Origin of the sequence: Veillonella sp. ICM51a, assembly GCF_000524355.1 — a bacterium.
GTDB classification, from domain to species: Bacteria; Bacillota; Negativicutes; order Veillonellales; family Veillonellaceae; genus Veillonella; species Veillonella atypica.
Window position 1 is genome coordinate 1 of the sequence record NZ_JAPX01000042.1, and the last position, 55,668, is coordinate 55,668.

Annotated in this window: 64 protein-coding genes and 4 tRNA genes; 56 read left to right on the forward strand and 12 right to left on the reverse strand. The window is 39.7% G+C overall.

Annotated features, from left to right (window positions below):
- Nucleotides 1–96: 96 nt before the first annotated feature.
- From HMPREF1504_RS07235 to HMPREF1504_RS07250, 4 genes are all read left to right on the forward strand, one after another.
- Entirely contained in the window at nt 97–1,083 is a 987-nt protein-coding gene (locus HMPREF1504_RS07235) for an IS30 family transposase (RefSeq protein ID WP_038122762.1), read from the forward strand.
- 161 nt (nt 1,084–1,244) lie between these two features.
- Nucleotides 1,245–1,466, forward strand: a complete 222-nt coding sequence (gene relB, locus HMPREF1504_RS07240) for a type II toxin-antitoxin system RelB family antitoxin (RefSeq protein WP_016475958.1) — start codon at nt 1,245–1,247, stop codon at nt 1,464–1,466.
- Nucleotides 1,456–1,722, forward strand: a complete 267-nt coding sequence (locus tag HMPREF1504_RS07245; protein WP_038124768.1) for a type II toxin-antitoxin system RelE/ParE family toxin — start codon at nt 1,456–1,458, stop codon at nt 1,720–1,722. The genes relB and HMPREF1504_RS07245 overlap by 11 nt, the downstream gene beginning before the upstream one ends.
- An 11-nt stretch (nt 1,723–1,733) precedes the next feature.
- Nucleotides 1,734–1,946, forward strand: a complete 213-nt coding sequence (locus HMPREF1504_RS07250; RefSeq protein ID WP_005380157.1) for a hypothetical protein — start codon at nt 1,734–1,736, stop codon at nt 1,944–1,946.
- A 42-nt stretch (nt 1,947–1,988) separates the two neighbouring features.
- On the opposite strand, the gene HMPREF1504_RS07255 is transcribed toward HMPREF1504_RS07250, so the two are convergent.
- A complete protein-coding gene (locus HMPREF1504_RS07255; protein WP_038124770.1) occupies nt 1,989–2,780 on the reverse strand; it encodes a carbon-nitrogen family hydrolase in 792 nt (263 codons plus the stop codon).
- Between the two features lie 176 nt (nt 2,781–2,956).
- On the opposite strand from HMPREF1504_RS07255, the gene HMPREF1504_RS07260 reads away from it, so the two are divergent.
- From HMPREF1504_RS07260 to HMPREF1504_RS07315, 12 genes are all read left to right on the forward strand, one after another.
- Nucleotides 2,957–3,763 (forward strand): polysaccharide deacetylase family protein, encoded by an 807-nt coding sequence (locus HMPREF1504_RS07260; RefSeq protein ID WP_038124772.1) that lies wholly within the window; start codon nt 2,957–2,959, stop codon nt 3,761–3,763.
- 11 nt (nt 3,764–3,774) lie between these two features.
- Nucleotides 3,775–4,713 carry a phosphodiester glycosidase family protein gene (locus HMPREF1504_RS07265; RefSeq protein WP_005377648.1) on the forward strand — a complete coding sequence of 313 codons (939 nt, stop codon included), beginning with the start codon at nt 3,775–3,777 and terminating at the stop codon, nt 4,711–4,713.
- 8 nt (nt 4,714–4,721) lie between these two features.
- The gene (locus HMPREF1504_RS07270; RefSeq protein WP_005377691.1) at nt 4,722–5,663 is read left to right on the forward strand and encodes a hypothetical protein; all 942 of its coding nucleotides are present in this window, start codon (nt 4,722–4,724) and stop codon (nt 5,661–5,663) included.
- 168 nt (nt 5,664–5,831) lie between these two features.
- A complete protein-coding gene (gene waaF / locus HMPREF1504_RS07275) occupies nt 5,832–6,911 on the forward strand; it encodes a lipopolysaccharide heptosyltransferase II (RefSeq protein ID WP_038124774.1) in 1,080 nt (359 codons plus the stop codon).
- An 82-nt stretch (nt 6,912–6,993) separates the two neighbouring features.
- A complete protein-coding gene (locus HMPREF1504_RS07280) occupies nt 6,994–7,311 on the forward strand; it encodes a hypothetical protein (protein WP_005382186.1) in 318 nt (105 codons plus the stop codon).
- A gap of 490 nt (nt 7,312–7,801) precedes the next feature.
- Nucleotides 7,802–9,154, forward strand: a complete 1,353-nt coding sequence (locus tag HMPREF1504_RS07285) for a pyruvate carboxylase subunit B (RefSeq protein WP_038124776.1) — start codon at nt 7,802–7,804, stop codon at nt 9,152–9,154.
- 138 nt (nt 9,155–9,292) lie between these two features.
- Complete coding sequence (locus HMPREF1504_RS07290; protein WP_005377717.1) at nt 9,293–10,636, forward strand: cell wall metabolism sensor histidine kinase WalK; 1,344 nt, start codon at nt 9,293–9,295, stop codon at nt 10,634–10,636.
- Nucleotides 10,629–11,318, forward strand: a complete 690-nt coding sequence (locus HMPREF1504_RS07295; protein WP_005377711.1) for a response regulator transcription factor — start codon at nt 10,629–10,631, stop codon at nt 11,316–11,318. Before HMPREF1504_RS07290 ends, HMPREF1504_RS07295 begins: the two co-directional genes overlap by 8 nt.
- A gap of 445 nt (nt 11,319–11,763) precedes the next feature.
- Nucleotides 11,764–12,861, forward strand: a complete 1,098-nt coding sequence (locus HMPREF1504_RS07300; protein ID WP_038124778.1) for a S1C family serine protease — start codon at nt 11,764–11,766, stop codon at nt 12,859–12,861.
- A gap of 229 nt (nt 12,862–13,090) precedes the next feature.
- A complete protein-coding gene (locus HMPREF1504_RS07305; RefSeq protein ID WP_038124780.1) occupies nt 13,091–13,420 on the forward strand; it encodes a PadR family transcriptional regulator in 330 nt (109 codons plus the stop codon).
- The gene (locus HMPREF1504_RS07310) at nt 13,407–13,982 is read left to right on the forward strand and encodes a DUF1700 domain-containing protein (protein WP_005382199.1); all 576 of its coding nucleotides are present in this window, start codon (nt 13,407–13,409) and stop codon (nt 13,980–13,982) included. Before HMPREF1504_RS07305 ends, HMPREF1504_RS07310 begins: the two co-directional genes overlap by 14 nt.
- A 9-nt stretch (nt 13,983–13,991) precedes the next feature.
- Nucleotides 13,992–14,360, forward strand: a complete 369-nt coding sequence (locus HMPREF1504_RS07315; RefSeq protein ID WP_005380198.1) for a hypothetical protein — start codon at nt 13,992–13,994, stop codon at nt 14,358–14,360.
- Between the two features lie 190 nt (nt 14,361–14,550).
- On the opposite strand, the gene pyrE is transcribed toward HMPREF1504_RS07315, so the two are convergent.
- Complete coding sequence (gene pyrE / locus HMPREF1504_RS07320) at nt 14,551–15,138, reverse strand: orotate phosphoribosyltransferase (protein WP_005375671.1); 588 nt, start codon at nt 15,136–15,138, stop codon at nt 14,551–14,553.
- Nucleotides 15,135–15,854 (reverse strand): orotidine-5'-phosphate decarboxylase, encoded by a 720-nt coding sequence (pyrF, locus tag HMPREF1504_RS07325; protein WP_038124783.1) that lies wholly within the window; start codon nt 15,852–15,854, stop codon nt 15,135–15,137. Before pyrF ends, pyrE begins: the two co-directional genes overlap by 4 nt.
- 231 nt (nt 15,855–16,085) lie before the next feature.
- Between pyrF and HMPREF1504_RS07330 the strand changes: the two genes are divergently transcribed.
- From HMPREF1504_RS07330 to HMPREF1504_RS07345, 4 genes are all read left to right on the forward strand, one after another.
- Nucleotides 16,086–16,715: a 3'-5' exonuclease gene (locus tag HMPREF1504_RS07330; protein WP_038124785.1), complete on the forward strand. Its 630-nt coding sequence runs from the start codon at nt 16,086–16,088 to the stop codon at nt 16,713–16,715.
- A 63-nt stretch (nt 16,716–16,778) separates the two neighbouring features.
- Complete coding sequence (gene deoC / locus HMPREF1504_RS07335) at nt 16,779–17,441, forward strand: deoxyribose-phosphate aldolase (RefSeq protein WP_038124787.1); 663 nt, start codon at nt 16,779–16,781, stop codon at nt 17,439–17,441.
- A 53-nt stretch (nt 17,442–17,494) separates the two neighbouring features.
- Nucleotides 17,495–18,796, forward strand: a complete 1,302-nt coding sequence (locus HMPREF1504_RS07340; RefSeq protein WP_038124789.1) for a pyrimidine-nucleoside phosphorylase — start codon at nt 17,495–17,497, stop codon at nt 18,794–18,796.
- Nucleotides 18,797–18,806: 10 nt separating this feature from the next.
- Complete coding sequence (locus HMPREF1504_RS07345) at nt 18,807–19,211, forward strand: cytidine deaminase (protein ID WP_038124791.1); 405 nt, start codon at nt 18,807–18,809, stop codon at nt 19,209–19,211.
- Here HMPREF1504_RS07345 and HMPREF1504_RS07350 read toward each other — a convergent pair.
- Both HMPREF1504_RS07350 and HMPREF1504_RS07355 read right to left on the reverse strand, forming a co-directional pair.
- Nucleotides 19,177–20,646, reverse strand: a complete 1,470-nt coding sequence (locus tag HMPREF1504_RS07350; RefSeq protein ID WP_038124793.1) for a glycosyltransferase family 39 protein — start codon at nt 20,644–20,646, stop codon at nt 19,177–19,179. The genes HMPREF1504_RS07345 and HMPREF1504_RS07350 overlap by 35 nt on opposite strands.
- 4 nt (nt 20,647–20,650) lie before the next feature.
- Entirely contained in the window at nt 20,651–21,286 is a 636-nt protein-coding gene (locus HMPREF1504_RS07355; protein ID WP_038124795.1) for a phosphatase PAP2 family protein, read from the reverse strand.
- Nucleotides 21,287–21,444: 158 nt separating this feature from the next.
- Between HMPREF1504_RS07355 and HMPREF1504_RS07360 the strand changes: the two genes are divergently transcribed.
- Together HMPREF1504_RS07360 and HMPREF1504_RS07365 are read left to right on the forward strand one after the other, a co-directional pair.
- Nucleotides 21,445–22,929 (forward strand): HAMP domain-containing sensor histidine kinase, encoded by a 1,485-nt coding sequence (locus HMPREF1504_RS07360; RefSeq protein WP_038124797.1) that lies wholly within the window; start codon nt 21,445–21,447, stop codon nt 22,927–22,929.
- A 3-nt stretch (nt 22,930–22,932) separates the two neighbouring features.
- Complete coding sequence (locus tag HMPREF1504_RS07365) at nt 22,933–23,655, forward strand: response regulator transcription factor (RefSeq protein ID WP_009660990.1); 723 nt, start codon at nt 22,933–22,935, stop codon at nt 23,653–23,655.
- A gap of 79 nt (nt 23,656–23,734) precedes the next feature.
- Here HMPREF1504_RS07365 and HMPREF1504_RS07370 read toward each other — a convergent pair whose 3' ends face one another.
- Together HMPREF1504_RS07370 and HMPREF1504_RS07375 are read right to left on the reverse strand one after the other, a co-directional pair.
- Nucleotides 23,735–24,556, reverse strand: coding sequence for a MetQ/NlpA family ABC transporter substrate-binding protein (locus HMPREF1504_RS07370; RefSeq protein ID WP_038124799.1), 822 nt, complete (start codon nt 24,554–24,556; stop codon nt 23,735–23,737).
- A gap of 235 nt (nt 24,557–24,791) precedes the next feature.
- Nucleotides 24,792–25,688 (reverse strand): prenyltransferase, encoded by an 897-nt coding sequence (locus HMPREF1504_RS07375; RefSeq protein ID WP_005382211.1) that lies wholly within the window; start codon nt 25,686–25,688, stop codon nt 24,792–24,794.
- Between the two features lie 202 nt (nt 25,689–25,890).
- On the opposite strand from HMPREF1504_RS07375, the gene HMPREF1504_RS07380 reads away from it, so the two are divergent.
- From HMPREF1504_RS07380 to HMPREF1504_RS07395, 4 genes are all read left to right on the forward strand, one after another.
- The gene (locus HMPREF1504_RS07380) at nt 25,891–26,835 is read left to right on the forward strand and encodes a hypothetical protein (RefSeq protein WP_038124802.1); all 945 of its coding nucleotides are present in this window, start codon (nt 25,891–25,893) and stop codon (nt 26,833–26,835) included.
- Complete coding sequence (locus tag HMPREF1504_RS07385; RefSeq protein WP_038124804.1) at nt 26,835–27,659, forward strand: hypothetical protein; 825 nt, start codon at nt 26,835–26,837, stop codon at nt 27,657–27,659. The genes HMPREF1504_RS07380 and HMPREF1504_RS07385 overlap by 1 nt, the downstream gene beginning before the upstream one ends.
- Before the next feature lie 75 nt (nt 27,660–27,734).
- Complete coding sequence (locus tag HMPREF1504_RS07390) at nt 27,735–28,106, forward strand: RidA family protein (protein ID WP_005375663.1); 372 nt, start codon at nt 27,735–27,737, stop codon at nt 28,104–28,106.
- Between the two features lies 1 nt (nt 28,107).
- Nucleotides 28,108–29,355 carry a serine dehydratase subunit alpha family protein gene (locus HMPREF1504_RS07395; RefSeq protein ID WP_038124806.1) on the forward strand — a complete coding sequence of 416 codons (1,248 nt, stop codon included), beginning with the start codon at nt 28,108–28,110 and terminating at the stop codon, nt 29,353–29,355.
- 86 nt (nt 29,356–29,441) lie between these two features.
- Here the strand turns inward: HMPREF1504_RS07395 and HMPREF1504_RS07400 are convergent, their stop codons facing one another.
- Nucleotides 29,442–30,629 (reverse strand): MFS transporter, encoded by a 1,188-nt coding sequence (locus tag HMPREF1504_RS07400; protein ID WP_038124808.1) that lies wholly within the window; start codon nt 30,627–30,629, stop codon nt 29,442–29,444.
- A 538-nt stretch (nt 30,630–31,167) separates the two neighbouring features.
- Between HMPREF1504_RS07400 and HMPREF1504_RS07405 the strand changes: the two genes are divergently transcribed.
- The 3 genes from HMPREF1504_RS07405 (at nt 31,168) to HMPREF1504_RS10415 (ending at nt 31,833) form a co-directional block, all read left to right on the forward strand.
- Nucleotides 31,168–31,398, forward strand: a complete 231-nt coding sequence (locus HMPREF1504_RS07405) for a hypothetical protein (RefSeq protein WP_038124810.1) — start codon at nt 31,168–31,170, stop codon at nt 31,396–31,398.
- 72 nt (nt 31,399–31,470) lie between these two features.
- Nucleotides 31,471–31,626, forward strand: a complete 156-nt coding sequence (locus tag HMPREF1504_RS10410; RefSeq protein ID WP_156919373.1) for a hypothetical protein — start codon at nt 31,471–31,473, stop codon at nt 31,624–31,626.
- Between the two features lie 42 nt (nt 31,627–31,668).
- On the forward strand, nt 31,669–31,833 hold the full coding sequence (locus HMPREF1504_RS10415) for a hypothetical protein (protein ID WP_156919374.1): 165 nt from the start codon (nt 31,669–31,671) through the stop codon (nt 31,831–31,833).
- 194 nt (nt 31,834–32,027) lie between these two features.
- On the opposite strand, the gene HMPREF1504_RS07410 is transcribed toward HMPREF1504_RS10415, so the two are convergent.
- Together HMPREF1504_RS07410 and tadA are read right to left on the reverse strand one after the other, a co-directional pair.
- Nucleotides 32,028–32,118 (reverse strand) — tRNA-Ser (locus HMPREF1504_RS07410).
- On the reverse strand, nt 32,072–32,581 hold the full coding sequence (gene tadA / locus HMPREF1504_RS10245; protein WP_084644755.1) for a tRNA adenosine(34) deaminase TadA: 510 nt from the start codon (nt 32,579–32,581) through the stop codon (nt 32,072–32,074). Before tadA ends, HMPREF1504_RS07410 begins: the two co-directional genes overlap by 47 nt.
- 144 nt (nt 32,582–32,725) lie before the next feature.
- On the opposite strand from tadA, the gene HMPREF1504_RS07415 reads away from it, so the two are divergent.
- The 27 genes from HMPREF1504_RS07415 (at nt 32,726) to HMPREF1504_RS07545 (ending at nt 54,706) form a co-directional block, all read left to right on the forward strand.
- Nucleotides 32,726–33,352: a trimeric intracellular cation channel family protein gene (locus tag HMPREF1504_RS07415; protein ID WP_009661032.1), complete on the forward strand. Its 627-nt coding sequence runs from the start codon at nt 32,726–32,728 to the stop codon at nt 33,350–33,352.
- A 139-nt stretch (nt 33,353–33,491) separates the two neighbouring features.
- Entirely contained in the window at nt 33,492–35,285 is a 1,794-nt protein-coding gene (locus HMPREF1504_RS07420; RefSeq protein WP_038124812.1) for a DUF4127 family protein, read from the forward strand.
- Nucleotides 35,286–35,291: 6 nt separating this feature from the next.
- Nucleotides 35,292–36,407, forward strand: a complete 1,116-nt coding sequence (locus HMPREF1504_RS07425) for an acyltransferase (RefSeq protein WP_038124813.1) — start codon at nt 35,292–35,294, stop codon at nt 36,405–36,407.
- A gap of 208 nt (nt 36,408–36,615) precedes the next feature.
- Nucleotides 36,616–37,473, forward strand: a complete 858-nt coding sequence (gene dat, locus HMPREF1504_RS07430; protein ID WP_005383167.1) for a D-amino-acid transaminase — start codon at nt 36,616–36,618, stop codon at nt 37,471–37,473.
- 74 nt (nt 37,474–37,547) lie between these two features.
- On the forward strand, nt 37,548–38,594 hold the full coding sequence (locus HMPREF1504_RS07435; RefSeq protein ID WP_016475934.1) for a methionine ABC transporter ATP-binding protein: 1,047 nt from the start codon (nt 37,548–37,550) through the stop codon (nt 38,592–38,594).
- Nucleotides 38,575–39,228, forward strand: a complete 654-nt coding sequence (locus tag HMPREF1504_RS07440) for a methionine ABC transporter permease (protein WP_005377242.1) — start codon at nt 38,575–38,577, stop codon at nt 39,226–39,228. Before HMPREF1504_RS07435 ends, HMPREF1504_RS07440 begins: the two co-directional genes overlap by 20 nt.
- Nucleotides 39,229–39,236: 8 nt before the next feature.
- Nucleotides 39,237–39,536, forward strand: a complete 300-nt coding sequence (locus HMPREF1504_RS07445; RefSeq protein WP_005380196.1) for a YerC/YecD family TrpR-related protein — start codon at nt 39,237–39,239, stop codon at nt 39,534–39,536.
- Nucleotides 39,537–39,671: 135 nt separating this feature from the next.
- Nucleotides 39,672–40,466 carry a TSUP family transporter gene (locus tag HMPREF1504_RS07450; RefSeq protein WP_038124815.1) on the forward strand — a complete coding sequence of 265 codons (795 nt, stop codon included), beginning with the start codon at nt 39,672–39,674 and terminating at the stop codon, nt 40,464–40,466.
- Between the two features lie 11 nt (nt 40,467–40,477).
- On the forward strand, nt 40,478–41,245 hold the full coding sequence (locus HMPREF1504_RS07455) for an SDR family NAD(P)-dependent oxidoreductase (protein ID WP_038124816.1): 768 nt from the start codon (nt 40,478–40,480) through the stop codon (nt 41,243–41,245).
- Between the two features lie 160 nt (nt 41,246–41,405).
- Nucleotides 41,406–42,269 carry a late embryogenesis abundant protein gene (locus HMPREF1504_RS07460; RefSeq protein ID WP_038124818.1) on the forward strand — a complete coding sequence of 288 codons (864 nt, stop codon included), beginning with the start codon at nt 41,406–41,408 and terminating at the stop codon, nt 42,267–42,269.
- A 14-nt stretch (nt 42,270–42,283) separates the two neighbouring features.
- Complete coding sequence (locus HMPREF1504_RS07465; RefSeq protein ID WP_005377221.1) at nt 42,284–42,622, forward strand: YkvA family protein; 339 nt, start codon at nt 42,284–42,286, stop codon at nt 42,620–42,622.
- A 117-nt stretch (nt 42,623–42,739) separates the two neighbouring features.
- Nucleotides 42,740–43,159: a thioesterase family protein gene (locus HMPREF1504_RS07470; protein ID WP_005377257.1), complete on the forward strand. Its 420-nt coding sequence runs from the start codon at nt 42,740–42,742 to the stop codon at nt 43,157–43,159.
- The gene (gene murI / locus HMPREF1504_RS07475) at nt 43,152–43,961 is read left to right on the forward strand and encodes a glutamate racemase (protein ID WP_038124820.1); all 810 of its coding nucleotides are present in this window, start codon (nt 43,152–43,154) and stop codon (nt 43,959–43,961) included. Before HMPREF1504_RS07470 ends, murI begins: the two co-directional genes overlap by 8 nt.
- A gap of 12 nt (nt 43,962–43,973) precedes the next feature.
- A complete protein-coding gene (locus tag HMPREF1504_RS07480) occupies nt 43,974–44,513 on the forward strand; it encodes a hypothetical protein (RefSeq protein WP_005377275.1) in 540 nt (179 codons plus the stop codon).
- A 12-nt stretch (nt 44,514–44,525) separates the two neighbouring features.
- The gene (locus tag HMPREF1504_RS07485; RefSeq protein WP_005377243.1) at nt 44,526–45,179 is read left to right on the forward strand and encodes a coenzyme F420-0:L-glutamate ligase; all 654 of its coding nucleotides are present in this window, start codon (nt 44,526–44,528) and stop codon (nt 45,177–45,179) included.
- A 94-nt stretch (nt 45,180–45,273) separates the two neighbouring features.
- Nucleotides 45,274–46,938 (forward strand): hydantoinase/oxoprolinase family protein, encoded by a 1,665-nt coding sequence (locus tag HMPREF1504_RS07490; protein WP_038124822.1) that lies wholly within the window; start codon nt 45,274–45,276, stop codon nt 46,936–46,938.
- Nucleotides 46,925–48,298 (forward strand): histone deacetylase, encoded by a 1,374-nt coding sequence (locus tag HMPREF1504_RS07495; RefSeq protein WP_038124824.1) that lies wholly within the window; start codon nt 46,925–46,927, stop codon nt 48,296–48,298. The genes HMPREF1504_RS07490 and HMPREF1504_RS07495 overlap by 14 nt, the downstream gene beginning before the upstream one ends.
- Before the next feature lie 140 nt (nt 48,299–48,438).
- On the forward strand, nt 48,439–49,212 hold the full coding sequence (gene rph / locus HMPREF1504_RS07500) for a ribonuclease PH (protein ID WP_038124826.1): 774 nt from the start codon (nt 48,439–48,441) through the stop codon (nt 49,210–49,212).
- A gap of 1 nt (nt 49,213) precedes the next feature.
- Nucleotides 49,214–49,795, forward strand: a complete 582-nt coding sequence (locus HMPREF1504_RS07505; RefSeq protein WP_038124828.1) for an XTP/dITP diphosphatase — start codon at nt 49,214–49,216, stop codon at nt 49,793–49,795.
- Nucleotides 49,792–50,289, forward strand: coding sequence for a metallophosphoesterase (locus HMPREF1504_RS07510; RefSeq protein WP_038124830.1), 498 nt, complete (start codon nt 49,792–49,794; stop codon nt 50,287–50,289). The genes HMPREF1504_RS07505 and HMPREF1504_RS07510 overlap by 4 nt, the downstream gene beginning before the upstream one ends.
- 78 nt (nt 50,290–50,367) lie before the next feature.
- Entirely contained in the window at nt 50,368–51,150 is a 783-nt protein-coding gene (speD, locus tag HMPREF1504_RS07515; protein ID WP_005377253.1) for an adenosylmethionine decarboxylase, read from the forward strand.
- 203 nt (nt 51,151–51,353) lie between these two features.
- Nucleotides 51,354–52,559: an NADP-dependent malic enzyme gene (locus HMPREF1504_RS07520; protein WP_038124832.1), complete on the forward strand. Its 1,206-nt coding sequence runs from the start codon at nt 51,354–51,356 to the stop codon at nt 52,557–52,559.
- A 127-nt stretch (nt 52,560–52,686) separates the two neighbouring features.
- On the forward strand, nt 52,687–53,280 hold the full coding sequence (locus HMPREF1504_RS07525) for a type IV toxin-antitoxin system AbiEi family antitoxin domain-containing protein (protein WP_005383153.1): 594 nt from the start codon (nt 52,687–52,689) through the stop codon (nt 53,278–53,280).
- On the forward strand, nt 53,273–54,106 hold the full coding sequence (locus HMPREF1504_RS07530) for a nucleotidyl transferase AbiEii/AbiGii toxin family protein (protein ID WP_038124834.1): 834 nt from the start codon (nt 53,273–53,275) through the stop codon (nt 54,104–54,106). Before HMPREF1504_RS07525 ends, HMPREF1504_RS07530 begins: the two co-directional genes overlap by 8 nt.
- 253 nt (nt 54,107–54,359) lie before the next feature.
- A tRNA-Pro gene (locus HMPREF1504_RS07535) sits at nt 54,360–54,436 on the forward strand.
- 11 nt (nt 54,437–54,447) lie between these two features.
- A tRNA-Gly gene (locus tag HMPREF1504_RS07540) sits at nt 54,448–54,521 on the forward strand.
- Nucleotides 54,522–54,629: 108 nt separating this feature from the next.
- Nucleotides 54,630–54,706: transfer RNA gene (locus HMPREF1504_RS07545), tRNA-Arg, on the forward strand.
- A 370-nt stretch (nt 54,707–55,076) separates the two neighbouring features.
- Here HMPREF1504_RS07545 and HMPREF1504_RS07550 read toward each other — a convergent pair.
- Nucleotides 55,077–55,484 (reverse strand): type II toxin-antitoxin system death-on-curing family toxin, encoded by a 408-nt coding sequence (locus tag HMPREF1504_RS07550; RefSeq protein WP_038124837.1) that lies wholly within the window; start codon nt 55,482–55,484, stop codon nt 55,077–55,079.
- Entirely contained in the window at nt 55,481–55,642 is a 162-nt protein-coding gene (locus tag HMPREF1504_RS10475; RefSeq protein WP_198017411.1) for a hypothetical protein, read from the reverse strand. The genes HMPREF1504_RS07550 and HMPREF1504_RS10475 overlap by 4 nt, the downstream gene beginning before the upstream one ends.
- Nucleotides 55,643–55,668 lie beyond the last annotated feature (26 nt).

Sequence of the window (55,668 nt, forward strand, 5' to 3'; positions counted from 1 at the left end):
TTTACCTTGAATTTATAATCTAAGTGCAACTAAAAAAGATTCATGGCTTTCTGATAAAATAGTGTTTGCAAAGACATCTAAAAATCAGGAGGAGCCATGAATCATTATACTCATTTTACACTAAAAGAGCGCGAAATTCTAAAACATTTTATTGATATAGGAAAAAATCAAACAGAAATTTCAATTTTACTTGGGAAAAATAAATCGTCTATATCAAGAGAAATCAAAAGAAATAGTCAAAATGGCGAGTACATACCTTGTGAAGCCCATGACAGATATAAAAATAGACGCTTTAATTGTAAACCAAGAAAAAAGCTAGATAATCCAAGTCTATATGAATGTGTAAAGAATTTATTTTTGAGACATCAATGGTCTCCGGAACAGATCTCCTCTCGATTGAAATTTGAAAATTCAAGCTTCACTATTAGTTACAATACAATTTACAGGGAAATATATAATGGTCGTTTTGATGAAAAAGAATTATCACATGGAAATAGAGGAGTTGTTCGCAAACTACGACATCGTGGTAAAAGTCGTCATACAAAAAATTATGAAGAAAGACGTGGAAAAATTCAAATTAGTAATTTAATTACAGATAGACCAGCTCCTGCAAATAATCGAGAACGATTAGGTGATTGGGAGGCTGATACAGTTATGGGGCAGACTGGTAAGGCTTGCTTAGTAACATTAACTGATCGAAAAAGTAGGTATCTGCTATGTAAAAAAATTGCAAAAAAGAATGCATTTTTAGTCAAACAAGCGATGATTAAGCTTTTAAAAAATCAACCTCTAGAAACAATAACTCCAGATAGAGGGAAAGAGTTTTCTAAACATGCAGAAATTAGTCAGGAGTTGAATTTAGTAGAATTTTATTTTCCATTTCCACATCATCCTTGGCAAAGAGGAACAAACGAAAACACCAATGGATTGCTTAGAGAATATTTCCCGAAAACTGTGGATATTAATCAATCAGATAGCTATGTTGAAGCAAAAATGAAAGAAATAAATCTTAGGCCGCGCAAATGCTTAAATTGGAAAACTCCATACGAGGTTTATCATTCAGTAGAGTTGCATTTGACTTGACAATTCAAGGTCAAAAAAGGATGCTACACAAGACACTCAATTACAAGAACTTTGTGCAGAAATTGCTGCATTAAAAGCAAGCATGACAAAATAATATAATTATAGTTATAGACAGGCACCTCCCTATGTATTACAATGTAATACACAAGGAGGTGCTTTGTATGTCAAATATTTCTGTGAGACTTAATGAACAAGAAGAAACACTGTTTAAAACTTATGCGGAATTTATGGATGAAACCTTGTCAACACTATTTAAAAAAGCGTTACTAGAAAAAATCGAAAATGACTTTGATCTTAGGGTGGGTCAAGAAGCTTTGAAAGAATATAAACAGGATCCTGTTACATATTCTGTAGCAGAAATGCGTGCAAAGTATGGTTTATAAGCTAGAGTTTAGTAAACGGTTTGACCGACAATTTTCAAAGTTGGATAAGTCAACACAACGTTATATTTTTAATTGGTTGATAAAACATTTGGATAATGTAGAAAATCCACGATATTCTGGTAAATCGTTAACTGGTAATAAACAAGGATTGTGGCGGTATAGAATTGGCAACTATAGAGTTATTGTTGACATTAGTGATACGAATTGTGTGATTATAGCGGTAGAAGTAGGTCATCGAAAATTTATTTATAAGTAGAGGTCATATTAATGAAATACTTACGTCGTGAATTAAACCAAGTAGAAAAGGAATATTTAAAACAATTTGGCGAAGATTCCTTAAATCGTGTTATCCTTCATGATCCTAATACAAAGGACAAGCAAGAGGTTCAAGATACGATTGATATTTTAAAAGAAGCGATAGCAAAAAACAAACCTCTAGAACAAGTACCAGAGGATATGTGGAAGCTTATTGAATTCTAATGTAAAAGACACATTGCAAATTATAGCAATGTGTCTTTTATGTTATAGATTATACAGTTCTGGTTTACGGTCCCTGAATATATTGATTTTGTTGCGAATGTCTTCGACAACATCGAAATCAATATTCGCAGAAGCAATACCCTCCTCAGTATTCATTTCTAATAGATTTGTACCCCATGGATCATATACCGCAGAGTGGCCCGTACTTTGAACGCGGCCAACTGTACCACAGCCATTTACAGCACATACAAATAGTTGGTTTTCGATAGCCCGCACTTCATTGAGTACTTGCCAGTGTCGTAGGCGCATGGTAGGCCATTGGGCCGGTACAAATAGCAATTCTGTATTTGGTAATGCGGCCATGCGCACTAATTCTGGAAAACGGATGTCATAACAGATGACAGTGCTACAAGGAATGCCATCTAACTCAAAATGTGTGGTGTGAGTACCGCCTGCGAAGTATTGATCTTCTTTCGCCGGACTAAAGCCGTGCATTTTTGAGTATTCTCCAACGAGAGTGCCTTCTCGGTTATAGGCATAGGAGGTATTGAACACAACATCATTTTTAGCAACTGCTACAGAACCGCCTACGATGTTTACGTTATGCTCTTTCGCAAATGTACTTAATAATGATTGAGTTCGCTCTCCGTTTCTGTCAGCGATGTTGATTAACTCTTTTGATGGATAAAATCCAGTATTCCAAGTTTCTGGTAATACGATAATATCTGGACATTCAGAAAGTGATTGAGAGAGTAATTCCTGAACACGAGTATAGTTATATTCTACGTCATTTACATGGACGTCCATTTGAATAATAGTTAGGCGTTTTTTCATAGTACATCCTTTATTTGGTGAAATGGTATCGTTTATGTGAAATATATTATAATTAAAATATTAAAACATTATTGAGTAGATTACAATCACGGGTAAACAATTCGCTAGTTTTTACTATTCTCCTTATAAATGATATAATATAAGTTATTAAATTGTGTCTATATAAAGGGGGACCTATGAAACGATTTTCATTGGTAGTGCTTTTCACAATTGTAATTGCTACAGCGTTAGCAGGATGTGGAATGCTTTCACAGCAAACGACAGAAAATGAAACTAAAACGCCACCTACACAACAGGTTACGATGATACATCCGTCGGGAGTTCCGGTACTCATGTATCACAAGATTGGCGATGATAAAGATAATGATGCGGTTATCCGCGAGGATTTATTCCGTCAGCAAATGAAGTTCCTCAAGGATAATGGGTACCATCCGTTGACGATGGATCAATTATACGATTATGTAGTTAATGGTGCAGCGGTACCTGAAAAGCCTGTAGTACTAACCTTTGATGATGGTTATGCAGATACATACTCTATCGTGTATCCATTGATGAAAGAATATGGTTTTGCTGCTACTGTATTTGTTAATCCAGGCGATGTAGGAACGCGGCTTACATGGGAACAGCTAAAAGAAATGAAAGACAATGGTATAACTATTTCTAATCATGGATTCCAACATGTGGAAATGGGCCAACTTTCAAAAGCCGCACAAATGGAAAATATTCAAAAAGCACAACAAGCGTTAGCTGATAAGTTAGGAATTACAGATAACCCTTGGTTCTGTTATCCCTATGGGGACAAAAATAAGGATACAGATGCTGCCACAAAAGACAGTGGTATAAAGATGGCAATGGCTATGAAGTCCGGTTGGGCTCATACAGGGGATAATCCATACAATATTTTACGTGTTTGGGTTGGTAATGCCGTAGACATCAAGCATTTTGAAGAACGAATTAGCACTGAACATTACAGTGATTTATAAGGAGATATACATTGTTTAAAAAGAATTGGGTAAAGTTCATCATTATGGTGTTCTTATTTACCGCAGTCACATCACCATTCGTTGTATTGTTTGGACCATTTAATAATGTAAAACGTGCCGTAATTGGTGCTATCTTACAATCTCGTCATCCTCAATACATTACATGGTTATTCAGCAACGATGAATTGCAATCTATTTTGGGGACAGTAGGCGTTGTAAAGAGTCAAGATTTGTTTAAATTTAATGCTCGCGAAGATAAAGACTTAAAATTGGAAAAAATTGAGTCTTCTCGTTATGTAGGGTACGTACTTGAAATTCCAGATCCACGCCGTATCCAAGTTGCGACAGCTGCAAACATTCAAGAAAAAGGGGATACTACAAGTAATATTGCTAAAATGAATGGTGCTGTAGCGGCTATCAATGGCGGTGGCTTCCACGATCCTAATGGTACTGGTACAGGCCGCTTGCCATATGGCTTTATCCTTCACGAAGGGGATTATATCATCGGTAAGGATGTAGGGCCTGATGAATCCGTTGATTTTGTAGGCTTCTCTAAATCTGGCAACCTCATTGCGGGCAACTATGATAAAACTGAATTAGCTGATATGAAAGCTATGGAAGGTATTACCTTTGGGCCACCTCTTATCGTAGATGGTAAGAAGATGATCACCGATGGCGATGGCGGTTGGGGCGTAGGTCCTCGTACGGCCATAGGTCAACGTAAGGATGGTACTGTGTTGTTCGTTGTAATCGACGGTCGTCAACCAGGTTATTCCTTGGGTGCTACCTTGCGTGATGTGCAAGATGTACTTTATGAAAAGGGCGCATACATCGCGGCTAACCTCGATGGTGGCTCTAGCTCTACATTGTATTTAAATGGCAAAGTTGTAAATAAACCAGCCGATTTGTTAGGGGAACGGATGATTCCTACGGCGTTTATCGTGAAATAGGAGGAACAATGAAACCTTTTACGCGTGTACTGAGCGCCTTTGCGGTAGGTATTCTACTGCAAGGAGGGGTGTATCTGTACCTTGATCAATATATGTTTGCACCGACTACAGAATTTAACGTCTCTGGTGCGTCTAAGGATGACACGAAAAACTTCCCTGACGTAAAGGAGGGACGTAAATACGTATCTTATGACCATCAATTTATGGCTGTTGTTACAGATGAATCTCTTCGGATTTATAAGGCTGGTGAAAGTAAGCCTACAACGGTTAGTTTGAAAGGTCGCTCCATTAGCTATTTTGACTGGATGCCAGATCGTAACTACGCAATTATGGGCCTGTATACGGACAACAAGGTTGTTATGGCCCGACTCAATGCAGATGATCCGGAACACGAAGTAGATACAGAACTTGAAGATGTACCAAAGGGAAGTCGCATTGTTGATGCGGCATATTCCGAAGCGACAAATGTGGTGTACATGAAGGTGAAAGTTCGTGAAGGTGCATACCGGATTTACAGAACTGATGCGAACTATGATACGCGTCGCGTTTACATGCAAGCTACGGACATTGGTCGTATTGCTGTATTCTATGATGAAGATAATTTCTTCTATGATAATGCTAAAACTGGCGACATCTTCATGTTTAATGGTATCGAAGGTGGTTGGCGTGTTATCAATCCACCTGGACGATTCCGTTTGCTTGGTGTAGATACTAGCAAGACCATCTATATCGCTCGTGTCGATGAAGATAATAATGTATTAACTGTATACTCTGGTAAATTAGGCGTAGGATTTAAACCTATTTATAAATATAATAATCCGACTACCTTGTCTGAAGTAACTATGAATGCGGTGAAAGAAATTATTGCCAATGGCAGTGATGATACGACCAAAGTAACAGAAGATAACGATAAATCATCTAAAGACTCTAGCTCTAAGAAAAAGAATTAATATAAAGCCTTTATAATCGCAGGTTATAAAGGCTTTATTTATAAAATTATTTAGTTTTATACGACATAATTCAAGTTGAACTCATATATATTTCGTTATAATCGGTATATGAGTATACGAGATGATGATTTAACGGGCGACGATAATACATGAGAAAGGCGGTTGTCTATGAATATATTGTTTGTACGGCTCAGTTATATTGGTGATATACTGCATGCCACAGCCGCCGCAAGGTGGATAAAGCAACAGTATCCGAATGCAAAATTACATTGGATTGTTACACCTAGCATGGCTGAACTATTAGAACATAATCCCTATGTAGATCATATATTTCCTTGGGAACGGGATGAATATGAGGCTCATTCAAAAAAATTACACCTTCGTACCATGTGGAATATGTGGTGGGATTTACGAAAACGTTTAAAGCCTTATCACTTCGATATAGCTGTTGATGTACAAGGCCGGCTTATTACGGGACTTGTACTATTGGCATCTGGTGCACCTATACGGTTAGGATTAGGGGGTACTAAAGAACTGAATTGGTTATTTACTAATTACAAATCGAAGAATCGGTCAAAGCATGTTATAGAGCAATATCTTGATGTAGCTAAATTACTGCCAGGTGCATTAAACACAGAAACTATCCCTGTTGAGACTAAGAATATGAATCTAATGGATCTCATTGTAACAGCTGATGAGCAACAACAGGCTAAATTCGAAGTGGAAACGGCATTTGCAGAAAAAGATAGACCGTTGATAGGTTTAGTTTTAGGTTCATCATGGCAGACTAAGTCCTGGCCTTATGAAAAGTGGCAACAACTAATTGATTCCATGTCCTATAGAAGCAATTTTATATGCTTGGGTGGACCAAAAGAAGCACAAGAGTTTGAAGAATTGATGCAACATGTAGAGAAAGAGAATTTGCCAGTTTACAATAAATTAGGTAAGACTACTTTACGTGAAATGGCGGCTCTTCTTGGTGAATGTGAGGTGGTAGTGGCCTGTGATACGGGTGCACTACATATGGCTGTGGCTCTACAACGCCCTGTAATAGCTTTATTTGGCCCTACAAACCCTGCAGAGTGGGGACCTCTGACTGGAACCTATAAAGTGCTACAAAATCATGATATGGAGTGCTTAGGCTGCCGTAAACGAAAATGTCCAAAGGGAAAAGCGTACTGTATGTCTGGTATTGATCCAGTTATGGTGAAGGAACATATTATTGAATTATTAGGTGTAAAGAATTAGACTTAAATAAGAGTGATAATATATAAAGTTAGTTAGAATACGCATTATGTTGGTCGTCTAACTAGTAGAATAGGAGTATATAATGGCAAAGTTTAAAATTCAAAAAGGCTTATCAGACGCAGAAATGATGAAGCAATGGGGTGGAAATGATAACTTTGAAGAAACTATGATGCAGGCGGAACGCAATGCAGCGAAACCTGTGATTCATCAAAGTCCTAAGCAAACACAAGATGCATTTTATCGTGAATTTTTAACTGAGAAGGTGGAAACGCTTATCGGTAAGATGCTGTTAGACATTAAAATGGAGTATTTTAAAGAGGGCGAAGGGGCATTCTCTATCCAAGTAAAACGAGATGGAAAGAATATTGTTCTTGAAACAGCACCTAAAAAGGTAAAATAAAAAGTATATTTGAAATAGAAAATGTATATTCATGAATATTAGATTACCTTTGTCAGTCATCAAAAAAAGTGATAACAAAATCTGTAAATCAAGATAATTCGTTGTACTACATCAATAAATACTGATATACTTTCGTACATAAATAAAAATTATAACGATATGAGGATTAGTTTGCTTTTACATTCTCATTAACATACTCATTTGGTAATGATTAAAAATGCAAGATAAAATCTAGCATAACGAGAGTTTTTGGTGATTTTTTTTACACTTTTATATCAAAAATGCATGCTTTTTGATGATAAATAAGCATAATATACTTGTTGACAAAGAATTTTAGAAGTAGTCTAATATAAGTATGTTCCAATAATTCCTAGCACATTTTACCTACATAAGTAGAAACTATAGGAATTGTTGATAAATAGGTATGAGATAGTCATTGAGTGTATGTATAAAATTACATCACCTTACTATTTCGAATTGGAGGATTAACATGGCTAAAAAATTAAGAATCTGTGAAACCGTTCTTCGTGACGGTCATCAATCTATTTTGGCAACTCGCATGCGTTACGAACAAATGGAACCAGTGCTTGGCCTTTTAGATGAAATCGGTTATGAAGCTCTTGAATGTTGGGGCGGCGCTACTTATGATAGCTGTCTTCGTTTCTTGAACGAAGATCCATGGGAACGTCTTCGCAAATTAAAAGCTAATGTAAAAAATACACCATTACAAATGTTACTTCGTGGCCAAAACTTGTTGGGCTACAAACATTACTCTGATGATGTAGTGGAAGCATTCTGTAAAGCTGCTGTAAAAAATGGTATCGACCGTATCCGTATTTTCGACGCATTGAACGACCCTCGTAACATGGAAGCTGCTATTAAATATTCCAAAAAAGCAGGCGCACACGTTCAATCCGCTATGGTATACACTATTTCTCCAGTTCATACAACTGAAAGCTTCTTGAAAGTTGCTGAAACTTTGGTTGAAATGGGTACTGATTCTCTTTGCATTAAAGATATGTCCGGTTTGTTAGGACCTGCTGATGCATTCGATTTAGTTTCTACTTTCAAAAAACGTTTTGGCGAATTGCCAATCGACTTGCACAGCCATTTCACTTGCGGTCTTGCAAGCACTACATACTGGGAAGCTGCTAAAGCTGGTGTAGATATCATCGATACTGCTATCTCCCCATTCGCTCATGCAACTAGCCAACCAGCTACTGAAACTATGATCGAAATGTTCAAAGGCACTGAATGGGATCTTGGTCTTGACCTTGATAAATATATTCCATTAGTTGATCATTTCCGTAAAGTAAAACAACAAATCGCTGAAGAATTCAACTTGAAACCAGCTAGCGATGTAATCCCAGCTGTTCGTCGTTACCAAATTCCTGGCGGTATGTTGTCCAATACTCAAAACCAATTGAACGAAATGGGTATGGGCGATCGCTTCTTCGACGTAATGGATGAAATGCCACGCGTTCGTGAAGACTTGGGTTACCCTCCATTGGTAACTCCAACATCCCAAATCGTTGGTACAATGGCTATGATGAACGTTATGATGGGCGACCGTTATAAAATGGTTCCTAACGAAGTTAAAGACCTTGTACGCGGTAAATATGGTGCATTGCCTGGTAAAATTTCTGACGAAATTCGTCACACTATCATTGACGATGAAGAACCTATCACTTGCCGTCCAGCAGATCTTATTGAACCTGAATTGGCAGGTTACACTGAAGATTTGAACTCCAAAGGTTACACTGGCATCACTGAAGAAGACGTATTAACATATGCTATGTTCCCAGAAGTTGCAATTAACTTCTTCGAAGCTAACCGTCGTTAATCTTAATATTAACAGCTCTACCTTTTAGGTAGGGCTGTTTTTATGTTTATACGAATTTTATATTTTCTCTTGCTAATCATGAGTAAAATAGCGTACACTATAAGGAGTATCTACTAATTATGATATTGAGGTAATCCTGTGAATTTACAAATTAGAATTTGGATATCCAATGTTGTTCTATTTGTAGTTCCTATATTAATTGCAATTATTCTATTTTTGTTATATTTTTCAGGACTACGCATTTTAGCGAATGCCGGATACTATTTGCGTATCGAGCAAGAACAACAGTTTAAAAGTGTTAGCCGTGTGGCTGAGACTATTACCTTTTATGGTATAGACAATGGTTTAATGGATTCTCTTGTTAAACCAAGCTATAGTTTGTTAGACCCTAATGAGGTGTATGTAGAAATTCTCGATCAGGGAAAGGTTCTGTATTCTTATGGTACACAACAGATTTATAATGAATCTGCTATCGTTGGCTTGATTGATGTAAATCCTGAGTTACAAGGGATTGTCTATCAGTCAAATCATACCTTTGTGTACGAAATGCGTAAGAATGAAGGACGTCATGCATATCTATATCACATAGCTATTAAACGAGCTGTGCATGGTAGTGATAGCTTGATGGAGACCGTTTCGTTCTACATTAGCATTGTTGCATTACTTTTGTTTATAGTTACATTTTTTGCGATCAACCGATTTGTGACGAAGTTCATTATGATTCACGTCCGCAATATGACGGAATCATTACGAGCTGCTAATTACCAAATCGAAATGGAGCAGGAGCAACAAAAAGAATTGCTTGCAGGTATCTCTCATGATATCCGTACTCCATTAACTGCAATTAAGGCCTATGCAGAAGGCGTTCGGGATGGTATCGCGCCAACCGAAGAGCAACAAAAACGCTACATGGGAATCATTTTGAAGCGCGCTAATGATCTAGATTCTATGTTGGAGGAATTGTTCCTTATTACAACATTGAACTATAAAAAGGAATCTAGACCATCAGAGAAAATAGAATTAGGGAAATACGTACAAGGTTTTGTAGAAGATCATATAGAACATTATAAGTCTAGAGGTCTTGAACTGAGCCAACGTGTTACAGTTAAGGATGCTACTATTATGGCGAATCCGCAGTTATTACAGCGGGTTTTGCAAAATATTTTAAATAATAGTGCAAAATATAAGATGGCAGATATAGGACATAGTGTTATTGATGTCACCGAAGATGAAAGTCATGTGTACTGTGTGGTAAGTGATGATGGCCCTGGGGTTCCGCCAGAGTCGCTTGACCGACTTATGCGTCCGTTTTATCGAGTTGATTCGTCCCGCACTAATCCACAGGAGGGGAGTGGACTTGGTCTTTCGATTATTAGACGTATTATGGAAATTTTCGAAGGTCGTGTAGTGATAGAAAATATTAGACCACATGGACTTAGAATTATTTTAGAGTTCCCGAAAAAAGGAGAAAATCATGAGTGAACATATTCTAATAATTGAAGACGATATTGATATTGCTAATATTGAGCGTGATTATTTGATGGTTGCTGGTTATGACGTAACTGTTATGAATAATGGTACTGATGGTATTGAAGCTGCTTTGAACACGCCAGTAGATTTAATCATTTTGGACGTTATGTTGCCAGAAATGGACGGCTTTGAAGTGTGTCGCGCCATTCGTGATAAAGTGCGCGTACCAATCGTGATGGTAACTGCACGCCTCGATGATATTGATAAAATCCGTGGCCTTGGCGTAGGTGCTGATGATTACATCGAAAAACCATTCTCTCCATCTGTATTGATTGCAAAAATTAAGGCTATGTTAGCACAATATAAACGACTTACTGAAAAAGATGTTGTTGATACAAATGCTATTCAATCCGGTGATATTCGCCTTGATCCTAAGATGATGAAAGTTTGGGTAAATGACAAAGAAGTTCATCTTAAGAAAAAAGAATTCCAATTATTAGAATTTCTTATGCGTAACCGCGATATCGTATTTTCCAAAGAAGAATTATATTCCCGTGTATGGGGGTTAGATTCGTATGGCGACTATGCAACTGTAGCTGTTCACATCAATCGTTTACGTGAAGAAATCGAAGAAAATCCATCTGATAGTAAACATATCATTACAGTTTGGGGCGTAGGTTACAAGTTTGTATAAAAAGCATAGCTAAATTCACTTTTAGTTCATGGATTGGTGAGCTATTGATGTTATATATGTTTTTAGGGACTATCTTATAGAGAAATAATCGAAGTTTTATATATTTTTTATATACTATGCTTTATTTTTTAGAGATTTTGTGTATACTATAACTGTAAGGATTATTATGAAGATATACGGAAAAGATACACTTAACTTCTCTCTCTTAATAAGTTCTCTCTCAACTTTTCCGTCTTCATATATAACTCTCTCTCACAGTCCTTACACTCTCAAACTATATGCAAAAGAGGTATTCATTAGTTAATGCTAATGAATACCTCTTTTGTTTTCTTATCTTTTTACATATAATTTAGGAATGGTAATAATTGTTATATTGCAAATCTAAAGAATTAGCCCTATAATAATTGTGCATTGATTGTATGCAATTAAAAATAGGAGATAAAATATGAATATAAAACAATATAAGAAACAGATTATAGCATGTGCTATTGCACTATGCGTAGGTGTAGGAGGAGGTTATTATTTCTTTGGTACACCAGCAGGTACGGAACAGAGTGTTGTAACAAATCAAACTAAACAAACAAAACCGTTGACTGAAGCTCGTAATACCTATGTTGTACAAGCGGCTAAAAAATCAGGCCCCGCCATAGTGGGTATTACAACACAAGTATTCCAAAAGGATATTTTTAATCGTACCATTTACGCAGGTGAAGGCGTTGGTTCAGGTGTTTTAATAGATAATGAAGGTCATATTGTAACGAATAACCACGTTGTATCCGGTGCTAGCAATGGTGAGGTTACAGTTTCGCTGTCTGATGGTACTACCGTCAAAGGTACTGTTATGGGTACTGATGAACAATCTGATTTAGCTGTCGTAAAGATAGATCCACCTAAAAATATTCAACCTGTTGCTATAGGTGACTCCGATTCTTTACAGGTAGGTGAACCAGCAATTGCCATTGGCAACCCATTAGGTCTTGAATTTAAAGGTTCTGTTACATCTGGTGTAATTAGTGCTTTAGCTCGTACCATTGATGATCAAGGACAACGTTTCCCATTGATTCAAACTGATGCTGCCATTAACCCAGGAAACTCTGGTGGTGCATTGCTAAATGCTGATGGTGAGTTAATTGGCATTAATAGCTCTAAAATTTCTAAAGAGGGTGTAGAAGGAATGGGCTTTGCCATTCCTATTAATTCTGCAAAACCTATTATTGACTCTATCATTAAAAACGGTAAGGTCATTCGTCCATATTTAGGCGTATGGGCTGTAGATCGGCAAACAGCGGCTCGTAATAATGTAAGCTATGAAGGAGAAGGCCTTCTTATTGTACAATTGGATTCTACCGGTCCTGTGGCTCGAGCTGGTATTGTAGAAGGTGATACGATTGCTCAAATCGATGGTAAGAATGTAAGTACATTAATCGAATTGAAAGAGCAAATTGACGCCAAGAGCCCTGGCGACACTATTTTAGTATCCTATACTCATAATGGTAAAATGAAAAGTACTCAAGTTACATTAGGGCAATCCTCGTCTAACTAATAGTTTTAGAAATAGAAAAATTATATATAAAATCCTTTCGACTGGTGGAACTCTAGATATTATCTGCATTTTCCAGCACGTTGAAAGGATTTTTTATTTTATAAAAAGTTTTTTACAAGGTACCTTGCAATTCGAGGTACCTTGTGTTATTATGTATTTGTCAGTACATGATAGTGACCGTAAGAGAGCTTTCACATTGGCAAGTAGGCACAGCCTAAAGGGAGGAACTATGCAAGTTCAATTAAAAAAAGGTGTTATGGATATGTTGGTGCTAGCATTATTAACACAGCAGGATCGCTATGGATATGAAATTGTAAGCACTATTTCGGAATACATAGAAATTTCTGAAGGAACGATATATCCATTATTTAATAGATTGAAAAAAGAAAAGTATGTTGAAACGTATTTGAAAGAGTCGTCCACAGGGCCATCTCGAAAATATTATCACATCACGGCAAACGGCCGTGCAGCATACAATCAGATGCGCCAAGAATGGGATGAATTTTCTGGTGTCATCAATATCCTGTTGAAAGGAGTCGACTATAATGGACAAAAATAGCTTTTTAGAGGCATTGCGCAATATTTTTAAAAAGGCGCACGTTGCCGATGTAGAGAGTATTATAGAGGTTTATGAGGAACACTTTGCTGTAGGCCATGAAAAAGGCCTTACAGATGATGAAATTATTAAATCCTTGGGGACTCCAGAGGAAATTTATGCATCCTATGTAGATGCTGGAATTATTACAGATACGTTAAATGAGGATGGTAATACAAGTAAATCTGTAAATATGCAAGAAATCTATGCTAGATTTGATGAGTATAAAGAACGCTTATTACCACAACTGCCGGGAATGGCAAAAAAGGCATCGAAGACATTAGTTGCTATTGGCAGTGCGTTAGCCTATATTGTAGGCGTACTTATATTGGTAATTACGCCAGCTATTTTATATTTATTAGGTAGCTCATGGCAACCATTTGAAAATGTAACCGCATTTCCTGCGTTATCTATGATAACTTTAGTTGCACTCGCAGGTGTAGGCCTTTTTGGTGGCCTTACATGTATATTTATCGGTGCTGAACTTCGTGGTGTACGCGAACGTTATTTCAGCAATGTAGATTAAGGAGGACCTATGAGACGAATTATAATTGCTGCCATTCTAACTGTAATCAGTGCTGTAGGGGTAGGTACATCCTTTGCTGTAAATGATTTACCAAATTTTGGTGAATGGATGAAAACCAATGAACAACAGTTTAGAAAACCACATAGACATGATGGTTCTAATATGCATATGGACCAACATATGATGGATGGAAATAATCAAATGATGCCTCAAGATGGTATGGGACCAAATAATGGTCAACATATGTACCAAAATTGTCAAAACCAAATGATGCCTCAAGGTCAACCTGGCCAAATGCCTCAAGGGGGTCAACCAAATGGTAATGCGCCTCAACCACCTGTGGAACAAGGTGCACCACAGACTACTCAAAATCTATAGTATTCTATTGATTCTTTTCTCTCACAACACTTTTAGAGAACGTGGTCATGAAAGTGCATTCATGGCCACCATAGAGCTACACACTCTATGTGATACATTCGTATCAGAATCTCTCTCTTACACACAATAACTACACACAAGCAAAAAGAGCTCCTCAGTGAAGGAGCTCTTTTTGTATTTGTTTATAATTTTATTTGATATGTTTAGAACCGCGTTCTGTCATAGCTACGCCTTCTTTACAGAGAGGGCATTCTTCTGGTTTGTATGTTGGTACTTCAAGGTTAAGTAATGCTTGTACTTTTTCTTTTGGTACACCGAATTCAGCTTTGCCACCGGAGCGATTAACGAGAAGGCCTACACCTACAATTTCGCCGCCAGATTGGTTAACTACGTTAACTACTTCTTGTACGGAACCACCAGTTGTTACGATATCTTCAACGATAAGTACACGCGTACCTGGTTCGATTTTGAATCCACGACGCAATGTCATGACGCCTTTTTCACGTTCTGTAAAGATGGCGCGTGTGCCTAGTTCTTTACCAACTTCGTGGGCTAATAAGATACCACCAGTCATAGGTCCAATAACGAGCTCTACATTTTGATCACGGAAACGTTCAGCCAATTCTTTACACAATGTTTCAGTGTATTTTGGATGTTGTAATACGTTGAATTTTTCAACGTACATAGGGCTATGTAGACCGGAAGTCAATAAGAAATGACCTTCTAAAATTGCTTGAGTATCGATAAGTAATTGTTTTACTTCTTGTTCTGACATCATTTGGATACACTCTCCATTTCTTCAATAATTAAACGTACCGCCTCTTGTGGATGTTCAGCTTGTGTAATAGGTCGGCCAATAACAAGGCGAGATGCACCATCCTGTAAGGCACTAGATGGTGTAGCAATGCGTTTTTGGTCGTTTGTGGCTGCAAAGGATGGGCGAATACCTGGGGTAACGATAAGGAAATCTGGTCCACAGGCTTCACGAATCATCTTAGCTTCTAAGGCGGAACATACAACACCGTCCATTCCGGATTCTTTTGCTAGTTTTGCAAGGCGAATGACTTGGTCCGCAATTGGTAATTGACCACCAATAGATGTCCAAGATTCATCATCAAAGCTTGTTAATACGGTAATAGCTAATAGTTTTGGACGTTCGATGCCTAGTTTTTCAGCGCTTTCACGAGCAGCCTTAGCGGCAGCTTTCATCATAATAGGGCCACCTTGACCATGAATAGTGATTAGATTGGCGCCTAAACGAGTAAGGGAAGATACGCCATGGGCTACCGTATTAGGAATATCATGTAATTTCAAATCGAGAAATACATGTTTGCCGTGCTCTTGCAAGTAGCGAACCGTTTGGTCCCCTTCGGCGTAGAATAATTCCATGCCCACCTTATAGAAACTAACGGAGTCCCCTAGTGAGGACACGATAGATTTCATCGCATCCATTGTGGATACGTCGAGGGCGACGATTAATCTGTCATCTGCCATGTTATAACCTCCATAGTACTTATATATCTAAATAATTTTCACATAGAATAGGGCGTCCTGTCAATGAAAATCCGTTGTGAAAGTCGGCTTAAGAACTGCTTTTATACATCGATTTTCTTCGCGTTCATGATATAATAAATACAGAAGTGAAGATGATTCCTAATACGAGTTGATATATGTATATCGGACTGATGTATATAATATGTTGTTAATAGCTAAGAAAGGATTACCATGTTAGATTTTGTAGCATTGGATTTTGAAACAGCTAATAAATATAAAAATAGCGCCTGTTCCTTAGCGGTCATTACCGTTGAAAATGGGCAGATTACCAAAAAAGCGTATAGTCTTATTAAACCACCATTTATGTCCTTTGACCCAGAATGTATTGAAATTCATGGAATTGAACCTAAAGAAGTGTTGCATGAAAAGACATTTGATCAACTATGGCCTGCTATCTATGAAAATCATTTGAAGGGAAAAATCATGATTGCCCATAATGCAAAATTCGATATGAATGTATTGCGTGCCACTCTTGATTACTATAAAATTCCTTGGCCAGAACTTGACTATGCGTGTACTGTAAAAATTTCTCGTGCCGTATGGCCCGATTTGGTGAATCACAAATTGAACACAATGGCGGCGTACTTAGGCGTAGAATTTAAGCATCATTATGCATTGGATGATGCTGAAACATGTGCCAAGGTTGCTATCGAGGCAGCTCGCTTGAAAGGGGCGAACTCACTACCCGAACTACTTTCAAAAATAGGCGTACCTCTTGAACCATTCATCGATGAAAAAAATAAAGCTGCACAAGCAGAATTACATAAGGAACCAGAACCAGAGCAGATGTCCTTTTTCTAAAGACGTGCTCGGTTACGATGGTAACTAATCCTGATAGAATAATAGATTATTTTGGAGGTAGTCATGTTAGGTAAAGAACTATTAACCTATGTGGATCATACATTGTTAAGACCCATTGCTACATGGGATGAAATTAAGGTGATTTGTGAAGATGCATTGGCCTATCATACGGCATCAGTTTGTATTCCACCTGATTTTGTGGCATCCGCTCATAATGCATATCCCAATTTGAATGTTTGTACCGTTATTGGGTTTCCTCTAGGCTATCAAACGACAGAAGCCAAGGTGGCGGAAGCGAAACAAGCTATTGCAGAAGGTGCATCAGAAGTGGATATGGTCATCAATCTAGGTGATGCAAAACAAGGGGACTTTCATGCTATAACAGAGGAAATCAAGGCTCTTAAATCTGTATGCGGTGATAACATTTTAAAGGTTATCATCGAGGCCTGTTTCTTAACGAATGAAGAAAAGATAGAACTATGCCATTGTGTAACGGAAGGCGGCGCAGATTTTATCAAGACTTCAACTGGATTTGGTAGTGGTGGCGCTACATTAGAAGATGTGCAACTATTTAAGAAGCACATTGGTCCTAATGTACAGATTAAGGCCGCCGGAGGCATTCGTTCCATTTCTGATATGAAGGCTTATATTGCAGAAGGATGTAGCCGTATCGGGGCGAGTGCGGCCGTAGAGCTCCTAAAAGATCATTTGGACGAAGAAGTATAAAGAAAAACCACCTAGGCAGTGCTTAGGTGGTTTCTTAGAATGGCGGTGTAACTATGCGCATGTATGATATTATTTTGAAAAAAAGAGCCAATTTAGCACTAACAAATGAGGAAATTCGCTTTGTCATAGAGGGCTATGTAAATGGTACTATTCCTGATTATCAAGTAAGTGCTCTATTGATGACCATCGTATTTAATGGCATGAATGCTCGTGAACTCGGTACGTTGACACTCTCGATGGCTCAGTCTGGACAAATGGTGGATTTATCGTCAATTGATGGTATCACCGTAGATAAACATAGTACAGGTGGTGTAGGGGATAAGACGACACTTATCATTGCTCCTTTAGTGGCCGCCTGTGGTGGTAAGGTCGCAAAAATGTCTGGTAGAGGCCTGGGGCATACAGGGGGGACTATCGATAAAATGGAATCGATTCCTCATTTGAAAGTATCCTTAAGCCAAGAAGATTTTATCGCCCAAGTGAATAGAATAGGCCTTGCCGTTATAGGTCAATCAGAAGGCTTGGCACCAGCCGATAAAAAACTTTACGCTTTGCGCGATGTAACGGGAACAGTGGACAGTATTCCTCTTATTGCTTCCTCCGTAATGAGCAAGAAATTGGCATCTGGTGCGCAAGCCATTCTACTAGATGTAAAGGTCGGCAGTGGGGCCTTTATGAAAACCATTGAAGAGGCCCGTGCCTTGGCTAAGGCTATGGTAGATATTGGACGTGAAAACGGTCGTTCCGTTAAGGCTGTTTTGACGGATATGGATCGGCCCCTTGGTCATGCCATAGGCAATGCCTTAGAAATTCGTGAGGTCATTGATACATTAAAAGGTCATGGCCCTGAGGACTTGACCCATGAATGTATTATCATGGCTGCTCACATGCTCGTTCTAAGCCACATCTGCGACTATGAAACCGCCCTAACTCGTGTGCGTGAGGCTCTCGATTCTGGCGCTGCACTCGAACGTCTACGCCTCATGATTGACGCTCAAGGTGGTAATAGCTCTGTGATTGATGATGAAAGCCTACTAGCTATCGGCCAATGTACATATGATGTAATAGCGCCTAAGGCTGGTTACATTACCCATATGAATACCGAACAATGTGGTATAGCATCTGTTATGCTCGGTGCTGGACGCACCATAAAAGATGGCCCTATCGATTATAGTGCAGGTATTATCATGCATAAAAAAACTGGTGATGTTATTACGGAAGGTGAAAGTATTGCGACCTTGTATGCCTCTGATGGAAACTTACTTACTAATGCGGCTAAGACCTATATAGAGGCGATTACGATTGGCGAAGAAATGCCAAATGTAGTGGATACCATTCTTGATATTGTGGAATAAGGAGCCGTATATGACAGAATTAGAAACTCAAAAACTTATGGATTGCGCCATAAAAGCTCGTGAAAACGCTTATTCTCCATACTCACATTTCGCTGTTGGCGCTGCCTTGTTATGCGAAGATGGTACCCTTTTCGAAGGATGCAATATAGAAAATGCTTCCTATGGTCTCACAAACTGTGCTGAACGAACGGCCATTTTCAAAGCCGTATCCGAAGGTCATGTAACATTTAAGGCCCTTGCCGTAGTTGCTGATACGGAAGGGCCTTGTGCACCATGTGGAGCATGTCGTCAGGTGGTAGCTGAATTTAAGATTCCTATTATTATAATGGGAAACCTAATGGGGAATGTAAAAATAGTAACTATAGAGGAACTATTGCCGTTTAGTTTTTCGGAGAGCGAGCTAATTGGTAAATAGATCCTTCTACAGTGGAATATATTTTTCTCCAATGATTTTGATTGAGTGTGGATGGAAAACTATCATCACCATAGATGAGTAGATAGATGTCTTTATCTTTAGGTAGATTGTTAACGGATATAAATGGCATAACCTCTTTGGCATTCCATGAAATTGTGTTTGGGTCAGGGGCTACTTCATCAGCGCCAATCAACTTATAAACTTTATGATCGCTATAGTAGGTTGGTGAAACGCGATATCTGCCACTGCCTTGTACAATGAGGGCATCATGGTTTATAGATTGACTAATATAGTGACTAATATTGGGACTAGATGCTATATCCATTTGTGGTATAGCAATCGTAAACGTCAATACTATATAGGTAATGCTCATCACCAGTGCAGTTTTACATATGAATGAAATTCGCTTATAGCACATGGTAGCCATTAATATAGCGAGTGGTGTTAGCGCTGGAAATGTATAGGTGGAATATTTGGTGGCCATACAGGAGAAAAAGAGTATAACTACACTCGCCCATACTGCTAAAAAGGTATGGAAGGGAACGTTGTGAAACCAATTTTTTCTATTTGTATAGATTAACTTGGGCAATATAATGGACCAAGGGAATAAGGTTATAATCGTAATAGGGATGTAATAGTACCAAACATTATAGCGAGGGTGTTCTGATACGGTGGCGCGTAACCAATTATGGACGCCTAAAAAAACATTAACAAAGTCATTTCCATGAGTTGCGTACATATAGTAATACCAACTACCCCCAAGGGTGAGAAGGATGAATAGACCTGGTATGAGTTGGAGGCTTAATAATTCGCGAAGATCCTTGCGGATTATTAGGTATACGAGTATGATGAGCCCTGGTAATAAAAAGCCAATAGGCCCTTTGGTTAAGACTGCAATAGCTGATGCGATATAAGCAGATAGATAATAGATTTTATAATGAGGTGCATGTTCTTTATGGCGCGTATAGCCCATATAAAATCCCATTAATGTAGCGTTAAAACATAAACCCAAGGTCATATCTGTTATAACAGCCTTAGCTATAATCCAATACTCTGCAGATATGGATACGATAATAGCACTAAGAATAGCGATGATATGGCTTGTTTGTGATTTCACAAAACGGTATATGAGGAAAATATTGCACAGTGCTAATAGACTAGAGAAAAATCGTGCCCCAAAGTTTGATATGCCAAATAGTTTAAATCCTAAAATTAGTTCCCAGTAATAAAATATTGGTTTATCATACCAATAATGTCCAAAAATCTGTGGAGATAAATAGTTTTGGTTGATAATCATCTCCTTGGCGGTTAGTGCATAATTGCTTTCTACAGGATCCGTAATACTGAGCCAAGTATTGCCAATAAAATAGACGATAGAGGATAAAATAAGGACTATAAAAATATGATAGTCCTTATTTTTTAATATATATTTCATCGATTTAACCCTTTATATTAAATTGATCACGCAATGGTGCTTGTGATTTTTTTATGAGACGCACACATTGTTTTATGTTTGCAAGTACACGGAAAATATTATATTTAGGGTGATGTAACAGTTTATCAATAATCGAAGAAATATAGTTTTGAGAAACTTTAAATAATAAGTAGGTAATGAGTATCCCCATGATGATATCAAGTGGGTAATGGTGCCCTACAAATACCTTGGCACACCCTGTTACGATAGTGCCTGTTAACAGTATTGTTCCTAATCTTTTATAAGTGGCAAAAATTGGTAATGCAATAGCTGTCATAGCCATTGCATGCGTGCTAGGAAAACTAGAGTCAGCAGCGTGAGGAATTAGAAGATGTACTGTATGTGTGACAAAAGGTCTAGGTTCTTGAATTATAAATCCAATAATACTATGAGTAATTAATATGATACCTAGAAACACTATGGTATGTATGCTTGTTTTTAAAAGTGTTTTGTCCTTGTAATAAATTCCAAGTCCCAATAATAGAAGAAGTAATGCAGCGAAGCAACCTGCCAGATATTTCACGGTCAATATCATAGATATATCTAACCAAGTGTAGGTGCCTGCAAGGTTATTAATGAGTTGAAATAATTCGTAATTCATGTATATCTCCTTTGTTATTGATGATTTAATTGTATAAATACATCATAAAGGATAAATATTACGAAATTATAACGACAGAATTACGTATTGAAAAAGATTAGTTTTCTATCATGACAGCCAGAATATGACTTTGTATAATAAATGAAAAGGAGGTTGTTATGGTATTTAATTGGTTTAATCATTTAGGTGTACAAAAAAAGATGATAATTAGTAACTTATTAATTATTATCGTACCCTTTGTAGTATTAATAACTTCATTATCTATGCTATGGGGCGTTATTCGCTATACAAATCCAGTTGCTCATCGCCAATGGATGATGCTCGCACCTAGCACGATTCAGGCACAAGTATTCCAACTAGGACTCGAGCAAATCAATAAAGAACTTTCAAAGGAATCCACATCTATAAGTGATATTTTAGATAGTAGTGCGGTATTAGAAGCACAAGGTCTAAATATAGTTATTCTTAAGGATAATCAAGTCGCTTATTCTACATCAGGTTTAGATGTAGACGGTCTGTTGAAGAACTTTGATACTACAATGGACGCATCCGGTTCTGTTCATTATTTAAATTGGCAAGGAAATCAACTTACTTATGTAAATTCGTATGGAACGGGACTCACCATCTATGGATATGGCCAAATCCCATTTATGGCCAAGAGTATGGGACCAGAGTCGATGGACAAGAAACTCGTTGAAGGTGCATTTGGCATTGGTATTATAGTGATGTTGGCTATTGTTATTGGTATAGGCATATATATTTCTAATCGTTTAGCACAATATGTTTTGCGACCTGTGAAAGCTTTGAAAGCTGCAGCGGATACTCTTAAAGATGGTACAGAGCCTAAGATTATTACTGTCAGAACACATGACGAACTAGGTGATACATGTGAGGCTTTCAATAATATGCAAGCTGCCTTATTGAAGGCACGTGAAGAACAGGCCGTTTACGAAGAGCGGAGACGGGAAATGATTGCTGGTATTTGTCATGATATTTCCACACCGCTTACCTCTGTAAAAGGGTATGCTAGTGGTATACTTGAAGGAGTTGCCAACACAGAAGAAAAACGAGCGAAATATGTACAGCGGATTTATGATATGGCGGGCCGGATTGAACATTTAGTTACTATGTTATCTGATTTTTCTAAGTTGGAATTAAAACAAATTCACTATGATCGGCATATCTATGTATTAGATGATTTACTACGAGAATATGTTGCCAGTCGTCATCTTGATGAACATGAACATATCCATTTATATGAAACATATGATGCCGGTGATGGCATGATTGCCATTGATCGAGAGCAATTTTACCGTGTTTTAGATAATCTTGTATCTAATAGCTTGAAATATAGGAATAGTGACTCTGTGGCCATCGACATAGCAACGACCAGAACGACTGAGGGTTATAGAGTGAGATTTTCTGATGATGGACGAGGTGTATCTACAGAGGAATTACATCGTTTGTTTGATATCTTTTTCCGTACTGATGAGGCGCGTACAGAAGTGGCTAATGGCAATGGCATAGGTTTAGCTATTGTAAAACAAATTGTTGAAGATATGAATGGTGTTATTTACGCTGAACATAATGAAAGCGGTACTGGATTATCTATTGTGATGGAATTCCCTCGCATAAAGGAGTAATGTATGGGTAAAGTTTTGATTATTGAAGATGATATGGGCATCTATGAACTTGAACGAGATTATTTGGAAATTGAAGGCTTTGAAGTCGATATTGAAACAAATGGTATAGATGGCTTGAATAGGGCGCTTAATAATGAGTACGACCTCATACTACTTGATATTATGATTCCTAAAAAGGATGGATTTTCTGTTTGCCGAGATATTCGAAAAGAAAAAGAAATTCCTATTATCATGGTTAGTGCTAAGCGAGAAGATATTGATAAGATACGAGGCTTAGGTCTAGGTGCCGATGATTATATGATTAAACCCTTTAGTCCTGCTGAATTAGTAGCTCGGGTAAAGTCGCATATTCAGCGTTATAACAGAATACGTAATAGCTTGAGCCCCATGGTGGTGGCCATTGATCCAAAGATTTCTGCAGGCAGTTTAGAAATTATGTTAGATTCACATCAAGTTTTTTTAGGTGGCGCCGAGGTGAATCTAACACCGCGAGAATACGATATTTTAGTACTTCTTGCATCTACGCCTAATCGTGTGTTTACCAAAGAAGAGGTTTTTGAAAGTATTTGGGGGATTGATTCTTTAGGTGAGACATCTACCGTTATGGTTCATATCAATAGATTACGGGCAAAAATTGATAAACAATTCCGAGATGAGGAATATATTGATACCGTTTGGGGCGTAGGCTATCGTTTTCACAAATGGGATAACTACAAAAAAATATAGTCATAACAATAATTGCGTAAGATTATAAGAAAAAGGCTGGAGCGCGTGGCTCCAGCCTTTTAGCATAAGATAATGACCATTAGAATGCAGGAACAATTGCACCTTGGTATTTATCTTGAATGAATTTTTTGATTTCAGGGCTATGAAGAGCTTCCATCAATTTCTTGATACGAGGGTCGTTTTCATTGCCTTTAAGAACAGTTACGACATTTACGTAAGGGGAATCATTAGATTCGATGAACAATGCATCTTTACCAGGGTTAAGACCTGCACTTAATGCATAGTTTGTGTTGATAGCTGCTAGTGCAACATCGTCGATGGAACGAGGCACTTGAGCTGCTTCTAATTCTACGAATTGGTAACCATTAGGATTAGAAGCGATATCTTGTACAGTGGATAAGATATTGTTAGAGTCTTTCAATGTGATAAGACCAGCTTTTTGTAATAACATTAATGCACGACCACCATTTGTAGGGTCATTAGGAATAGCGATTTTTGCACCTTTAGGAAGGTCTTTTAAATCTTTGATTTGACGGGAATATAAGCCCATTGGTTCAAGATGAACGCCACCCACAGATACTAGAGGAAGGTTATGAGCTTTTGCGAATTCCTCCATGTATGGCACATGTTGGAAGAAGTTAGCGTCGATTTCTTTATCACCCAATGCTAGATTAGGTGTATTGTAATCAGTGAATTCTGTGATTTGTAAATCGATATTATCTTTTGCTAAAATCGGTTTTACTTGTTCTAAGATTTCCGCATGTGGTACTGCAGTAGCACCAATTTTTAATACTTGTTTGTCACCGCTGCTAGCCGCTTTATTATTATCGCTGCCGCAACCTGCGATTAATAGCGCACCGCCAAGAACGACTGTAGCCGCTAATGCTAAAAATTTGTTCATACAAACACTCTCCTTTTCGAGAAAATTAAATGTAATTTAATAAACTTATAGTACTAAATTATTTCCTATTCCGCAACTATGTATTATTAGAGGTTATCCATAACTAAAAGTTATATAGAAAAAGGAGCTGCTACTCAAAACCGACTTTGGCCCTGCGAAGGCCGTAGGCCGGAGTCAGACCCGGCCGGTGGAGGTTTTGAGTGGTAGCTCCTTTGCTTATTGTCTTTTAGTTTGGTTAACGGCTAATAATGAGCCCTATACCTAATAGTAATTGATATAACATAGCAGCACCAGCGGTAGTACCCATGGCTTTATCTAATTTGATTTCGTCCACATGGGTATAGAATGTTTTGATGGTTTTAAATGCTGGGATGATGGCGAGTAATGCGAGTAATGCTGGGATTGGGAGGACTTTCAAATAGATCCAGGCACCAATCCAGAAGAAGTTAAAGATATAGGTGATGCTCATTAAGCTGATGGCACGGTCGCGGCCTAATACAATTGGTAATGTGCGACGACCGTGTTTTTCATCGTTTCGAATATCTCGAATGTTGTTGGTGAGCATGATGGACCCAACTAATAGAGTAGCTGGTAGTGCAGGGATTAGGAATGCTAGTGAAAGTTCACGCGTCCACGCAAAGCCTGTAATGAGGACAATAGCAAAACCCATGGCGATACCGGATGAGATTTCCCCAAATGGTGTGCGAGAAATTGGCTTTGGGCCACCTGAATACAAAAAACTAATTAAAATACAGATGATGCCAGCCGGAATGTACCACCATGTAATGGTGGCTGATAGGTATAGGCCGATGATGATAGGTACAATCATAAGAACCTTAATCATAGTGGAGATGAGCTTCGGCGTCACTGCACCACGGGTAAGGGATCCAGCATTACCTATTTTTTGCCCCGCATCAAGACCAGATTTAAAATCTTTTAATTCATTCCATAAATTAGCGATGATTTGAGCCGATACGACGGCTAAAAATATAAGAATTGTATGGAATATGGCGAGTCCTGTGCCATGAAGTGCACCGAAGGTATAATAACTAAATGCAGCACCTAAGATGGTTGGCCCTAATGCAGCAGCCAATGTGCGAGGTCTAGTGAGAGGAATTAATTCTTGTATCATACTAGTGTGGCGAAATGCCAACTCCTTTCTGTTAGAAATACGTTTTCTTATCTTTAAGTATTGTATAGTACATTAGGAGAAATGTAAATTTGGTGTACCTATCATGTTAGTACAATTATATAGTATAATATTATATGTATATTTAAAATTCTTAATTTAACTTACGTATATAATTCAATTCATATATTCATGAGGTGAGACTATGAAAACGTGGAGTAAGAAGGTAATGACACTAGCTTGCGCTACCTGCTTAACGGTAGGTATGGCGGCTGTAGCTTGTGCCGATACAATTGATTTAGGTTATGGTCAGTATGCTACCACTAATAATGGTGTACACGCGGTAGCTGTAGATGCGATTCCTACAAATCCTACTTTCAGAACGATGGAACAAAATAAGACCCTTCAAAAGGCTAATGAGCGAGCTGCACAATCTATGAACGACCGCATAAAAACATCCTATCCCATGGTAAAAGAAGAGTTTAAAGGTACTGCTCTAGATGGATATAGTTTGTACCAATTATCGGGGGATAGTACACTAGGTCATCATACAGGTTGGTTGCTTACATACAATGTAAATAAAGAGGCGATTAATTATCTCGATCGTACAGCTACTCAAATTGTTAACGCAGCAATGGCTGATAAACAAGTGAAAGCACAATCAGTTAGCGAGCCTTACACAAAATCTAATGCAGAGAAGTTTATTTCAAAAATGGCCACAGTTACACTTGATCGTAAGATGTTAGAGCCACAAATGGCAAATTTAAATGCTACTATGCATCGCGATATGATTAAAACGATACAACAAAGTGCTATGCAAGATGCATCGCTGTCGCAAAAGAATAGACAAAGTGTGCAAGAGGGCGTAGATCTGTTTAAGAGAGTCATCCCTAACTTTACAATGGGCGCTACAGAAATATCATTTAAACCATATACATCTAAGTTTGGTGCTATGGCCGGTATGAGTGTGCGCGGCAGCTTAAAATATGATGGCTTTGTATTGCCTGGTAGCTTAACTATGTATGCAATGCCACAAAACGATGGGCTTACAGTACAAATCTTGGCTACCGAAGATACGAGCCGAGACTACTGGTCAGGACAATTAGAATCCATGTATGGATTGAAAACCCTAAAGGGAGGCAATAAATAATGAAACCATTAAAAACTCTTGTGCTAGCAGCTTGTTTAGTTGGTGCTGTGACTAGTTTTGCTGGTGCAAAAGATGTAAAAACCATAGCAGGATCCATGTCTGTTCCGAATACAGTTACGGTGGCAACCGCATCTACTACAGATTCTGTGGATATTATAAAGGATTTGCTTATCAAGGATAATGCAAAACCAACTACGAATAAACGGACTCGCCAAAGTAATGAGGATGCATTATCTGCGCTTAACTATATGGGCGTTTCCTATGATGTATATCAATTACAAGGGGAAGATAAAACTGGCCAAAAGGACGCTTTGTTAGTAGCCGTAGATTTGAAAACGGCAGCCAATGCATTGTTTGATAACCCTAAGGCTAATGCGTCTGTCCTTCCTGTATTAGCCATACTCAATAATGGTGAGTTGGATCCGATTACAGAACAACTCATGTTGACTACGGTTAATAATCTGTTGCCAAAAGAATCTAAAACATTTACATTGCCAGATAAGAACGTACCCGGTTCTATCTATGTAAGTGCTGGTACAGGTTACAGCACTGCCTTTGGTGTAGTTGGTGAAAGCCAAAAACCTACTACAATTACTGTAGAAAACACAGAACAAATGGAGAAAATGAATAATACAAAGTATCAAACATATACGGTAGGTTCTCGTGTATTAGTTGATGCGGAAGGTATCAAATTCCCATATTATGCAAAAGCGGCACTCGTAATGAATCCACAAAAACCTACATTGTTCTTGGCATTGACTAGTGATGTACAACGTCAATACTTTATGCCAATCTTTGCAGATGCTTTCAAATCGATTAAATAAAATATATTGAAAAACATCGATATTAATGTATAATAATTTCTATATGATGTATGTATTGTAAAAAGGAGTCCTATTATGAAAACAATTCACACAGATAAAGCGCCTGCAGCAGTAGGTCCCTATTCCCAAGCTAAAGTAGCTGGCGGTTTCTTGTTCGCTTCTGGTCAGGTAGCGATTAACCCGGCTACGGGTTCCGTAGTTGAAGGCGGTATCGAAGCACAAACTGAACAAGTATGCAAAAATATTGAAGCTGTATTAGCCGAAGCAGGTTCTGATTTCTCCAAGGTTATCAAAACAACATGCTTCTTAGCTGATATCAATGACTTCAAACCTTTCAACGAAGTATATGCAAAATATTTTACATCTAAACCAGCTCGTTCTTGCGTGGCTGTAAAAGATCTTCCATTGGGCGTTGCAGTAGAAGTGGAAATCATCGCGGAAGTATAATATGGATTATATTTCATTATTACAAAAAGAAATGCGACCTGCCTTTGGCTGTACAGAGCCAATCGCTCTTGCCTATGCAGCAGCCAAGGCCGCATCCGTATTGGATGAGTTTCCCAACCACATTCATGCGCGATGCAGTGCCAATATCATTAAAAACGTAAAATCCGTGGTCATTCCGAACTCTGGAGGCCGCAAAGGCTTAGCTGCGGCTACCGTGCTCGGCGCTATCGTAGGCCATCCAGAACGAGAACTAGAGGTGTTAGAAGCGGCTACCGATGAAGATCGTAAATGGTTAGGCACCTTATTAGAGGCTAACTTTTGCACTGTAGAACTAGCGGAAGGTGTTGATAATCTCTACATTGAAATTACGGCAACCACAGATGAACATACGGCAGTGGTACGCATTGAAAATGCACATACCAATATTACCTATGTGTCCGTAGATGGAAATGTGATTTCTGAAACCATTAACGAAATTAAAGAGGTTGAAAGTAGTACTTGCCCGATGACATTCGATAGTATCTACGAATTTGCAAAAGCTGGCGACATTTCCGGTATCTTACCTAGCATTAAGCAGCAGGTAGAATATAATACGGCCATTTCAAATGAAGGGTTATCCAATGATTATGGTGCCAATATTGGTCGATTGTTATTGCTTGATGATGAAACCCCATCTCTAGAAACAAAGTGTAAGGCTCGTGCCGCAGCAGGATCTGATGCACGCATGAGTGGGTGCCCGTTGCCTGTAGTTATTTGCTCCGGCTCTGGCAACCAAGGATTGACTGTATCTATGCCTATCATTACAACCGCGGAGGAGCTTGGCAAAACCGATGAGGAACTGTACCGAGCTCTTGTGTTTGCCAATTTGTTAACGCTTTACGTTAAATCTGGTATCGGTAAATTATCGGCATACTGTGGTGTCGTATCGGCTGGCATTGTAAGTGTAGCGGGTATTGCCTTCTTGAAAGGCGATAACAAAGATATCATCGAAGATACACTTGTAAATGGCCTTGTTAGTCTATCCGGTATCGTATGTGATGGGGCGAAACCATCTTGTGCCGGTAAAATTGCCATCTCCTTAGATGGAGCTTTCATGGGCTATAAACAAGCTCGCCTTAACAAGAGTTATCAAAAGGGTGATGGCCTTGTAGCTCACTCCGTTGATGATACGATTAAAAGTATCGGTGCCGTAGCACAAGGCATGAAAGAAACTGATGTGGTTATTTTGAATGAAATGTTGAAGCATTAATTGTCTCTATATATGGAGTATATTTTGTCATAGAAACAAGAAAACAGCGTTATGATCGGTTTGGTCATAACGCTGTTTTTCTAATGTTATTGTAATTTTTTAGGATCCTTTAATAGTAATGAAGCGCCCAGTCCCACAATAAGGAATGGAACTAGTGTCATCATGGCTGCTGGTAGGGAATAGGTATCTGCTAAATTTCCTACAACTGGTGCGATGATGCCGCCGATTGTTTGGCTTACGCCAAGGGTGATGCCTGATGCAAATCCGATGCTCTTAGCTAGATAAGTTTGGCCCAGTACAATAACAGGGCTATAACTGATGGCCTTTGCAGCACCAATCATGAGCAAAATCAGATAGGCGAGTGGCATCATAATCGTTACAGAAAACTCAGGGACTTGTGTTAATAGGAACATGGATGGCAACCAAATCAACAGAGATAATCTAATGATTTTGATAGGACCGTATTTATCGCCCAATAAGCCACCGATGTAGGTCATAAAGATGCCGATGCTAAAGAATACGGTTAATGCAAAACTACCTTGTTCGGGGCTCGTGCCAAGTTCATGAGTCCAGAATACAGGGATAAATGCATTAATAACGCGGAAATTAACCGATTGGCTTAGAATAATGATGAACAATATACCAAAATATTTCCAATAATTTTTCAGTGGCTGAGCCGCAACTGTTGGATTTTCGGTGGCTACAGCTTGGTCGATAGTTTGGGCATGAGCTACGATACGTGGCATGAGCAAGAATAGAACGGTAGATATAATAATACCGGCTACGGTGAAAGCTGCTAGACCATGTGCACCTACTGTATAGGCGATGGCGCCCGCAAATAGAGGACCAAAGGCGAAGCCTGAACTACCGCCGATGGCGAAGGTCCCCATTGCTTTGCCCTTCTTGCCACCTCCGAGGCGGTTCATAATTTTGGCCCCTTCAGGATGGAAAATGGAAGAACCTACACCAGCTAGTGTGGCACATACAAGGAGACTTTCATAAGACGAAACAAAACCCATCATCCCCGTACTACATGCGGATAATAACGTACCTGCTGCGATGAGTCGTGGCTGATTAAGCTTGTCTGAAATATACCCTAGCAATGGTTGTAGCAATGACGATAATGCCGTGTTCGCTAAGATGAGAAAACCTGCTTGCTCCAAGGACAGTCCATACGTATAGATAAACAGCGGCAATAATGCAGGTAGTACACTTTGGCATGAGTCATTAATCATGTGACTCAGCGTGATGAGATAAGGATAATACTTTTGCATAGTAAACCTCGTTGATTGATGATGTAATATACAATATATTTATATTATATACTATATGTATCCGAATATACGAAATATAAAATGGCAAGACACATATCGAGAAGATGAAGTCTTTACAAACAAATTGGTAAGTTGTAGTATAATAAATGACTAAAAAAATGAATAATTTGCATCGCTTAATATAAAACTTGGTATTGTGGATACTATTTTTTATTGTGCTAGTTACTTGCTAAAGTATCTATCTAGCTACTAATAGTATAATGACTAGGTATACTTGCATGATAGATACTGTTAAGGCGATGAGTATTTCGATTGCTTAATGCAAAAGTAAAAAGACGGTACCACAAGTACCGTCTTTTTTCTATGTAGTTTTTACCAATAGAAAATATGAAATTTATCTAGTTCCGGTTCCTGATGATATAGATTCAGATAATTATCCGAAATACAAAACTTTCGATGAAATGTTAGATAAATCAATAATATTAGGAAAGCCACTTTTGGAGTGTTTGTCACAAATTGAGTGTTAAGGGAGAGTAAAATGTTATCTCTTGTATTAAAACAATTAAATGAAGAAATGGCTATATATGAATTTCATCCTAATGCTCATGTAGCATATGGCATAGTTGAATTAGACCGTAAAAGCAATGTAGCTACTGTTAAAGAACCGCTTCAAGGTCATGAGTGGCATACAGTACATGCTTTAAATAAACTAGAGGAATATGGTTCCTTAAATTTATTCCCCAAAAGGGATACAATATATTGGTATTAAGAGTTATATATACCTAATGTCATTCTGGGAATACTTGTAACAAATTAAGGGATAAGATAGGCAGGGGAGAATATGAAGAAAAAGAAAGAGAAAATTCCAATGATGATTATTGATGATAGTCAGTATAAAGATGAGCCTGTAAATAGGAATCCTAATTCTACTGTTATAAAAATGACACCAGAAATTCAAAAAGAAAAAGATAGAATAGAAAAGAAGTACAAATTTTAATACTTTGTATGATGAACTTAAGTGATAGGAAAGAGGGGAAATATGAAGAAAAGGAATAAGAATAAAAATAAAAATAAAAATATACCAATCTTATTGGCAGATGATAGCCAATATGCTGATTTGCCTGTAACTAAAAATCCAGATAATATTATTACTGAAGAAGAACAAAAACAAATTGACGAAATACAAAAAAAATATAGTTTTTAAGCATATATCAGTGTAAGAGGCTATATATGAGCTTATAAAATAGTATGGGGCAAAAAATGGGGCAAACTCTACTATATAGTAGAGAAATGATTGAAACATAAAACTTATTTAGAAAGACAAGAAAACCTAGATACAATCTGTGTTAGATGTATCTAGGTTTATCTATTATATCTCTATCATTATCATTTTAAATATGGCAGAGGAGGAGGGATTTGAACCCCCGCGCCGGTTGCCCGACCTACCGCATTTCGAGTGCGGACCCTTCAGCCTCTTGGGTACTCCTCCGTGCTTTACGACGCTCTTTAAAGAAATCTTTCATCAATTGGCTACATTCATCAGCGAGGATGCCTGCTTGCAATTGTGGCTCATGGTTTAGTCCCGGATGGGATAGCACATTAAACAGTGATTCTACGGCGCCTCCTTTGTAGTCGCTAGCACCATATACAACGCGATCAATACGGCTGTTAATAATGGCCCCTGCGCACATAGGACACGGCTCTATCGTAACATACAGGGTGCATCCAGTCAACCGCCAACGACTTAGGCTATTACAGGCTTCACGGATGACGAGAACCTCGGCGTGAGCTGTTGCATCATGATCTAGTTCACGGCGGTTATGATGACGTGAAATGACTTGATTATCGTGGACCAAAATGGCGCCAATAGGAATTTCGCCAAGGGCATACGCTTTTTTGCCTTCTTCGATGGCAAGGCTCATAAAGTATTCGTCACGACTGCGCTCGTCCATTGTATTAAGTTCGGTTGAATCCATTAGGTCTTTTGTCATTATTGCACCTCTTAATGTATAATATCTTACATAGAGTCTATCATATTTTATCGTATTTTTGCGAATAGATTTAATCGTTGTGTCAGTTGCTTGTGTGAGGCTAGTATGGATATTATTTGGTATATGTTTGACATGATTGGTACCATCGCATTCGCCGTATCAGGCGCACTTGTGGGTGTGTCCCGTAAAATGGATATTTTTGGCATGGCCGTGCTCGCGCTTGCTACCGCTATTGGGGGCGGTGTGATTCGTGATGTACTGCTAGGTTACTTTCCGCCCAATTCACTTCGTAATGTGGTGTACGTTACGGTCGTCCTCGTGGTAACCTTTATTGTATTTGCTATTTATAACAGTCGCTATCATCGCAACATAATGGGGCCTCGCAGCCGCGCTAGTTATTTGTTTGCCGATGCTCTTGGCTTAGCATCCTTTACCGTAACGGGTGCCTCCGCAGGATATACACTATATCCGGACTTGCCTATATTCATCGTATTGCTTGGTACGATTACCGCTGTAGGTGGTGGCATTCTGCGCGATATGTTGGCGCAGCGCGTGCCTTCTGTACTGAAAGAAGACGTATATGCTTTGCCTAGTATTATTGGCGGTATAGCCTATTATCTACTGGTAATTAGCGATTGGGCGGGCCAAGCCGTATATGGGGCTTTCACCATTGTGCTTGTTATTCGTCTACTAGCTATAAAATATCACTGGAGCCTACCTCGTGTCAGATAATAATCGGTTTTATGCGATATATTTGCCAAATTATGACTAAGTGATATAATTGTAATATTAGTTATTTTTTTATGATTGTATCCCTTACAACAGTTGTGAAATGGTACGCACAAGCGTGCTTGATAAAGGAGTTTAACCTATGTCTAAAAAATGGTTGAAAGTAGCGTTAATGGTTACGGCTATTGCTACGGGTACATCCATTCAAGTTGATGCGGAAACTGTGTTATATGTTCCGCAAGATGATCGTCCAGTAAGCCTACAATATACAGTTGATACTGCAAAGGCAGCGGGAATGACGGTGTTAACACCACCACAAAATTTGATTTCCGGTAAAACCTACAAAGGGCAAGCCGATCAAATCTGGAATTGGGTAGAGCAAAATGCGGGCCGTGCCGATGTTATGGTATTGAGTACAGATACCTTAATCTATGGCGGCCTTGTGGATTCTCGTAAACATAATTTGCCATTGAGCACATTGGAAAACCGTTTAAAACGCATCGAAGCGCTTAAGGCAAACCATAAAAATATACGCATTTATGGTTTTGGTACCGTAATGCGTTCCCCACGCGCTAGTGGGGGTGGTACAGAACCATCCTACTATGCAGATTATGGTCCAACCATATTCCAAATTGCTGCACTACAAGATAAATTGGATGCAGGCACATTGACACAAGCTGAAACGCAAAAATTGATGAGCTTGCAAGCCTCTGTCCCTGTAGAATATCTACAAGACTGGTTCTCTCGCCGTCAAAAAAATATGCAAGTAAACAAAGATCTAATCGATGAAGCGCGTAATGGCGTCTTTGCATACTTTGCATTGGGCCATGATGATACATCCCAATTGTCTCAATCCGCATTAGAAGGACGCTATTTAAATCAATACTCCAAGGGCATTCCACGCACACAATATGGCAGCTTCCCTGGGGCAGATCAACTCGGTTTATTGTTGATGGCTCGTTCTCGTACCGATGAAAGTGCGGAAAAACCTACGTTCTCCGTTATCTATCCACTTGGTGGTGCCGGCAAAACATTGCCAGGTTACGAAGACCAAACCGTTGATAAAACGATTGCGGAACACGTAGAAGCCGTTGGTGGTACGATGACAACTGCAGGTAAACCAACTGTTCTTCTCGCTGTTAATACACCGCTTTCTACGAGCACATCTGAATCTGAAACCTTTGGTAACTTCCCAATGATTTCTCAAGCTACGACTGCCTTTGTAGATCGTATTCAACAAGCTACGGAACAAGGTGTAAACGTGAGCATTGCGGATATTGCCTATAACAATGGCTCTGATAATACCTTGTTAGGTGCTTTATATAAACGCGATTTACTCTATAAAATCGGCGCTTACAATGGCTGGAATACAGCAAGTAATACGGTAGGCTATGCGATTGCACAAGGCTTATTGCTACAAACTATGTCCCCAGAAGGGCATCGCGATATGTTGACCCAACAATACTTAGATAACTGGGCATACCAAGCGAATATCCGCAAGGATATTTATCGTATGCAAGATTCCATTCGTACCGACAATGTACGCTACTCTGGTGATTTGAATTCAAAATTAGAAGAGTATTTACAAGAACGTGTACAAGATTTCAGTGAAACTTATTTGAAGGTAGACCCTCGTACAGTTAAGGCTACATTCCCATGGGGCCGTTTGTTTGAAACGGATATTACTGTTTATGATAAACCAGTAGTACCTCTTCAAAAAGAAATTCGTATGCAACGGGAAGCAGAAGCGAAGAGACAAGCTGAAGCTGCAGCAGCTGCTGCGGCTGCACAAGCCAATGGCCAAGCACAAGCCGTTCCAGCTGTGCCAACTACAACAACTCAAGCTGCACCAGCTGCAACTTCGACAACTGTAGTACATCAAGCATCGACTTCATCGCGTATCGTTCCAACACCGGCCGCTGTGCCTCAACAATAATCGCCTATGAAACGATCGTTTTTGCCTGAAATAACCTATATGCGTGGCCTTTGTATGCTCGGCGTTATCGGCATTCATGTCGGCTCCTATGCATTACAAAATCCGTTCGTTAATTTACAACTCATTAGCGTGTTGGAAATCTTATCGCGTTTTGCAGTGCCTGCATTTTTTTTCCTGTCAGCCTTTGGTTTGTTCTACCATACATCGGTAAACGATCCATTTAGCTACAAGGATTTTATGAAACGACGCTTTCAAGTGGTGCTCTATCCTTACATTGTATGGTCGCTATTCTACCTCGTCTATACAGGAATAACGGCGCACAATTTTGGAAATCTCCATCCCGGACCATTGCTTGTAAACCTCTTGTTTGGTAACAGTATGTACCATTTATATTTTATGGTTATACTGGTATGGTTCTATGTGCTCATGCCACTATGGCGTGTGATGGTACGGTGGATTTTGAAAGCCCCCATTCCTTGGCTTGTCATCTTATTTGTCATCCAATTAGGTGTTGACTTTATATCATCTTATCGATTGGGAGCCTGGGTGACACAACAGTTTAGCGATTCTCCAGCCATAAAATATCTCTTCGATATGCGCCTTAATTATTGGGTGATTCATTATGTATGGATATTCCTTTTTGGTGCTATTGTAGCTGAGCGATATGAAATCGTGAAGGACTATATGTGGCGCTACCGATATCTATTGGCCACATGTGCCATTTTATCGATTCTATCCATGTTGGGCGCCTATTACTATGTCATGGATGTATGGCATTATACGGTGCTCGAAGCGATTTACACGGTACATCAGTTGAGTCCAATGGGTGTATTCTATACGGCATTAGGCACATTGTTTAGCTTATTCCTATTCCAAGTGATGCCCCTCAACAATACGATGGAGGCGTTCTGGTCACAAATTGGGGATACTTCATACGGCATCTATTTGGCACATCCGTTCTGGTTATTGATCATGACCGGTATCATGGCCAAGTATAATCTTCTATTTACAGTGCCTCACGTAGTGCTGTTGTATGTGATGGCTGTAGGATTATCCTACTTGACGACAGTAGGTTTAAAACAAATACCAAAGCCAATTCGAAAATATATTCTTGGCAACTAATAGGCTTATACAAGCCCTGTAAGATGGGTATATAACTAATTACAATAGAATCCGCTCCTACCATAACTTATAGTTATCGGTAGAGGGCGGATTTTTTTATGACTAATTTGAAAACTTTCACAATGTAAAGTGTGAAAATTAATCTGTGATTGTGCTATAATACAATCATACTGATTAGAGTTACAACAAGGGAAAATGAGGTGCTCTTATGAAAGAATTAACATATTTTAACGGTGAATTCGTCGAACCAGGTGCAAAGGTAATCAGCATTGATGACCGTGGTTACTTATTCGGCGATTCTGTATATGAAGTTGTACGTGTAACTAAAGGTCGTTGTTTTGCATTGTCCTATCACCAAGACCGTCTATATCGGTCCATGCGTGAAATGGACATTCCCGTAAAAATGACACCAGATGATTTGACCGAACTTCACGAAATTTTGATTGAACAAAGTGAGATCAAGGAAGGTTACATTTATTTACAAATCTCCCGTGGTGTGGCGCCACGCCATCATGCGTACGATCGCTCTAAACTTGAACCACAAATGCTCATGTCCATTCATAATCTCGATATGGATGCAGTGAACAAGTTGGAATCCGGTGTGAAAGCTATCGCATTGCCTGATGAACGTTGGGGTCATGTAGACATTAAAACAACGAATTTGATTCCTAACATTTTGGCGCAAACAAAGGCGGAAAAGAAATTTGCTTATACAGCGATGTTATTCCGCGATGGCATTTGTACCGAAGGGGCTACATCTAATGTATTTGCCGTAAAAGATGGAATTATTTATACACATCCAGCGGATAATCATATTTTGAAGGGCATTACGCGTCAAATGGTTATCACTCGTGTGGCACCTTCATTGGGCATCACTGTTATCGAAAAAGAGTTTGACCGCGCCTTCGTTGATGATGCCGATGAACTATTCTTTACCAATACAACCGGTGGTGTGATTCCGATTATAAAACTCGACAGAAATCCTGTAGCTGATGGTAAACCAGGTGCAGTGACTATGAAATTACGTCATGGTCTAGAAAAATTAATGGAAGAAGGCTTGGCTTAATTAGCATACTATAGGTATCAATATGGTAGCTATAGTGGCTGGTAAGGGGAGCTTTCACAAAGAAAGGACATATTTTGATTACATTAGAACACATTAGCAAGGTCTACGAAGGTGCTAATCGTGTAGAAGCGCTGAAGGATATTAGCCTCACCATTGAAAAGGGGCAAATCTACGGCATTATTGGTCAATCAGGGGCCGGTAAATCTACACTGATTCGTTGCATCAATATGCTGGAAGCTCCTACATCGGGCTCCGTTATCGTAGACGGCACAGATTTAACGAAATTGAGTGCTAGTGAACTGCGTAAAGCGCGTAAACACATTGGCATGATTTTCCAACATTTTAATCTTTTATCATCGCGCACGGTCTATGACAATGTAGCATTCCCATTGGAATTGCAAGGGCTTAGCAAGGCTGAAATCAAAGAACGCATCACTCCGATTCTCGATATCGTAGGTTTATCGGACCGCGTGAATAACTATCCATCCCAGCTATCCGGTGGTCAAAAGCAACGCGTTGGCATTGCTCGCGCCTTGGCATCTAATCCAAAGGTATTATTGTGCGACGAAGCTACATCTGCGTTGGATCCACAAACAACAGAATCCATCTTGGAATTGTTGAAGGATATCAATGAACGGATGGGGCTTACCATTGTGCTCATCACTCATGAAATGAAGGTTATCCGCGAAATTTGTGACCGCGTAGCCGTTATCGAAGGCGGTGTTATCTTAGAAGAAGGTAGTACGCTCGAAGTATTTACAAATCCGAAGAAACCGACTACAAAAGATTTCGTTGGCTCAGTAGTAAGCGATAACCTACCACAAGAAGCGCTTGAACATATTGAACTTCATGATGACTGGATTGCTGGTACGGCACCATTGGTAAAATTGAAGTTTACCGGCCAAGCCACAGATGAACCTGTTGTAGCAGGTTTAGTACGTCGGTTTGACCTCGATGTAAGCATCTTATTTGGTGGCATCGACTACATTCAAAACACTAGTGTAGGCCGTCTCATCATCATTTTGAATGGTGATCCTATGAAGGCGCAAGAAGGGCTAGACTATATCAGAACATTACCAATTGAAAGCGAGGTGATCGGTTATGTCAGAGCAAGTAATTAAATTGTTGATAACCGGTACCTTGGATACATTGCAAATGACCGTTATTTCTACGATTATGGCCATGATTATTGGTATTCCACTCGGCGTTGTATTGGTGGTTACCTCTAAGGGACATATTTTAGAAAATGCAGCGCTTAATAAGATTCTAGGGGCTATCGTTAATGCGACTCGTTCCATTCCGTTTATCATCTTAATGGTTGCCATCATTCCGTTTACACGTATGGTTGTTGGTACGTCCATTGGTACGACGGCTGCTTGTGTACCGTTGACATTGGCGGCGATTCCGTTTTTAGCACGTCTTGTAGAAACATCCATTAAGGATATTCAATTCGGTGTTATCGAAGCTGCTCAATCGATGGGGGCAAGCCCATTCCAAATTATCCGCAAGGTATTGTTACCAGAAGCATTGCCAACTATTATCGATAATGTTACGGTGCTTATCGTTAACTTGATTGGTTACTCTGCAATGGCAGGTGCTATTGGTGGCGGTGGCCTTGGTGATATTGCTATCCGCTACGGATACCAACGTTTCCAAGGGGATATCATGCTCGCTACCATCATCATTCTTATCATTATGGTTCAAGTTATCCAAATGATTGGTGACGGTTTATCCAAAGCGATGAATAAGAAATAGGAGGCGTTATGAGCGTCAATGAAAAATTGAGAAGTGCTCAACATGACGAGCTCTTTGAAGGCATTTTACAACTTCAAACTGTAGAAGAATGTTATGCATTCTTTGAGGATATTTGTACTGTTAATGAACTGAAAGCATTATCGCAACGACTTCAAGTGGCTAAAATGTTACGCGCTGGTGATAGCTATGAAACGATTGTAGAAGAAACCGGTGCTAGTACAGCGACGATTAGTCGTGTGAAACGATGCCTTGTATATGGTGCTGATGGTTATACAGTGGTATTAGATCGATTGGCAGACAAAAAATAGTCGTAACATATTCATAGTAGGATATAATACATAACGGTGACCCTGGTCACCGTTATTTTGTATATAGGACTATTGTTTTTACTTATACGAATGGTAAAATGATAGTATATGTATGTGAGATATGGGAGGTCGTATATGGAATGGCTAATTGCAATAACCGGATTACCCTATGAGGTAATGATACTTATATTGCTTGCTGTAGCAGGGGCCTTTGCGGGCTTTGTGGATTCCATAGTGGGTGGCGGTGGATTGATATCTGTGCCGGCCATGTTGCTAACTAATTTGCCTCCTAGCGTGGCTCTAGGTAGTAATAAATTGTCTAGTATCTTTGGGGCCGGTAGTGCATCAATTACATTTTTACGAAACCATATGGTTGATTTTAGGCTGGTTCGTAAACTATTGCCTTTTACCTTTATAGGTTCTATGCTGGGTACTTTGGCGGTTGTATCATTACCGCCGCTATATGTTAAACCGATTATCATCGTATTACTCGTGGCCGTTACATTATTTGTAGTCTTTAAAAAGAACTGGGGCGAAGTAAATCGCACCTCTCAAGTAATGGGGCGAGCACTTTATATTTGTATGGCCTTTGCCCTTGGCATCGGTATTTATGATGGCTTTATAGGCCCTGGTACAGGTACATTTCTCATTATGGGATTTATCTTTACCGGATTTGATTTTCTCCATGCTTCGGCGAATGCTAAAATTTTAAATTTCACCAGTAATTTAGCATCTTTACTTGTATTTCTATATTTAGGACACGTCAATATTATGTATGGTCTTGCCGCTGCGGTGGGACAAGTTGTGGGCGCCTATTTAGGATCCTATTTAGCCATTGCGAAAGGGTCCTCTTTGGTGCGTGTTGTATTCCTGTCTGTTACGACAGTGATGTTGTTAAAATTAGTGTTTGATTATATTTCTACCTTGTAGGAGGTGTGAGTATGCCTCATAAAAATGATGTTCAAGTGGCATTGATCAGCGGTGGTACATCGGGAATTGGATTTGCCACAGCTAAGCTATTATTGCAAGAAGGTTGGTGCGTCGTTATCAATGGCCGCGATGAACAAGCGGGACAAAGGGCAAAGATGAAATTGCGCCGCTATTCTTCGAAGGTGCGCTATGTGAAAGGCGACGTATCTAGTGTGAGCGATTGTCAGCGCATCGTAAAAGAAACGGTAGATTTCTTTGGTAGTATTTCAGCTCTTGTAACGGCGGCTGGATATTATGAAGAGGAGCTACTAGCCGATGTATCTGAATCGGCCTTTGATGAAATGTTTGGAACAAATGTAAAAGGAACTGTATTCTTGTGCCAAGCGGCATTGCCTTATTTACGTCAAGTAAAGGGCAGTATTGTTACCGTATCTAGTGATGCGGGCCTACAGGGCAATGTAGCCTGCTCAGTATATGGTGCATCAAAAGGTGCTATCGTAAGCTTTACAAAATCACTGTCCCTTGAGATGGCACCTCATGAAGTACGTGTAAATTGTGTATGTCCTGGCGACGTAGATACATCGCTTGTAGATAAGCAAATTGCCCAATCCCATCAAGATGTGGAACAAGCAAAAGAGGAGATGGGACAACATTATCCACTAGGACGTATTGCAAAACCTCATGAAATTGGCGAAGTTATCGCTTTTTTAATTAGTTCAAAAGCATCCTTTGTGACAGGTGCTGCGTGGACGATTGATGGAGGTCTTACGAGTTGGTAGTGAATAGAGTGTTATCTATTACTAATAGTCATAATAAGACAATTTATACAGGGTAAAATATATATTATTCATTTCAATTCTACATTGAGAATGGTATAATAATACTAATGAACGATACATACATTCACAAGTGGAATCCGGAGAAAAAAGGAGAACGATTATGGCAGAATATAATGGCGTTAGAATTGAACCGCTTAGCGATGGTGGTCAAGATTTAAATTATCAAGTTGAACAATTTATTTTCTGGGGCGCAGGCCGTGCTGCCGTATTGGCTTTGTCTCCAAAATTCAGCAATGTTGCACTATGCACAAATGCAACATACATGGTAACTCGCATTGCTCATTTATATGATGTTGAATTACAAACAGGTGCTGTTGTAGGTTTAGTAGGTGGCTTGAGCACTGCTATTGCTACAGCTGCTATTTCCTTGCTCGTACCTTTTAAAGCAGTACGTGTACCGGTAGCTGTTGGTTTGACCTATGCTATTGGTAAGGTAGCTCATATTTGGATCGAAGATGGTATGCCATCCGACATCGAACGCTACAAACCTATGATTGCTGAGTTCTATGAAAATGGTAAAGCCATTGCTGGCGAAATCGCTCGTGATGCAGCAGCAAGCATTCCGTTCACTCAAGGCCAACGCGATGTATGGGCTGGTATTGCCAATGAAACAGGTCTTGCAAAAGAACAATTAGAACAAGTATATTCTGAAAAAGTAGCACCTGCTATTGAAAAATGGAATACGGAAACGAAATACCAATTGCATGATAATGCAGCAGAAGCAGTAGCAAAGGTAACTGATGCGGCAAAAGAAAAAATCGATGCAGCAAAAGAAACATTGGATACTGCAAAAGAATTGGCTAAAGGTGGCGTAGAAGTAGCGAAAGCAACTACTCAAGTGGCTGTGGAAAACGCAAAAACTACAGCGACTAAAGCTGTGGAAAATGCAAAAGATACTGCGTTCCAAGCTGTTGAAACAGTAAAAGAAACGACAAAATCCACAATTAACGGTTTTCGTAAATAGTTAGAAGGATTGGTATGAATCCATTAAAGATTATCAAATATGGCAAGTATTTTAGTGAGTCTCGATTCTTGGCGTTTGCCACTCGCTATGGTAAAAAACTTGCCTTTGTACAAAAAGCAGTGGTGTTATTCTTTTGCTTGCGCGATCAAGATACACCAAAATATGTAAAGGCTATTTTAGCCGGCGCCTTAGGGTATCTCGTCCTACCAATCGATATCATTCCTGATACGATTGCGGGCCTTGGCTGGGTAGATGATGTAGCTGTTCTCGGCATTGCTTTCAAAATCGCCAACCGCTATATCAAAACATCCCACGAAGAACAAGCGAAAAAGCTATTCCCTTTTGGCAACTAACAAGTACATAAAAAGGCAGTTTAATCATTGTTATTGGTTGGACTGCCTTTGTTTATTTGACACCCTTTGTTAATAGATATACAATTAAATTTGTATTGTAATAAGAAGGATGAATAAATGTATACAGCGACAATTAACGTCCGTTTCTATGAAACCGATATGATGGGAATTGCTCACCATAGCAATCATTTTCGGTGGTTTGAAATGGCGCGTATTGAATTTCTTCGTCACATCGGTGTCACCTTGTGGGATATGATGGACGAGGATATAGTATTTCCGATTATGAATGTATCGTGTAACTATAAGGAACCTGCTCGATTCGATGACACGATTAATATAGAAACCTATTTAGTCAAAATGACCCGTGCTCAGATGGTATTTAAATACCGCATGCGCCGCGCTAGCGATGGTGCTCTATTGGCGACGGGTGAGACTAAGAATGCCTTTATGTCTAAATCGTCTGGGAAAATCGTACGATTAGAGGATCGCTTTTATCAACCTATTCTAAATGCTGTTGAGGAGATGCCTCATGACTAATATAGATACACAACGACTGCCTATCGGCGTCTTTGACTCAGGTGTAGGTGGTCTATCCGTTTTGAAAGTTCTACAGGAACAATTTCCCAATGAAAACTTCATCTATATAGGGGATAATGCTAATAATCCCGTTGGCAATCGCCCAACCGAGGAGATTACAGAAATCGCTTGCCGTATTGCAGAAACATTATATCAAGTACCTGTAAAATTGATGGTTATCGCTTGCAATACTTTCACCGTAGTAGCCCTCGATGAGGTGCGCAGTCGCGTCAATGTGCCGGTTATCGGTGTATCGCAAGGTGTTAAAACTGCTATTCGTGAAAGCAATAGTAATACCATCGGTATCATGGCGACGGTGGCGACCGTTAATAGTCATATTCATAAATATGTGGCTATGGACATCGACCATGAGGTTTTTGTGTGGGAACAACCATGTCCAGAACTAGCCGGCTTAATTGAACAAGGTCATTTGCATGATGACGCTGTTCGTAAAACCGCTAAGGAGTACTTAGCACCTATGCTAGAACGGGATATCGATGTTGTCGTATTGGGATGTACTCATTTCCCATTTGTTAGCCCTGTCCTGCAGGAGTTATCAGGTGACCGCATCCGATATATCGACCCTGCTTATGAGACTAGTGATCTAGTACGACGTACGATGGACAGCAATCATTTGCATAATCCATCTACCGAGAAGGGCCGTAGCACCTTGTATTTCACAAAGGATATTGCCCTAGGGGCTGATTTGGGCGCCCAATTCTTAGATACTGATGATTTTTCGGTGGAATTGATTACACTATAAAGGAGAATTCACATGTGGTTTTATGACATAATAAATGTGATAGTTGCCATTGCAGTTATTGTAGCTATTTTGTACTTATTATTCCGTCTATTCGTATTAAAACAAGGTAACGAACGCGTTATTTTGTTGTCAAAGCGGAAAACAAGCTTTCAATTGGCAGATATGAATATGAGCTCCATGACATTGTTCTGCGATGTGCCATTTGTAAACAAAGGCCGTCAACTTGGTACAATCATGGATTTATTTCCACGTCCTTTGCTTCCAGAAGAACATTTTGATGGTGTGAAAGTAGACGCTTGGGCTATGGATATCGATCGTCCACGCCATGATGGTTACTTTGAAGCTATCATCATCAAGCCTCGCAAGGGTGGTACAATCCGCGTTTACGTTACCTTAACTGGTAGAAATGGTAATATTCGTGAAGATATTAAAGGATTCCCTTATATGGACATCGACATTTATTACCAAATCGTAGGTCGTACCGATTACCATATCGATAAACAGCGTATTCGTTTGACTGCAGAAGAAGTACAAGCAGCATTGGTTCACTAAGGAGGCATAACAATGGCAGAATTAGAATTAGTATGTGTTCCTACACGTATTCTTACAGATAATGATGACATCGTTGATGCTATCGTTGAATTTGGTGGTCACAATATTGGACCAGAAGACATCGTATGCGTAGCAGAATCCGTTGTGGCTATTACACAAGGTCGCTTTACACGTCCTGAAGAACTCAATGTATGTTGGCAAGCGCGTATGATTAACCGCTTTATCCATCCAGATGGTTCCATGGCTTCTATTTATGGTATGCAATCTGCTATGAACTTAGATGGTAAATGGAAGGTATTAGGTGCTTTCTTCTTAGGCGCTATTGCTAAAATTTTCCGCAAACCAGGCGTGTTTTACGCTATCGCCCGTGCTGCATCCTTAACCGATGACGTAACAGGTACAATGCCTCCATTCGATAAACACATCGTATTTGGTCCAAAAGATCCAGATAAGGTGGCTGAAAAAATCGTTCAACGCACAGGTTGCTATGGCGCTGTTGTAGCAGACGTAAATGACTTGAAACGCTCTGCAATTCTCGGTACAAGTCGCGGTATTGATGCGAAGAAAATCGCTAAATTGTTGATTGATAATCCGTTTGGTAATGATAGCCAAATGACACCAATCGTTATTATTAAAAACTACGCTTCCGTTTCGGGAGCAAAATAAAAGATTCTCGATGTTTCCGGTGCAGAACTGGTAAGTCTAGAGATTAACAAAAGAGACTGCTCCGGCGGTCTCTTTTCTGTTTAAAGGAGGATATATGTTATTAGGCATAGATGTAGGCGGCACCTTTACGGATGCCGTTATTATAGATGGGGGTACCATCATTTCATCGGCGAAGCGGCGAACCACGAAGGAGAATCTCATGAATGGCATAACGGATGCCTTAGGTGCGGTGATGAGTGGTGTGGACCCTGCACAAATAGAACAGGTAACGCTATCCACTACGGTAGTGACAAATACAATTGTGGAGCATAAAGAACAGCCTGTAGATCTCTATGTAGTAGCGGGGCCAGGGCGCAATGTAGATGATATATTCCCTGTAAGACCTGTGTATCTTAAAGGGTATACGGACCATCGTGGCATCGTGGTGGAACGTACAGATGTAGAGGGGACTCATCAACTAGCGAATATGGTGCAATCTAAGAGTGGTACCGATTTGGCTGCTGTATCCGCAAAATTTGGCGTTCGCAATCCAAAGGAAGAAATCGATGTTGCTCAGGCTCTATCTGACACATATCATACGATTTCTACAGGCAGTGCGTTAAGTGGCAATCTTAATTTTCCACGTCGCACCATCAGTGCTTACTTTAATAGCGCCGTGGCCTCTGTATTTAAGGAATTTAAGAACGCTGTTTACCACGCATTAGATACCTTTCACATTACGGCACCTGTATATATTTTGAAAGCTGACGGTGGTTCGCTACCGATAGAGACGGTGGAATCCATTCCTGTAGAAACTGTATTTACCGGACCAGCTGCAACGGTACTTGGCTTGGAAGCATTGCGCAACACTAAAGACGCCCATACGGTGGCCCTTGATATTGGTGGGACTACAACGGATATTTCCTTGTGGAAACAGGGCAAACCACTGATGACAAAGGAGGGCGTATCCATTCGTGAATATCCAAGTGCTGTACGCTCCTTTGCGGTTACCTCGGTGGGCATTGGCGGTGAATCGGCGGTGCGCTATGAAGATGGGAAACTCATGGTTGGCCCTGAACGGATTGGCCCATCTGTTGCATTGGGCGGCACTATCCCTACATTAGGGGATGCCCTCATCGTGCTTGGTAACGCGCATTATGGCGATGAACAGAAGGCGTACGATGCCATTGCACAGATTGATACGACCATTGATGCTAACACTATGGCTCAACGCATCGTAGATACAGCAGTCCGCATTGTACAACAAGGCATTGACAAGGTCGTAGCGAAGGAAAATAAACGACCTATCTATGTAGTGGCCGATATTGTGCATCCTGATCCATTTGTGCCGGCCCAGCTTGTTATCGTCGGTGGCACGGCGGCTAGTTTGGGCCCTATTATTGGGGACCAACTAGGATTGCCTGTTCATATTCCAGCTGATGCGGCCGTGGCTAATGCCATCGGTGCCGGTGTGGCTAACCATACGATGGCGATTACGGTTCACGTCGATACAAAACGTCGTACTATGGTAGTGCCAGAACTGGGCATTCAAGATAAAAGTAGCTCTTTGCGTTCTGCTGACGCTGTCGCAAAAGTAGCTTATGGCTTACTGCGCGAGGCTGCTCAGGAACAAGGTCTTGTACCTCAAGGTACAATGCCTGCTATAGAAACGATTAGTGTTGAAGATTTTCCTGTTGTCGATGGATGGCAATCGATGGAACGCATTATTACTGTGAAAGTACAACTGAAAGCGGGGGTGAGCGGTTATGTGGAATCATAAGGACAGTTACCGGGTGCGTAATGGAATCGTGTCGACTAGCACCATAGAACATCCTTCATTAGGTCTCGTATTTTTCCCTGCCTTTGATTGGAAAATTTCTGCTACCCATCCAGAACGGCAAGAACGATTGCTCTATACGCGGGATCAAATCGTGGAAGAAGGATTGCTCGATGTGCCGAATATTAGAGAATATAATCCTATCGTAGCTGACTGGGATGTAATAGAACGTGTTCACGTTGGGGCCCCTGATTTAGCATCTTGGGTAACCGATGCGCATCGCGTATCGGCTGGTGGTGCCATTGCAGCAGCTGATGCGGTGTTACGAGGTGAAGTTGATCGGGCCTTTGCCCTCGTTAGACCGCCAGGGCATCATGCGATGGCCATGGTACATGGTATTCGAGGGTTCTGTACCATCAATATCGAGGCCGTCATGGTCCAACACATACGTCAAACCTATGGTGTGAAACGGGTGGCCATCGTAGATACAGATGTACATCATGGGGATGGCTCACAAGATGTGTTCTACCACGATCCGGATACCTTGTATATAAGTTTTCACCAAGATGGACGGACCTTATATCCGGGTACCGGATTTATGGATGAATTCGGAGGCCCTCAAGCTATTGGCGCTAACATAGATATTCCACTACCTCCTGGCACGGGTGATGAAGGTTTATTAAAGGTGATGCGCGAACTCGTATTGCCGATTCTACATGAATTTAAACCGGATATCGTCATCAATTCAGCAGGTCAGGACAACCATTTTTCGGACCCATTAGCCAATATGAATGTGACCGCTAAGGGATATGCAGAATTAGTGGATTTATTACAAGCAGATATTGCAGTCCTTGAAGGGGGCTATTCTGTACAAGAGGCTTTGCCTTATGTAAATACAGGTATCATTTTATCTATGGCTGGGTTAGATTACAGTTGCGTTATCGAGCCAAACTATGTAGAACAACATCAGTCGGCTGATGTAACGAGATATATTGATGATCTTATTTTGAAATGGAAGGACCAATGGGCACGGCGTGAGGAAATAGCACGAGATGAACTCATCGGCCATAAGGATAGCTGGGTCCGTGATTATTCTGTGTATTACGACGAATCTGGTGTACAAGAAGAGCGTCGTGAAACAGTGCGCCTCTATCCTGATAAAATTGGTTGGCATAGCATCGAATCCTATGGTAATTATGGGCCCTATGCAAAGCAAAGTGTGTACGCTATGTTTATCCCATGGCAGGCCGATGATGCTACGCGCGAAGAGGCTTTCACAGAAGCACGTCGCATGAAAGAACAGGGTGGTCTCAACCGCTATGTAGTGGTGGACCCTATGGGGCAGGGACAAGTTGAAATTTAGCCTGTCGAATGGGAACCATTGTTCATGATATAATAGAATAAACGAGATAGCGCCCCTCGTGTGAGGGGCGCTTCTATTGTGATACATATCCTATAATGAACAATTCAGCATGGTATACTAGACATAAAGGGGGCGTTGTTATGCGCAGTGATAATAGAACAGCAGGTCAATTGAGACCGATTAAAATAACGAGACATTTTACGGAATATGCAGAAGGTTCTGTACTCATCGAATGTGGTAAAACAAAGGTCATTTGTACAGCTACTATCGAGGAAAATGTACCGCGCTGGCTAAAAGGTTCCGGTCAAGGCTGGGTGACTGCAGAGTATTCTTTGTTGCCACGTTCTACAAAAACACGGGTAAGCCGTGAGGCCGCTCGCGGTAAACAAACGGGCCGTACCGTTGAAATTCAACGCTTAATCGGTCGTGCATTGCGCGCTGTTGTAGACTTAAAGGCTTTAGGCGAGCGCTCCATCACCGTAGACTGCGATGTTATCCAAGCCGATGGCGGTACGCGTACGGCGTCCATTACAGGTGCCTTTGTAGCCCTTGTGGATGCCATTGATTATACATTTGGCGGATTTGGTAAATTCCCTATTACCGATTTCTGTGCCGCTATTTCCGTCGGCATTGGCCCAGAAGGTCCTATTACAGACCTTTGCTATGAAGAGGATAGCGCTGCCGTTGTGGACATGAACGTGGTGCGCACCGGTGCTGGTAATCTTATCGAGGTACAAGGCACAGGTGAACATGGCACATTTAGCCGCGATGAACTTAACCAATTATTAGACCTTGCAGAATCTGCTACTGACGAATTGATGGCTGTGCAACGCAATGTACTCGGCTCTGTAGCGGACAAAATTGGCAAGGTGTATCCTGATGCACCTGTTCAAACCGCTGAAGGAGAACAATAATATGGAACGTATTGTATTAGCAACGGGCAATAAGGGGAAAATACGTGAATTTGAACGGGCCTTTTCTCATATGAACATTACCTGTGTGCCTGTGAAAGACATAGTGGACGTTCCGGAACCAGAGGAAACGGGTACAACTTTTATGGAAAATGCCGTCCTCAAAGCGAAATACTATAGCGAAAAAACAGGATTGCCGTGCTTAGCTGATGATTCGGGGCTCACTGTCGATGCTCTTGATGGGGCACCTGGCGTATACTCCGCACGCTATGCGGGCGTTCATGGCGATGATGAAGCAAATAATGAAAAATTAATACGCGAATTACAAGGTAAATCGGATAGAACTGCGCATTATGTATGCGCTTTAGCGTTGGTACATCCAGACGGTACTAGCGTGACGGCCGAAGCCTCTTGTGATGGTGAAATTCAAGATACGCCGCTAGGTACCAATGGATTTGGCTATGATCCATATTTCTTTGTTCCACAATTTGGTAAAACCATGGCAGAGCTCGATATCGATACGAAGGAAACCATCAGTCATCGTGGCAAGGCGTTGCAAGAGTTAGTTGCAAAGGTGAATAAATGAAACGAATAGGTATTATTAGTGATACACATGGATATCTGGACACCATTGACCTCGTGCTAGATGCAACGATGGACCAAAATATCGACATGTGGCTACATGCCGGTGACTACGGCGACGATGCGCGGTATATGCAAACGCGTATCAATGTGCCGGTCTATGCAGTGCGCGGCAATAATGACCGCGTGCAGCCGTTGGAGCCTAAGGAACAATTGATTCCCTTAGAAGATACCTATATTTACATGACACATGGTCATGAGGTATCATATTGTAAACGAGCACAAGAATTGATACATATTGGCAATGCCATGGGGGCGCGACTCATCGTGTGTGGACATAGCCATTTTCACGAGGCTAAACATATAGGGGATACCCTTTTTGTGAATCCAGGGAGCATTGCATTGCCTCGGGATGGATCGGGCGGTACCTTTGCCATCGTCACCTACGAAGATGGCGCCTTTGATGTAGAATTTGTGTATAAACAGGATATTATATAGTATATGAGTGAAAGTCGAGGTTTGTATGACTTTCACAAAAAATAGTAAGTCTATGCATGGAAAGGGTTATGGCATATCATGGATACACCAGTTAAAGCAAAGCCTAAAATGAAGTTATATGGGTTTAATAATCTCACGAAGACATTGAGTTTTAATATTTATGATATTTGTTATACTCGTACAGAGGAAGAAAAAAAGCAGTATATTCAATACATTGATGAAGTATACAACGCGGAACGTTTGACGAATATTTTGACCGAAGTGAGTCATATTATCGGCGCCAATATTTTGAACATTGCGAAACAAGATTACGACCCTCAAGGGGCATCGGTGACGATTTTGATTTCTGAAGAAGAAATTGAAAAAGAAGATGTGGTTATGCATTTGGATAAATCCCATCTTACAGTTCATACGTACCCTGAAAGCCATCCGCACAAGGGGATTAGTACATTCCGTGCCGATATCGAGGTGTCCACATGTGGTCAAATCTCTCCGCTAAAGGCCCTCAATTACTTGATTAATAGCTTTGATTCGGATATTTTGACATTGGACTATCATGTGCGTGGCTTTACGCGCGACGTGTCGGGCAAGAAAATCTACATCGACCATCGTATCAACTCTATTCAAAACTACATTAATGCGAAAACGCGCAATTTGTACAATATGATCGATGTGAACGTGTACCAAGAAAATATATTCCACACTAAGATGATGCTCAAGGATTTCGATTTGGATAATTACTTATTCGGCATTACCGAAGCGGAATTGAGCGAACGAGAAATTAAGCAAATTAAACACCAATTGCGACAAGAAATGACAGAAATCTTCTACGGACGCAATTTGCCTTCTGTGAAAGCCTAGATTGTTTAAAACGCTTAGTTATTTGTGGACATGTAATTAATGCTAAGAATATGAATTCATGGTTAATTCTAAAATTTTCGAAAAACTATATCGAAAAATCTTGTATTATTGTTTCTGATTCTGTATAATGAACTTGTAAGGGGTATTAATAATTAATACCAAGAAACTATTGTGTCCGTTGTCATCCACAAAGGAGAATTATTATGGACGTACGTGAATTAGCAGTACAAAAAAAACGTGAATTAAAAGGCTTCCTCACAGTAGGAACTAAATATGAATTAAAAGATGCTCATGATTTATCCGTTGCTTACACACCAGGTGTAGCAGAACCATGCTTGCGTATTAAAGACAATGAAGCAGAATCCTTTGAATTAACTTGCCGTTCCAACATGGTTGCCGTTGTATCCGACGGTACTCGTGTACTAGGCCTTGGCGATATCGGCGCTGCTGCTGCATTGCCTGTAATGGAAGGTAAATCCTTATTGTTCAAAAAATTTGGCGATGTAGACTGCATTCCATTGGTAGTAGATACTAAAGATGCTGATACATTGATCAACACTGTAAAATTGTTGCAAAAGAACTTTGCTGGCATCAACTTGGAAGACATTTCTTCTCCTAAATGCTACGAAATTGAAAATCGTTTGAAAGAAGAATTGGAAATCCCTGTATTCCATGATGACCAACATGGTACAGCAATCGCATGTTTGGCTGGTGTAAAAGGCGCTCTTCGCCTCGTTAAAAAAGATTTAGCAACTGCTAAAATCGTTGTAAACGGTGCTGGTGCAGCTGGTGCAAACATCGCTCGTTTGTTATACCTTGCAGGCGCTCGTGATATTACCGTATTGGTATCCTCTGGCGTATTGCACAAAGATTACAAACGCCTTGATTCCTTGCAAACTGAATTGATCGATCTGCTTGGCCTTGAAGAAAAACATGGCAACTTGGCTGAAAACGCTAAAGGCGCTGACATCCTTCTTGGCGTATCTGCAGCAGGTGCTTTCACAAAAGAAATCTTGGAAAACTTGGCTGACGACGCTATCGTATTCGCTATGGCGAACCCTAACCCAGAAGCAACATACGCTGATATGAAAGCTGCTGGCGTTCGCATCGCTGGTACAGGCCGTTCCGACGCACCTAACCAAATCAATAACGTAGCTGTATTCCCTGGTATCTTCCGTGGTGCTATCGACGTTCGTGCATCTAAAATCACTGACGAAATGAAATTGGCTGCTGCCGATGCATTGGCACACTTGATTCCAGACAGCGAATTGAATGATGAAAACATCATGCCATCCGTATTCGACCATCGCGTAGCTCCTGCAGTGGCAAAAGCAGTTGCTGAAGTAGCTGTAAAACAAGGCATCGCCAAAAACCCTCAAATCGTTGAAGACGGTCATTACGAAGGCTAATTTTAACTAAATAAAATATGATTTTGAACATGCACCCTATTGGGTGCATGTTTTTTTATATAGATGTTGCATTTGTGCGTACAAAATTATAAAATGTAAGCACGATAATAACAATAGGAGATATTATATGGATTATAGAGGAATTATAGAATCAAAACTAGAACAAAATAATGGTATACTTTCAAGTCGTGATATTAAAGCTCTTAATATTCCTTCCATATACCTAACTAGAATGGTAAATGAGGGGATACTTAATCGTGTAAGTCGAGGTATTTATTTAAGCACAAAAGGTGATTATGATGAATACTATCTCTTTCAAAAACAATATGGAGTGCCTATTTTTTCATATGCATCAGCCCTGTATTTACATCAATTTACAGATGATATTTATCCGGCACTAGAGGTAACTGTGTATCGAGGGTATAATATTCATAGAATTAACAACGTGAATCTCGTACATTATGTTACGAAAGATATATATGAATTAGGTATCACAGAGTGTAAAACGGTATATGGTAATATTGTCAAAACCTATGATTTAGAACGGACCTTATGTGATTTCATTAAAAATAGAAATAAGATCGATACTGAATTATTTTCTAAAACTTTACATAGGTATATGCGTTATAAAAATCGAAATCTAAATCGTTTATACGATTACGCTAAGAAAATGAAGATATATGATAAGGTTAAAAGTATTTTGGAGGTTATCTATGAATAAGGATAAACTGAAAGCTTTATGTCATAAACTATCGAAAGAGTCTGGACTGCCTTTTAATATGATACAAACACATTATTTTTTAGAGCGGATACTAGAGCAAATATCATCTAGTTGTGAATGTGAGAATTTTATATTTAAAGGTGGTTTTTTACTATCAAATGTTATTGGTATACGGCAGCGAAGTACATTAGATATTGATTTTGTTATTCGGCAATTTCCACTGACAGAAGAAGTATTGTTAGTGAAATTCCAGTCTATACTATTGAACTCATCATCGGATATTAAATATTCAATACAGCGAATAGAACCAATTCGTGAATCTGATGAGTATGGAGGCTATAGACTAACAATACTCTGTCAATTAGAAAATATTAGACAAGTTATTCCTTTAGATATAGCTACAGGTGATCCGATTACACCAGAAGCTATAAGATATTCCTATAAGAGCATTTTTGATGAAAGTGAATTTAATATTTGTGCATATAATGTAGAAACTATGTTAGCAGAAAAACTACAGACCATATGTGAGCGGGGTGTATTTAATAGTCGATGTAAAGACTTTTACGACGTATTTATGATTTATAGTACATTAAATGACAGTATAGATTATAAGTTGTTACATGCTGCCTGTGTAAAAACATTTGCATATAGGAATACTTCATTTAATAAGGAAACATTTGAGGATGTTCTTATGATGTTAAGAAATGATGATGATTTACATTCATCGTGGCTAAGATATCAAAAACGTTCACCTTACGCTGTAGAAATTACTTTTGATAAAACATTAGATGTATTTGAACGGATTATTGAATGTATGGGATTATAAAAGAAATTTTTTTTAAGAGGGAAAGAGGGGGAGGTGATACTATGTGCTTTTGATTTAGAAATTATGAAAATAATTTTGGGAATAGGTAATCCTAAATTTTTAATGAAGTTATAAAAAAAATACTTGTCAGAATAGTAGTCCGATGATATAATAATTTTCGTTGCAGAGAGGTACTCATAACTGAGTAAAACTCAGCAAAAGTAGTGGTTGACATCAACTACCGGGTTTGCTATAATTAGCAAGTAATTAATGACGGGGCATAGCGCAGTTTGGTAGCGCACCTGGCTTGGGACCAGGGGGTCGCAGGTTCGAATCCTGCTGCTCCGACCATTTTTTATTTTGCGGGTGTAGCTCAATGGTAGAGCCCCAGCCTTCCAAGCTGGTCGCGAGGGTTCGATTCCCTTCACCCGCTCCATTTTTTTTTGCCTTTTTTAGGGTGAACGAAAAATGACGTCATTAGTTGACGATACATCTTACATAATTTATACTATAATAGATAATTACATATAAAGGTAATCCACATGGTTCAGTAGCTCAGTTGGATAGAGCAACGGCCTTCTAAGCCGTGGGTCGGGGGTTCGAATCCCTCCTGGATCACCAAAGAATTAAGCGGATAGCTCGTAATGGGCTATCCGCTTTTGCATTGCTATTTTAAATTAGAACAGGCCTGTACTAATTTGAAGGGCCTTATGTATAGGTCTTATTAGAAATAGAACAGGCCTGTACTAATTTGAAGGGCCCTATATATAGGTCTTGTTGGAAATAGAACAGGTGTGTATTAATTTGCAGGACCCTATATATGTGCCTTGTTAAGAATAGAACAGGCCTGTACTAATTTGAAGGGCCCTATGTATAGGTCTTGTTAGAAATAGAACAGGCGTGTACTAATTTGAAGGGCCCTATGTATAGGTCTCGTTAGAAATAAAACAGGCCTGTACTAATTTGTAGAACCCTATGTATCTCTGTCGAATTACAAATTCGTATCAATCTCTACAGTATTCTCCCGCAACCATTGTGCTAGTTCTGTATTTGTCATATTACCTGCGGCAATATCGATAATCATGTTTTCTACGTCTTGTTGTGTTGCCGTAATATCGAATCCATTGATAATTAAATACACATACATGCTATGCAATGCTGTTCGTTTATTTCCATCCGTAAAAGGATGATTGTTGGCTAAGCCATAACATAATTGTGCCGCTTTGTCGTAGATGGATGGGTATAGATCGTTCTCCATAAAGGTTTGAAAGGGGGTATAGACAGCTGATGCTAATAGGTTTTCATCGCGTACGCCTGGTGAAAGGACAAATGCACTTTCTAGTTGGGCGTGGAGCTCATAGATATCTTGTAAGGTGAATTGGATATTAGCTGTATTCATTTGTTCTCCAATGCTTTATAGAGTTCATAATTTCGTTTTAGTACTTGCTGGGAAATGTCTTTAATACGCTTCGCTAGTTCTTTGTTGTTAGCACTTGTCATGATAGGTGTGTTGTGGAGTGCGGTGGAATCGGTATGGGGTGAAGAATTTTGTGCCATAGTTTGATCTCCTTTGATATATTTTG

What these genes read in the sequence shown, in the direction of transcription:
- HMPREF1504_RS07235 (WP_038122762.1), top strand. Translation starts at nt 97, where the DNA reads ATGAATCATTATACTCATTTTACACTAAAAGAGCGCGAAATTCTAAAA.
- relB (WP_016475958.1), top strand. Translation starts at nt 1,245, where the DNA reads ATGTCAAATATTTCTGTGAGACTTAATGAACAAGAAGAAACACTGTTT.
- HMPREF1504_RS07245 (WP_038124768.1), top strand. Translation starts at nt 1,456, where the DNA reads ATGGTTTATAAGCTAGAGTTTAGTAAACGGTTTGACCGACAATTTTCA.
- HMPREF1504_RS07250 (WP_005380157.1), top strand. Translation starts at nt 1,734, where the DNA reads ATGAAATACTTACGTCGTGAATTAAACCAAGTAGAAAAGGAATATTTA.
- HMPREF1504_RS07255 (WP_038124770.1), bottom strand. Translation starts at nt 2,780, where the DNA reads ATGAAAAAACGCCTAACTATTATTCAAATGGACGTCCATGTAAATGAC.
- HMPREF1504_RS07260 (WP_038124772.1), top strand. Translation starts at nt 2,957, where the DNA reads ATGAAACGATTTTCATTGGTAGTGCTTTTCACAATTGTAATTGCTACA.
- HMPREF1504_RS07270 (WP_005377691.1), top strand. Translation starts at nt 4,722, where the DNA reads ATGAAACCTTTTACGCGTGTACTGAGCGCCTTTGCGGTAGGTATTCTA.
- waaF (WP_038124774.1), top strand. Translation starts at nt 5,832, where the DNA reads ATGAATATATTGTTTGTACGGCTCAGTTATATTGGTGATATACTGCAT.
- HMPREF1504_RS07280 (WP_005382186.1), top strand. Translation starts at nt 6,994, where the DNA reads ATGGCAAAGTTTAAAATTCAAAAAGGCTTATCAGACGCAGAAATGATG.
- HMPREF1504_RS07285 (WP_038124776.1), top strand. Translation starts at nt 7,802, where the DNA reads ATGGCTAAAAAATTAAGAATCTGTGAAACCGTTCTTCGTGACGGTCAT.
- HMPREF1504_RS07295 (WP_005377711.1), top strand. Translation starts at nt 10,629, where the DNA reads ATGAGTGAACATATTCTAATAATTGAAGACGATATTGATATTGCTAAT.
- HMPREF1504_RS07300 (WP_038124778.1), top strand. Translation starts at nt 11,764, where the DNA reads ATGAATATAAAACAATATAAGAAACAGATTATAGCATGTGCTATTGCA.
- HMPREF1504_RS07305 (WP_038124780.1), top strand. Translation starts at nt 13,091, where the DNA reads ATGCAAGTTCAATTAAAAAAAGGTGTTATGGATATGTTGGTGCTAGCA.
- HMPREF1504_RS07310 (WP_005382199.1), top strand. Translation starts at nt 13,407, where the DNA reads ATGGACAAAAATAGCTTTTTAGAGGCATTGCGCAATATTTTTAAAAAG.
- HMPREF1504_RS07315 (WP_005380198.1), top strand. Translation starts at nt 13,992, where the DNA reads ATGAGACGAATTATAATTGCTGCCATTCTAACTGTAATCAGTGCTGTA.
- pyrE (WP_005375671.1), bottom strand. Translation starts at nt 15,138, where the DNA reads ATGATGTCAGAACAAGAAGTAAAACAATTACTTATCGATACTCAAGCA.
- pyrF (WP_038124783.1), bottom strand. Translation starts at nt 15,854, where the DNA reads ATGGCAGATGACAGATTAATCGTCGCCCTCGACGTATCCACAATGGAT.
- HMPREF1504_RS07330 (WP_038124785.1), top strand. Translation starts at nt 16,086, where the DNA reads ATGTTAGATTTTGTAGCATTGGATTTTGAAACAGCTAATAAATATAAA.
- deoC (WP_038124787.1), top strand. Translation starts at nt 16,779, where the DNA reads ATGTTAGGTAAAGAACTATTAACCTATGTGGATCATACATTGTTAAGA.
- HMPREF1504_RS07340 (WP_038124789.1), top strand. Translation starts at nt 17,495, where the DNA reads ATGCGCATGTATGATATTATTTTGAAAAAAAGAGCCAATTTAGCACTA.
- HMPREF1504_RS07345 (WP_038124791.1), top strand. Translation starts at nt 18,807, where the DNA reads ATGACAGAATTAGAAACTCAAAAACTTATGGATTGCGCCATAAAAGCT.
- HMPREF1504_RS07350 (WP_038124793.1), bottom strand. Translation starts at nt 20,646, where the DNA reads ATGAAATATATATTAAAAAATAAGGACTATCATATTTTTATAGTCCTT.
- HMPREF1504_RS07355 (WP_038124795.1), bottom strand. Translation starts at nt 21,286, where the DNA reads ATGAATTACGAATTATTTCAACTCATTAATAACCTTGCAGGCACCTAC.
- HMPREF1504_RS07360 (WP_038124797.1), top strand. Translation starts at nt 21,445, where the DNA reads ATGGTATTTAATTGGTTTAATCATTTAGGTGTACAAAAAAAGATGATA.
- HMPREF1504_RS07365 (WP_009660990.1), top strand. Translation starts at nt 22,933, where the DNA reads ATGGGTAAAGTTTTGATTATTGAAGATGATATGGGCATCTATGAACTT.
- HMPREF1504_RS07370 (WP_038124799.1), bottom strand. Translation starts at nt 24,556, where the DNA reads ATGAACAAATTTTTAGCATTAGCGGCTACAGTCGTTCTTGGCGGTGCG.
- HMPREF1504_RS07375 (WP_005382211.1), bottom strand. Translation starts at nt 25,688, where the DNA reads ATGATACAAGAATTAATTCCTCTCACTAGACCTCGCACATTGGCTGCT.
- HMPREF1504_RS07380 (WP_038124802.1), top strand. Translation starts at nt 25,891, where the DNA reads ATGAAAACGTGGAGTAAGAAGGTAATGACACTAGCTTGCGCTACCTGC.
- HMPREF1504_RS07385 (WP_038124804.1), top strand. Translation starts at nt 26,835, where the DNA reads ATGAAACCATTAAAAACTCTTGTGCTAGCAGCTTGTTTAGTTGGTGCT.
- HMPREF1504_RS07390 (WP_005375663.1), top strand. Translation starts at nt 27,735, where the DNA reads ATGAAAACAATTCACACAGATAAAGCGCCTGCAGCAGTAGGTCCCTAT.
- HMPREF1504_RS07395 (WP_038124806.1), top strand. Translation starts at nt 28,108, where the DNA reads ATGGATTATATTTCATTATTACAAAAAGAAATGCGACCTGCCTTTGGC.
- HMPREF1504_RS07400 (WP_038124808.1), bottom strand. Translation starts at nt 30,629, where the DNA reads ATGCAAAAGTATTATCCTTATCTCATCACGCTGAGTCACATGATTAAT.
- HMPREF1504_RS07405 (WP_038124810.1), top strand. Translation starts at nt 31,168, where the DNA reads ATGTTATCTCTTGTATTAAAACAATTAAATGAAGAAATGGCTATATAT.
- HMPREF1504_RS10410 (WP_156919373.1), top strand. Translation starts at nt 31,471, where the DNA reads ATGAAGAAAAAGAAAGAGAAAATTCCAATGATGATTATTGATGATAGT.
- HMPREF1504_RS10415 (WP_156919374.1), top strand. Translation starts at nt 31,669, where the DNA reads ATGAAGAAAAGGAATAAGAATAAAAATAAAAATAAAAATATACCAATC.
- tadA (WP_084644755.1), bottom strand. Translation starts at nt 32,581, where the DNA reads ATGGACGAGCGCAGTCGTGACGAATACTTTATGAGCCTTGCCATCGAA.
- HMPREF1504_RS07415 (WP_009661032.1), top strand. Translation starts at nt 32,726, where the DNA reads ATGGATATTATTTGGTATATGTTTGACATGATTGGTACCATCGCATTC.
- HMPREF1504_RS07420 (WP_038124812.1), top strand. Translation starts at nt 33,492, where the DNA reads ATGTCTAAAAAATGGTTGAAAGTAGCGTTAATGGTTACGGCTATTGCT.
- HMPREF1504_RS07425 (WP_038124813.1), top strand. Translation starts at nt 35,292, where the DNA reads ATGAAACGATCGTTTTTGCCTGAAATAACCTATATGCGTGGCCTTTGT.
- dat (WP_005383167.1), top strand. Translation starts at nt 36,616, where the DNA reads ATGAAAGAATTAACATATTTTAACGGTGAATTCGTCGAACCAGGTGCA.
- HMPREF1504_RS07440 (WP_005377242.1), top strand. Translation starts at nt 38,575, where the DNA reads ATGTCAGAGCAAGTAATTAAATTGTTGATAACCGGTACCTTGGATACA.
- HMPREF1504_RS07445 (WP_005380196.1), top strand. Translation starts at nt 39,237, where the DNA reads ATGAGCGTCAATGAAAAATTGAGAAGTGCTCAACATGACGAGCTCTTT.
- HMPREF1504_RS07450 (WP_038124815.1), top strand. Translation starts at nt 39,672, where the DNA reads ATGGAATGGCTAATTGCAATAACCGGATTACCCTATGAGGTAATGATA.
- HMPREF1504_RS07455 (WP_038124816.1), top strand. Translation starts at nt 40,478, where the DNA reads ATGCCTCATAAAAATGATGTTCAAGTGGCATTGATCAGCGGTGGTACA.
- HMPREF1504_RS07460 (WP_038124818.1), top strand. Translation starts at nt 41,406, where the DNA reads ATGGCAGAATATAATGGCGTTAGAATTGAACCGCTTAGCGATGGTGGT.
- HMPREF1504_RS07465 (WP_005377221.1), top strand. Translation starts at nt 42,284, where the DNA reads ATGAATCCATTAAAGATTATCAAATATGGCAAGTATTTTAGTGAGTCT.
- HMPREF1504_RS07470 (WP_005377257.1), top strand. Translation starts at nt 42,740, where the DNA reads ATGTATACAGCGACAATTAACGTCCGTTTCTATGAAACCGATATGATG.
- murI (WP_038124820.1), top strand. Translation starts at nt 43,152, where the DNA reads ATGACTAATATAGATACACAACGACTGCCTATCGGCGTCTTTGACTCA.
- HMPREF1504_RS07480 (WP_005377275.1), top strand. Translation starts at nt 43,974, where the DNA reads ATGTGGTTTTATGACATAATAAATGTGATAGTTGCCATTGCAGTTATT.
- HMPREF1504_RS07485 (WP_005377243.1), top strand. Translation starts at nt 44,526, where the DNA reads ATGGCAGAATTAGAATTAGTATGTGTTCCTACACGTATTCTTACAGAT.
- HMPREF1504_RS07490 (WP_038124822.1), top strand. Translation starts at nt 45,274, where the DNA reads ATGTTATTAGGCATAGATGTAGGCGGCACCTTTACGGATGCCGTTATT.
- HMPREF1504_RS07495 (WP_038124824.1), top strand. Translation starts at nt 46,925, where the DNA reads ATGTGGAATCATAAGGACAGTTACCGGGTGCGTAATGGAATCGTGTCG.
- rph (WP_038124826.1), top strand. Translation starts at nt 48,439, where the DNA reads ATGCGCAGTGATAATAGAACAGCAGGTCAATTGAGACCGATTAAAATA.
- HMPREF1504_RS07505 (WP_038124828.1), top strand. Translation starts at nt 49,214, where the DNA reads ATGGAACGTATTGTATTAGCAACGGGCAATAAGGGGAAAATACGTGAA.
- HMPREF1504_RS07510 (WP_038124830.1), top strand. Translation starts at nt 49,792, where the DNA reads ATGAAACGAATAGGTATTATTAGTGATACACATGGATATCTGGACACC.
- speD (WP_005377253.1), top strand. Translation starts at nt 50,368, where the DNA reads ATGGATACACCAGTTAAAGCAAAGCCTAAAATGAAGTTATATGGGTTT.
- HMPREF1504_RS07520 (WP_038124832.1), top strand. Translation starts at nt 51,354, where the DNA reads ATGGACGTACGTGAATTAGCAGTACAAAAAAAACGTGAATTAAAAGGC.
- HMPREF1504_RS07525 (WP_005383153.1), top strand. Translation starts at nt 52,687, where the DNA reads ATGGATTATAGAGGAATTATAGAATCAAAACTAGAACAAAATAATGGT.
- HMPREF1504_RS07530 (WP_038124834.1), top strand. Translation starts at nt 53,273, where the DNA reads ATGAATAAGGATAAACTGAAAGCTTTATGTCATAAACTATCGAAAGAG.
- HMPREF1504_RS07550 (WP_038124837.1), bottom strand. Translation starts at nt 55,484, where the DNA reads ATGAATACAGCTAATATCCAATTCACCTTACAAGATATCTATGAGCTC.
- HMPREF1504_RS10475 (WP_198017411.1), bottom strand. Translation starts at nt 55,642, where the DNA reads ATGGCACAAAATTCTTCACCCCATACCGATTCCACCGCACTCCACAAC.